This is a genomic window from Gemella haemolysans, from assembly GCF_901873445.1.
GTDB lineage: Bacteria > Bacillota > Bacilli > Staphylococcales > Gemellaceae > Gemella > Gemella haemolysans_C.
The window spans coordinates 1-57,671 of sequence record NZ_CABFLN010000059.1; the positions used below are offsets into that span (position 1 = coordinate 1).

Consider the following 57,671-nt stretch of genomic DNA (forward strand, 5'->3'; position numbering starts at 1 on the left):
AAATTTACTGACTTTAAAGTTTAAAATACTAAACAAAAATAACTTAATATTTTGTCCAACTTTTTGGGTGCAGTACCAGAGTGTTAGGAGTTTATTTTTATTATTCGTGTATTTCTAAAGGTAATCCGTCTGGATCAAAGAAAAATGCCATCTTCTTATTATCAAAATCATCATATCTTAACGATTCATGAACTATACCAAGTTCATCAAATTTTTCTAGTATTCTCTCGACATTATCTACCCTAAACGCCAAATGTCTTAATCCTGTATGTTCTGGATTAGGTATCTTAGGTCTAGGTGGAGCATCTTCTTTTATGAAAATTTCTAATACTAAATTTCCTCGTTGTACATTTAAGATAATATCATTTTTCTCAATCCTTATGTGTTCACTTAGCACTTTAAACCCTAATTTATCCACATAAAACTCTTTAGTCTTCTGATAATTAGTTCCGATAATTGCTATATGATGAATATTACTAAACATTAATCTCTTCCTTATTTATATTTCTAACTATTTCTATCGCCTTAGCTAATTCTACTGGATCTACTTCTTCAAAATCTCCTTTTTCTGTATATCTGTATGTTACATCATCTGCAGTTGTAGTTACATCCACGCCATATTTTTTAAAAGTACCATGAACCTGACTAACACCTGTTTTTTCAATTATTTTTCCAAGATTATCTGTTGTAATCCCAGCACCCGCAAGTATCTCTATATATCGTCCATATTTTGATTGAAGATATTTTAACAACTTAGCTCCCCTATTAACATTTGCTCCTAGTCCACTCGTTAAAACTCTTGTACACCCTAAACCTATTAAGCGTTGCAGATTATATTCTGGTTCATCTGAACAATCAAACGCTCTATGAAACACACTTTCAGCACCGAAACTATTACAAAGATCTATCATCTTCTCTGTTTCAACCCAATCTATCTTTCTATCTTCGGCAAGAAATCCAAAAACAATTCCATTTGCTCCATGCTTTAAAAGTTCTCTTGCTTCCCTGAACATTTGTTCTTTCTCTAACCTAGAATAGCAAAATCCTCCTCCTCTTGGTCTCACCATAGCCATTATAGGAATTTCTACTCCACTTTCTAGTGCCATATCCAAAACTGTAGTAGTGGGAGTTAACCCTCCTAAATAACTTGCACTTATTAATTCTATTCTATCAGCACCTTCACTCTGAGCTATTAAACAATCTTGAACACTATTTGCACATACTTCAACTTTTATCATAATTGAAATCTCCTTTTTTCTCTTTGATACTATTATATCACAATTCAAAATAACAATAAAAACTTATTCTTTTTATATAAATAAAGATATGAGACATAAAATCTCATACCCTTATTATTAAGTATATTAAAAAATATATTATTCTTCTCCAAAAATAGAAGTTCTAAAATCTTTCGTTTTATCAAGATATGCTTTAAAGATTGCTTTTTTCAGTTTAAGAACTCTGCTATTCGTATCAGGGTATAATTTTGCCACATCGTCTTCAGCATCTTCTTGAACCGCACTTTTAATTAAACTTCTTAACTTACTAATACTATCAATAGTTACAGTCTCTTGACGTCCCCAATTATTTGGGTTTATAAAGCTAATATTAGTTAATTTATTGAATTTACTTTCTCTTTCTTTATACATTGCTTTTTTAAAATCAATCCAAGACGAATACTGTTTATTAAATACCTTTTCAAGCACTAGTTTATCAGTTACTAATCCTACTTCTTTACCGTATGAATTAATTTTGCTTCCATTAGCTTTTGCTTCTTCTGCGTATTGATTAGAAATATATGGTACCATTCCATCTTTAAATCCTTTTGCAGCTAACAATTCAAACGCCATACGACGTCCCATTAAATCACCCGGCGTTCCTTCATTATTACTTAAAGCTGCGTATATCGGTGAAAAAAGATTGATTGTGTAGTATCCATTTCGTTTATACTCACCTTCATCAATATACCCTCTTCTTGTGATTATATCGTTTTCTATTAAACTATTGAAAGAAGTTAATTTATTAAGCTCATCAAGTTTTAATCTACGAATAACATTCGTTGCGTAAACCTCATTCCCATCAGGATCAGGTTTAAATTTATTCTCAACCTTTCTCAATAGATCATATTTTTGATTGCCATCTAACTTAGCTACTGCTTCTCCTTCTAACATCTCAAGTGTATAAACTAAATCGAATAAGTTATGCATATATTTACGTAAATCTTCTGCATTATTGAATCGTTGAGTTGGATCTTTTACTTGAAGTCTATTAGTATTTTCTGCTTCATCATATTTCAACACAGAGTTTATCGTGATTGTTGCATCATCTGGATGATCAGGAGCTTGTAATAATCCTTTAGCATAAAACTCTGGTCCAAGACCACTTCTTCTTCCGTATCCTCCAAGATAAATTTCTCTATCTGAGTTATGCGTCATTTCGTGCGTATATGTTACCGCACCAGATTTATCAAGCATACGATAAGACATATAGTAGAATGCATCACCTGTAGCATATGCACCATTAGCATTATGAACTACGTTATTACCTGCTGGTCCAAAGAAATGTTTGATGGCAGGATGATCGGTAGAAAAATCTGCTTGGCTAACTTCATTATTATTATCATTACCAAATTTGAAAGCATCATATACTAGAAGACTTCTATATAATTTTTCTTTATTATCTCTATCTAATATTTTGTACCAATAATCATAATGATCTCTAAAGCGTTTAGCCGCTTCTTTCACATTATCTTCTACAAATTTGTTTAATTTTTCTCCCTTAGGATATTCTTTACTTCTATATCTATCATAAGCTCCAAATCCAATAGTAGAGATATTCGCTATCATAAACACAGATTTTTCAGGTAATGTTAATAACGGCAACACCATACTTTGATATTTCCATGATGGACTAGTTAATCTATCATATACACCTATAGATTGCGGAGTCCCTACTTTTGATTGTTTTTCACGTACTTCAGGAATCATAGATTTCTCTTCTACAATATATGCTTTAGATTGCTCTTTAAACCATTCGTTATTTGTTTTATTCGGCTCGAAAACTTTTCTATATTTTTCTAATGTATCAAATAAACTATCAGTTCCATAATTTTTTGATAATAGTACATTATATGTAATAACATTATTTTTCGCTAATAAATTGTTAAAGCCAGATTTACCTAATTCGATAACATTATCTAACGCTGAACTATTTGATTTACCGAAGAAGTCCAAGTGATACATAACTAAATCTTTTGCTTTTGTATCACCGTATTTGAAGTTGTACCAACGCTCTAAATAAGTTAATCCTAGAAGTAAAGCTTCTTTATTATTTTTGATTTTCTCGATTACATAATTATCTATTATCTTATTGTTGTTTTCAACTATTGTCGCATCAGCTGTAAGAAGTTTTATTAAACTATCTTTCAAATTAGTTTTCGTAGTATTGAATTGTTCTTCTAAATATAACTCCGTTAAGCTAACATCCTTAGAAACATCTAATACTTTTCTAATTGCATCTGATTTATATTCTACTTTATTTAATTCTGGTAATACTTCATCTAAAATATTTTTATAATTGTGAAGTAAGGTATTAGGTGTGTAAATTAATTTTGTACCGTTCATACTATACTCGGCAACATTTGAAAAATCACTTTGATATTGTACATTTATCGTCTCTGATGTATTGTCCACGTAATTTAGTAATAGTTTATTTATACTTGATTTGTTTTTATTAATATCACTAATTACTTCACTATCTTTCATAGGCACTACTGACAATAATTCTTTATTGTAAAGATTACTACTAGTCTCTACTAAATTTCCGTACTTAACTATAGTTTCTCTATTATAGAATGGTAATAGTTTTTCTATATTTTTATATACTTTTTCTTTTGATGAATCGGCATTTTCAAGATTTCTATAGTCAGTTACATATCTAGAAGAGAAATTAAAATTTTCTGTTTTAACAGTATTTTTAGCAACAAAAATAGCTTTTTTCTCTCTAATCTGTGCGTCTTCTAATACTTCTCCTCTTTGAATATTAGAATCCTTAGTTAAGATTTCATCATCTTCTTGTACTACGTTCACTACCTTATTATTTTTATTACTATATACATTAGTTGCTTTCATATTATCAAAATGTTTTCCAGCTATAGCATTACCATTCGTAATATTAACATCACTTAAGACATTTAATAGTTTTCCAGATTTCTCCACATCTCCTGAACTATCCCAAAGATCTCCAACTACACCCCCTACATTAGCAAAACGCTGTACATTATTTAGATTCCCTTCAGCATAACTATTACTAATTAGCGCACTATTATCAACTGCGCCAGCTATACCCCCAACAACTTGATCTCCAGTATTAGCATTTGTTGCCATATCAATAGAGGCAATCGACTTATCTATTAATGCATTCGAACCTGAAAGTTTACCTACTAATCCTCCTATTTGATAACTAGCAACTGTTTTATATGTATTAGTTATTCTACCTCTATAGCTACTATTAGAAATAGTAGAATTACTAACTTGTGATACTAATCCTCCTATTCCATGTTCTCCAGCTATTGCTCCATCAGCATGAACATTGTTAATACGAGTGTTACTATTTGCTTCCTTTGCTATTGTCGCAGCATTGTGTTTTGCAGAAACATTGGCATCTTTTAGTGAAAGATTTTGTACTGTTGCACCATTTAGCACATCAAACAGTGGTTTTTTCAGGTTATATATTGCGTAGTACTTATCATTGTTTGTACCAATTAACTTACCACTAAAGTTTTTATTAACATAACTTTCTTGCCCCTCTGGAAGTTCAACTTCACGAGCATCCATAGTTGCACCCAAACGAAACTCTCCAGAAGGATTACTATTCATTGCATCGACTAAATTTTTGAATGATGTATAGACTCCCGTTTCACTTTTCTGAGTTTTTGGTAAATAGTATGTATAATTTTCTATTACATCATTATTTTCATGATGTATCAGATTATTTACACGAGCCACTATTTTATAGACATCTCTATTATCTTTATCAGCATTAGTAATACTTTCAACTGGAAGCATCACATCTTTAAAGTTCTCTGATTTTACTTTCATGAAGTAATTTTGTGGGTCATTTGGTACAGAAGCTAATGAAGTTACATGACGATACTTAGTACCATCTTTTGAATATAATTCTACAGATGATATATTTCTAAGTTCTAATTTTTTAATAACTTCTTTTTCTTCTTTAGTGTCATCTTTTTTCTCATCTTTATGACGTTCAAGGGCATCATATTTAGGTGTAATTTCTTTGCCGTTTATAATACTTCTAATCCAATTTAATTGTGTTGGAGATAAAATCAATCCTCCTGAACGATTTTGAGCTCCATTTTGGTGTACACCAATGACTTCTCCTTTAGAGTTAAAGATTCCTCCACCACTCATACCAGCTTTTCCACCTTGGTATTGGACACCATAAGTATTATTCGCATATTTTTGTTCCATTTCTACAGTAGTATCTTTTAAGTGAGTATACTGCCCAGCTGGATATCCATGAACATTTAGTTTATCATTAACATTTACTTTCGAGTAATTTTCCACTAAGTTCGCATATTGTCTTCTTGTAGATTCAGGCAATTTAATAACTGCTAAGTCGTAGATAAATCCTTTTGGATAACCTTTTTGATTATAGAAGTGTATATCCTCCGATGTGAATGAACCTTTTTGTCCATCAGGTGTTTGCCATTCATATGTATTTTTAGCTTTATCTCCTATAAATTCACCTGTAGTATTATCATTTGAATTACTAATAAAGTTATGAGCTACTGTCAACAATACATTAGGAGCTATAAATGTAGCTGAACCCGTTCCAGATAATGCTTGATTATTTCTTACAAAATTCATTCTAAGTAGTGCACTGGCATTTTTTGGAACATTATTTATTTCTGCTGTATTGTTATTTTCTACAGTAGGTTTTGGATTTTCTGTTTTCAGTGGATCAATTTTTCCTGTATACTCTTTTGGTGGCTCGATTTTTTCCGGTTCAACTATCGCTCCAGCTTGCACTCCTGTGTACTCCTCCGGTGCTTCTGCTTTTGCTGGTTCCACTATTGCTCCAGCTTGTACCCCTGTGTACTCTTTTGGCGGATTTACCTTCTCTGGTTCGACTATTGCTCCAGCCTGTACCCCTGTATACTCTTTTGGAGCTTCTGCTTTCTCTGGTTCGACTATTGCCCCAGCCTGCACTCCTGTGTACTCTTTCGGTGCTTCTGCTTTCTCAGGTTCAACTATCGCTCCAGCTTGTACTCCCGTATATTCTTTTAGCGGTTCGACTTTTTCTGGTTCTACTATCGCTCCAGCTTGCACCCCTTTATACTCAGGTTTTACTTCAACAGCAGGTTTTACTAATTTTTCACCTTTTGGAGTAATAGTACTAACTGCTTTTTTTGTTCCTTTTTCTATAATTTCTGAAACTGGTGCTTTTGTATTAATAGAAATTAATTCTTTAGAAACTTCTTTCCCCTCTACGGTAAATACCCTTATAACTTCAGTTTTTTTGCCTACTTTTCCTTGTTGTTTTACTCTTGTTGTTCCTTTAGGCAACTGATCATTATTTTCGATAATTTGATTATATTGTATTGATGTTTCTACTGTTTTATCAGTATATATTAACTCAGGTTTAGTCAGTTTTCCAGCTAACACTTCATCTTGAGGATTGACTGTATTAACTCCTAATACTTTTTTATCCTCTTTTTTATTATTATTTTCTAATACTTTTTTATCTTCTTTTTTGTCAATATTATTTGATATTGTTTTATTTTCCAGTTTTTTGTCTATCGTATTTGAATTTATAATTTCATTTAACTTCGGTTGTTTTTTAGTATTTTGTTGTGGCGTAACATTTTCTTTAACTTCTTCATTTACTTTTTTAGTTTCATCTTCATTTTTAATAAATCCAACAAAACTATATCCAGGAATCGAAGAAATCTTAGGAAGTTTATCTCCAACTTTTAGATTATAATCCATATTGTAAACCGACAATTGTAAGTCTTCCATAGCGCGAACAGGTAGCTCTAGAGTAGTTGCTCCCATACTCGTAACTAACAGTATTGATAATATTTTACGTGTTTTATTTTTACCTTTTGCTACAGCAACTACTAATAGACCTAGCATACCTCCTAGAAGCATACTTCCTACTCCATAATTTAACCCAGTATTAGGTAATTTGTTTAGTTGTGTTGTTTTAGTCGGTTTAAACACTAAGTAATATGTTTCTTCTGTACTTTGTACAATGTTTGGTACTTCTTTTCTTATTAATTCCTTTTCTTTATCAGTAAGTTTATCTTCTCCTACGTATTTATAGTGGACAATTGCATTATCTGCTGCCTTCACTATATAATCTTCAGGTTGAACAGTCGACATTAAGAAAAAAGATCCTATCGTCATAGAACAAACTCCAACAGTCAATTTTCTTAACGAAAACTTATTATATTTTTCCCCTAAATATTTTCTCAACTTTATACCCTTCTTTCATAATATGATACTAAGATTAATTTTATTTATAATTAATACATTAATTGTAAGCTTTTTCTAAACTAAATGCAAGAAAACAGTCATAAGATTTATACTTTGATTTATTAGTATTTATTTTTAATATAAGATTTACAAAATTATAATCAACACTTTAAATTTATGTTAACTCATACTATATCTATTCATTTTTTCTTCATAAAAAACTGAAAGTTACTTTATTCACTTCCAGTTTAAATCTATTTATTTAACATACCAGCCTGAAGTTGGTACATTTTGTAATAATTTCCTTTTAGAGCAATTAACTCTTCATGTGTTCCAGATTCGATAATCTCACCTTTGTCTAGTACATAGATGCAGTTAGAATCTTGTATAGTAGATAATCTATGAGCAATTGCTATAGTCGTTCTACCTTTTCTCATTTTTTCAAGCGAATTTTGAATCAATTCTTCTGTTTCAGAATCAATATTCGCTGTTGCTTCATCAAGGATTAAGATTTTCGGTTTACTTGCTATAGTTCTAGCAAATGTAAGTAGTTGTCTTTCTCCACTAGAAAAAGTTGCCCCTCTTTCAGTAACTATACTATCATACTTATCTTCAAGTTTATCAATAAAGTTATGTGCATCGACGAACTTAGCCGCTTCAATAACATCTTCTCTTGTTAATTCTTCATTATACATCTTAATATTAGACTCTACTGTCCCGTGATATAAAAATGGATCTTGAAGAACTAATCCAACACTATTTCTTAATTCTTTAGAACTATAATCTTTAATATCAACACCATCAATTAGTATTTCTCCTCTATCATAATCATAAAATCTAAGGAAAAGATTCATAATTGATGATTTACCAGAACCAGTTGCTCCTACGAAAGCAATACTTTCACCATTTTTAACACTAAATGAAATATTTTTAAGTACATCACGTTTACCATCATATGAGAAACTAACATTTTTGAACTCGATATCACCACGTGAAATCTTATAATCACTTTCTTTTTGTTCTGGCTCATATTCTTCATTATCTATAAGTGTGAAAACACGTCCTGCAGAAATTATAGAAGTTTGAAGAATTGAAAAGTTTTGCATTAGTTCAATTAAAGGATTGAAAAGTTGATTCGTATATTGAATAAATGCATAAATTATCCCAGCTGTAAACCCAGCACTTTCAAAACTTAGACCAAAGTACGTAACAATAACCCCATATGCTAATACTTTAAATAAAGCCATAGCTGGTCGTAGTAATAGACTATCAACTTTTAATGATTTAGTGTAATAACGAAGGTGCTCATTATTAACCTTACCAAATTCATCTATTAAACGTTGTTCTTGGTTAAATGCTTGAATTATCTTCATACCTTCGATTGACTCAGACAACTTAGTATTCATTTCACTAATTTTCGCTCGAGAAATTTCTACAAGTTTACTAGATAACTTCTGATACATATACACAGAACCAACCATAACAGGAATGAATAAGATCATATATATAGTAAGTTGCCAACTTAAAGCAATCATTGCAGAAAGTGTTACTACAAACATAAGAATAGTATTTAAGAAACTAGAGAAAATTGTTCCAAACATATCTGCAACAGCTTGTGTATCATTAGTTAACCTAGATACAACAGAACCTACTGGAGTCTTATCAAAGTAAGACATCCCTAATTTTTGTAAGTTTTTAAAACTATCATTACGTAAATCTCTTACTATACTATGAGCTACTCTTGCAAAGTAGAATTCTCCTAAAAATGTAAATACTACTCTTAGAATAAATAATCCAAAATAAATAATTAATATATATAACCCTGCTTTAGCAATATTTTTTGTAATAAAGTTATCAATATAATACTGAGCTAAAAGAGGAATTGCTGTCGCTACTATAGAAGTTAGTAATATAAATAATAACGCTAATACTGATAGTCCTTTATATCTAAACATATAGCGCATTAATCTAAAAAACGTCTTACTTTTCGACATCTTCATTTCCTCCTTTCAAGCTTTCTTCCATTTGTTGGCTTTCATAAGTCTCTTTATACCAACCGTTATTTGCTATTAACTCATCATGAGTACCTTTTTCGATAATAGTATCCTCACCTAAAACAATTATTAAATCAGCTTCAACAACCGCAGATAGTCTGTGAGCTGTAATAATATTTGTCTGACCACTACGTTGTTCTTTTAAGTTTTCTAAAATAATGTGCTCAGTCTTTGCATCAACGGCAGATAATGAATCATCAAGAATTAATATCTCTGGATTAATAATCAAAGCACGACTCATAGCTAAACGTTGTTTTTGACCTCCAGAAAGACTAACACCTTTCTCTCCAACAATCGTATCAAACTTCTCAGGCATGGCCATTATATCATCATATAGACCACAGATTTTCGTAATTTCTTCTACCTTTTTATCATCGATTAAAGGATTCGCAAAACGAATATTTTCTTTAATCGACATAGCAAATAGCACCTGATCTTGAGGTACATATCCGATAAGTTTTCTTAAGTCACTTAGACTGTATTCAGCAATATCTCTATTATTAAGCTTGATATTACCAGTTTTAATATTAAACTCTCTTAATAATAGTCTTAATAGCGTAGTTTTACCAGAACCGGTAACACCTACAATACCAAGGGTTTGACCTTTTTCAATTGCGAATTTAATATCTCTTAGTAAGGTTTTACCTTCTTCAAATTCAAAGTTATCAATATTGTATTCTAGTCTACCATTCTCAGCTTTAACTTTACTATCTAAATTAGTATCGACATCATTAACTTCAGCTAATAAACTTTCTATACGTTTATATGATACTTCTCCTCGTTGTGAGATATTGTATAACCAACCAATCGCTTGAAGCGGCCATACTAACATATCAAGGTACGTAACGAAAGTTACTAACTCACCAACAGATAACTCTCCATTAGAAACAAAAATACCACCAAAAATAAGAGTAAGTGTATATGATAATCCAACGAAAATTAATACCATAGGATCAAATAATGAATTATACTTAGCTGCAATAACATTTTTTCCAAATACTTTATTATTCACTTCTTTAAAACTCTTAATTTCATCGTTACCATAACCGAATGTTTTAGTAACTTTTATCCCTGAAACACTTTCTTGAACCTTATTATTTAAATCAGAAAAAGATTCTTGCGCTTCTTCAAAACTTTCATAGTTTTTATCACCAATATAATTTGTAGCATACGCTAAAAATGGTAAAGGGATAATCGCTATTAAAGTTAATTTAAAATCTATTAAGAATATCATTGTAAATAATGTAACTAGGGCAGTAATACTTGCATCTACCGCGGACATAACTCCACCCCCAGCAACCATTGCTACTGAGTTTATATCATTGGTTGCATGTGCCATTAAATCTCCCGTACGATACTTTTGGAAGAATGATGGTGACATCTTTGTAAAATGTTCGAATAATCTTGATCTCAAAATACGACCTAAATTATATGCTGCACCAAAAATATACACACGCCAAACATAACGAAGAGCATACATAGCAAGAGCAGCTAAAACCAAGTAACCTACATTTAGAAATAACTGACCATTTGTTAAATTACCTGCTTCAATCTTATCGATAACATTACCTATCACCTTGGGCGGAATTAGGTTGAAAATACTTACTAAAATTAAAGCTATAATACCGATACTATAACGTTTCTTTTCTAGCTTCATAAACCAAGATAATTTTCTAAATAAATACATCTACATTCCTCCTTATCTTTCTTCTAATTTCGAGAAGACTTCACCTATTTTCCCATTAATAACAAGATCTGCCATATTATCCTGTGGTGTAGAAGTTTTATTAATAACAATTAAATACTTACCTCTAAAATAATGCAATAAGTTAGCAGCAGGATAAACACTTAATGAAGTTCCGCCAATAATCAATACATCAGCTTTTTCTATAAAGTTAATTGCAGCATTAAATACCGTCATATCAAGTTCTTCTTCATAAAGAGTTACATAAGGTTTTATAATCCCACCACATTTGTCACAACTAGGTATTTCTTCAGTTTTAGATAAGAAATCCTCTAAATTATAAAAAGACTTACACTTCGTACAATAGTTAGCATCCACACTTCCATGTAGTTTCAAAACATTTTTACTTCCTGCTTGTTCATGAAGTGTGTCTATATTTTGAGTAACAACAGCTTTTAACTTACCTTGTTTTTCTAACTTCGCTAAATAATAATGCGCCTTATTCGGTTTAGCATTTGGATAGACCAAATGCTTCTTATAAAAATCAAAGAAATCTACAGGATACTTCACAAACATCGTTCTTGAAACAAGTTGTTCTGGAGTGAAATGACGATTAAGTTCTACGCTAAAAACTCCATTGGCACTTCTAAAATCTGGGATATCAGATTCTGTAGAAACACCAGCACCACCAAAAAACACAATATTATCGTTAGATTTTATTATTTCTCTTAGTTTTTCTATATTATTCATAATACTACCTCCTTATAATATTATAAAAGCTATGAAAAGAAGGAAACTCTTTTTTAAGTCTCCTTCTTTAAATTAACTACTAATTAGTTTCTTTATCTTTTTGAGCTTTTAACTCTTTGATACGTTGTTTACGCTCTTCGATACGAGCTTTTTTCTCTTCACGAGAAGCACTCTTAACTGGACCACGAGCGATATGTTCTTTACTATCATTAGTTACAAGGTTCGTTGGTTCTTGTTTCATCTCGATTTCTTCGTGGCGTTCTACTCTAATACGCATTAAGTTAGTAACAACTTCAACTTGAATGTCATCAATCATGTCCTCGAACATTTGGTAACCTTCAGTTTTGTATTCACGAAGTGGATCAATTTGTCCATATGAACGTAGGAAAATCCCTTTTCTAAGTTGATCCATTTGGTCGATGTGATCAGTCCATCTATCATCAATTGCATTAAGAAGAATGTATTTCTCGAATGAATTCATAGTTTCATCACCAAGTAACTCACGTTTCTCAGCTAACTCTAAATTAATTCTGTGTAATACTAATTCACGAATTTCATCATCAGACATAACATCTGAGTATTCACTCTCAGTAATAGGTTTTTGACCTAAGAACTTCTCATTAAGTGATTTAATGATTTCTTCTGTTTCCTCTTTTTCACTGTGCGCTTCTAAGTTTTCAATGATAAATGCCATAGTTTTATCAACTGCATCTCCAATCATATCTTGGATGATTTCAGTAACTACTTCGTTTTCTAATACTTCATTTCTTTCAGCGTACATGATTTCACGTTGTTTACGTAATACATCATCATATTGAAGTACTTGTTTACGTGAGTCATAGTTATTACCTTCAACACGTTTTTGAGCACTTTCTACCGATCTACTTACCATTCTACTTTCAAGCGGTGTATCTACATCTTTACCCATGATTTTTTGTAATCTATCAGCTCCAAAACGAACCATTAGCTCATCTTCTAGAGATAAATAGAATCTACTGTAACCAGGGTCCCCTTGACGTCCAGAACGTCCACGTAGCTGATTATCAATACGACGAGATTCGTGACGTTCTGTACCGATTACGGCAAGACCACCTAATTCACGAACACCTTCACCAAGTTTAATATCCGTACCACGACCAGCCATGTTAGTTGCGATAGTTACTGAACCACGTTGTCCAGCTTGTTTAATAATTTCTGCTTCACTTTCATTTTGTTTAGCATTAAGTACTTTGTGAGGTACTCCATATCTATATAATAATTTAGATACTAATTCACTCGTTTCAATAGAAACTGTACCTAAAAGAACTGGTTGTCCTCTATCATAACATTCTTTTACTTCACGTGCTACAGCATTAAATTTAGCTTCCATGTTAGCATAAATAAAGTCTGGAGCATCAATCCTTTGAATTGGTCTGTTCGTAGGAATAGTTGTAACGAACATATTGTAGATATTTCTAAATTCTTCTTCCTCTGTTTTACCAGTACCTGTCATACCACTAAGTTTTTTATACATTCTGAAGAAGTTTTGGAATGTAATAGTCGCCATTGTTTTACTTTCTTTTTGAATTGGTACAGCTTCTTTAGCTTCAATAGCTTGGTGTAAACCTTCTGAGAAACGACGTCCAGGCATTGTACGACCTGTAAATTGGTCAACGATTAAAATTTCACCATCTTCAGCAACTACGTAATCAACGTCTAACGCCATTGTGTAGTTAGCTTTTAACGCTTGGTTAATATGGTGTGTTAAGTCTACATTTTTTAGATCATAAAGATTTTTCAATCCAAAGTAACTTTCTGCTTTATCAATACCATTTTCAGAAAGTTGAATAGCTTTAGTTTTAATATCTAAAGTATAATCTCCATCACTTCCATCTTCTTCCTCTGCTTTTTTCAGAGTTTTAACGAATGCATTCGCTACTTGGTAAAGTGAAGTTGATTCTTGTCCTTCACCAGAAATAATAAGTGGTGTACGAGCTTCATCGATAAGAACTGAGTCAACCTCATCGATTACGGCATAGTTTAATGGACGTTGAACACGAGCTTCAACTGTTTTAACCATGTTATCTCTTAAATAGTCAAATCCTAACTCATTGTTTGTTGAGTATGTAATATCCGCATTGTATGCTGCTCTTTTCTCTTCAGAATTTAAAGAGTTTAAGTTAAGCCCAACAGAAAGTCCCATAAAGTTATAGAAAACTCCCATTTCCTGAGCATCACGTTGAGATAAGTATTCGTTAACTGTAACAACGTGTACTCCTTCTCCAGCTAATGCGTTTAAATAAACAGGCATTGTTGCAGTAAGAGTTTTACCTTCCCCTGTTCTCATCTCTGCGATATCCCCACGGTGAAGTGAGATACCACCCATGATTTGAACTTTATATGGTTTCATTCCTAAAGAACGAAATGCTCCTTCACGAGCTGCAGCAAATGCATCTACTAGAATTTTATCTAGAATATCCGCTGTATCTTTTCCTTTTTCTCTTTGTTCTTCAATGTAAGCTTTAAATTCTTCAGTTTTATTTTGTAATTGTTCATCGCTAAGACTTGAATATTCTTCATCTTTAGCTAATACTCTGTCAGCTAATTTTGATAAGCTTTTTACTTCTCTTCTGTTAGCATCAAATATTTTTCCTAAAATAGCCATTAACATTTTCCTTCCGACATATTTTCTTATTTAATGATTTTATAATCATATTATAATTCATCTCTTAATTATAACATCCATTTATCTTTAAAGCAACAACAATAATACGATTTTAAGTTGATATTAACTACGTTTTTCATCCAACTAATAAAGCTAAATGAATTTATATATTTTTTGATTTTAAATAAAAAATAAGAATGACATAAAACATTTATCATAAAAATTTTATTTTCATGTCATCCTTTATTTTAACTTCATACTGCTTAACTCATAATTGATTTAACATTGTTAATCATCGCTAATAAATCATTAGATATTTTATGGAAGAATACACTGTTACTAACTAACATTTTAGATAACTGTGCATTAGTCGTTGGCATTTTTTCTAACACTTCATCCTTCATCATTTCCGTCATTAATGATGAGGTAGTCACACCTAATTTTTCCGATTTTTTTATCAAATATCTCTCTAAAACATTTTCAAATTCATCATGTGAAATTTTAGATTCATTTTTTAATGTAGTTACATTTTTTGTTAAATTTTTCTCAACAATCTTTTCCAATGCTTTTTTCTCATTTATATTCTTTTCTAATTGCCTTCTTAATTCAAACTCATCCCACTTCATGAAATTTTCTTCAACATAATTAGTATCTTTCAATTCAGGATTCATTAATTTATTTTTAATTTTTTCAATTTCTTCTTCACTATAGATTTCTTTTAAATCTTTTTCTTTTTCTCTAATTAAGCTATTTAAGCAATCTAAATTAATTACATCAATACCTCTTAATTTAGTCTGATCTTCAATTTCTATTCCAGTTTCTTCATTTGCATAAACAACTATAGGATGCACATTTATAATGTCTACTCCAAAATCTAATTGCTCCAAAATCATTTTTTGTCTTTCTATTTGATTTAAAACACTAAAAGTACGACTCTTTTTACCTTCAGTTAAAAGGAAAAAACTTCCACTCGCATCAATTTTAACATTAAATTTAGTATTCTTACATTCTATCAAATACATAGATTTTTTTGTTATTATTATAAAATCAATTTGACAATGAAATTCTCCAATATTAATTTCAATATCATTTAAAATATACATTGGATAAAAACTATATTTCAATTCATCTAACACCTTATTTTCACCAATCTCTCCAATTTTAAAAAGTAAGATTCGATGATCAATATCATTAATTTTCAAAGCAGAACTTTCATTTTTCTTCTTATCCATAAGTTCTCTAATATTTTTATTTAATGTGTCATTAGCTTTGAAAATCTCGATTTTTTCTCCATTTGGTAAATTCACATGCTCTGTTTTTTTATTATTAATAATTTCATTTATTTCTTTTAATGTATCATCAATAACATAATCTTCTTCGACAAATTCTATAGCTGAAATTGTTTGTTTAGAATCTTCATTCACTACTATATCTGCTTCAGTAACCTCCCCTTTTTCACAGACTTCTCCAGTAGCATTACTAATTTTAATATTTTTTAGAAAAATACCTTCGTTTTTTAGTTGTTCATTTGACATTTCTTTATAAAAAGGTCCTTTAATTTCAAAACTACAACAATGTTTACAAAAACGATAATCTCCCCAAATAAAGTCTACCCAATCTAAAGAAGGTTTATTAGTAGATTTTTTCAATGTTCTACAGGATACTTCATGTATCAAACCGCTCTCCATCTTACAAAAATCACTAACTTCACTTCTACGTTCAAAATAAACTACAAGTCTTTCGAAAATCTGATAAAATATATCTACTGCATATCTAGGAACGCCCAAGTTATTTTTATCATACTCAATCTCAAATAGCTTCAATACTTTTTTCATAGAATATTTAACAGGATTCTTACCATTTGTTAATCCTACTTTTATAAGTTTAGATTGAATAAATTCAAATTTATAATCACTAAGAAAAGAAAAATATTTATCTATTAATTCTTTCTTCTCCTTATACCAAACAAAAACTTTAATATCTATTTCTGATGGTATATTATTAAAATAACTTTCTAGAGTATCCTCCAAATCGAACAAATATTCTCCAGATTCCATTTTACGATGAAAATTTCTATCTTCTATGACTTCAAATCTATCAGTTATATTTATTCTTTTTAATGAAACAGAAACAACTTTCGTTACATCAGTTTCTACGATATCTAACAAAACAATATTTTTATCCATTTTCATTCATCCTTCTCGTTTATCTGTATTTTTTTAATAACACCTCCACTTTCTCAACATATAAATCTCGAACATTTTGAGGTGCTAATATTTCTATATCACTACCTAAAGAGAAAATCCAACCTAAGAAATGACCACTACACATAACCTCTACAGAAGTTTGATAAATATCATCTTTTTTATGAATAATAATATCTTTTCCAAATCTATCAACGATTGCTCCTATTAATGATTCTTTAAACTCTAAAGTCACTTTTTCTAAAGTTCCACCATACATACCAAATATTTTCTTCGAATAACTAGATATATCTTCTTTTTGAAACTTTTCATGACCCACTCTATCATCATCTGCAATAACAACATTTCGCATTTTATCAACACGATAATTTTTTATCAACTCTGTCTTAGCATCAAAAGCAACCATATAATAATTTTCATCATTCCACACTAGAGCAAAAGGACTTACGTTATAGACTTCACCATTTTTTCTATCAATCATCTGTTTTTTATAATTCCATTGCCAATAATTAAAATCAATTTGCTTATTTTCTGCAATTGCATTGTGAATAGCATCAACATTATAATAAATATTTTCATTGATATATTTGTTTTCTTCGAAAGAATATACCTGTCTTTGAATTTTTTGAGCTTGTTTTTTACTCGCTAATTTCTTCAATTTCAAAATTAGATCTCGTGATTTTTTTACAGTTAAAAACTTACTCGCCTGGATTACATCGATTAGCATCTTCACCTCTGCAAGCTCAAATTCTCTTTCTACTAATGCATAGATATTCTCACGACCATTCTTTTCAACAACGATATTAAATCCATAATCTTGTAGTAATTCTATATCTTTATATAGAGTTTTTCTCTCAACAATAATTTCTTTTTTCAAGAGTAAAGTAGTTAATTCTTTCACACTTAAATAAGTATTTTCATCGCTATAGTCTCTTAGTATTTCTAATAGATACAATAGCTTTAATTTTTGATATCTTCCTTTTTCCATAAATTTTGCTCCTTATATACACTTATGTATATAATAACAACTATTTACGAATTTTTCTATTACTTTTATGTATTTTCACATCTCTATTGACAACTTCTGCGATTACAGAACCTCCAGTAACAAAACAAACTTTTACAAAAAATTTATCTCCAACTTTATCGTAAATTCTTCCTGCACTTTTCGTACCTTTCGCAACAGTTCTACAAGAATTTCCTACATAACCAACTTTACCGAAGGTTTTCATCATAACTTTAATAGCTTCTTCATCATAGTCGTTATCAAACTCTTTTTCACAACTGATAACATCTCCCACTTTAAAAATTTTATTTCCAAAATAGTGTTCCATCCCTGTAATTGTAATATAATCTTTTTCCATTTTAAATCACCTCTTCGTTTTGTGATTTAATTATAACAATCTATCTGTCCATTTTTTTGGACTCTATAAAATTTATTAAAAAAAATTAGAACTTAGATTAAATTTAACCTAAGTTCTATATGTAAGTTATTCTATTATTTGTTTAAGATGCTAGCACAACGTGGGCATAAACCTTCTTCGTTTACTTCATCTACGATGTTCCAACAACGGTCACAACGGTGTCCTTCTGCTTTAGTTACTTTAACAGTAGCAAGATCATAAGCTACACCATCGTTTTCTTTAACAGCAACTTTACTTACGATGAAGAATTGGTTTAAGTTATCAACAGAGTTTAATAACTCAACAACTTCTGCATCGTTACTATATACTTCAACAGCTGCTTCAAGAGATTTACCAATAACTTTTTCATTACGGCTTTCTTCTAATGCTTTATTCACATCATCACGAACTTCTAAAAGTTTATCCCATTTAGCTTCTAATGTTGCATCATCGATTAAGTTCTTAACTGGGAAATCAGTTAAGTGAACAGATTCAGCATCTTCGTATGGCATATTGTCATATACTTCTTCAGCAGTGAATGAAAGAATCGGTGCGAATAATCTAACAGATTTACTTAATACAGTGTAAAGAACTGTTAACATACTTTGGCGTTTGTGAGAATCTTCACCTTCGATGTAAAGAATATCTTTACCATAGTCAAGGTAGAATGAAGATAATTCAACATTAAAGAAGTTGATTAGTTCAGTAGTAATACTGTTGAATTGATAGTTTTCATAGTAATCTAATACTTTCGCAACAACTTTTTCAAACTTAAGAACCATGTATTTATCTAATTCTTCTAGATCTTCATATGCAAGAAGGTCTGTTTGGTTGTTGAAGTTTCCATTATATAAGTTTCCTAGTAAGAAACGGAAAGTATTTCTAATTTTTCTGTATGTTTCAGATACTTGTTTTAAGATATCTTTAGAGATACGTACGTCCTGAGTATAATCAACACTTGCAGACCATAGACGAATAATCTCAGCACCTAGTTCTTTACCTACTTCGTTAGGAGAAATAACGTTTCCTAATGACTTACTCATCTTGTTACCATTTCCGTCCATAACGAATCCAGCAGATACTAACTCTTTATATGGAGCTACTCCCGATACTGCTACAGAAGTGATAAGTGAAGAGTTGAACCATCCACGGTATTGGTCACTTCCTTCTAGATATAAGTCAGCTGGATAAGTTAAATCTTTGCGAATTGCACAACATCCTTGGTGAGATGTTCCAGAGTCGAACCATACGTCCATGATGTCCATTTCTTTAGTGAATTCACCATTTGGACTTCCTGGGTGAGTGTATCCTTCTGGTAATAATTCTTTAGCTTCTTTGTAGAACCAAACTGTTGATCCTTCTTCTTCGAAAATTTTCGCTACGTGTTCGATTAAGTCGATATCAAGGATAGCTTCTCCATTTTCAGCATAGAATACAGGAATTGGCACACCCCAAACACGTTGACGACTGATTACCCAGTCACCACGGTCACGGATCATGTTATATAATCTTGGTTTACCCCATTCACTGTAGAATTTAGTGTTATCTACAGCTTCTAATAATTCAGAACGGAATGCATCAACAGAACAGAACCATTGTGGTGTAGCTCTGAAGATAATTGGTTTTTTACTTCTCCAGTCATGTGGATATGAGTGAGTGATATCTTCTTGTTTTAATAATGCTCCAGTTTCATCTAAGTGCGCAATAATGTCTTTGTTCGCATCAAATACGAATTTACCAGCGAATTGCCCCGCTTCTTCAGTAAGAACACCTTGGTTATCAACTGGTGATAATACTCCAAGTTTGTATTGTAATTGACCAACAAGATAGTCATCAACCCCGTGTCCAGGAGCTGTGTGTACTAAACCAGTCCCTGAATCAAGTGTTACATAATCAGCTAAGATTAATGTAGAAGTTCTATCTAAGAATGGGTGTTGACATAGTAAGTACTCTAAGTCCTTACCTACTAATACTTCACCTGTTTCATAGTTTTCCCAACCGAATTTTTCAGCTAAGAATGCTACTCTTTCTTTAGCAACTAAGTAACTTTCCCCATTATATTTAACAACTTGGTATTCAAAGTCTGGGTGAACAGCAATACCTAAGTTCGCAGGTAATGTCCAAGGAGTAGTTGTCCAAATAACAAACTTAGTTCCTTTTTCTACAGCACCATTCTCACTAACTAAGTCAAAAGCAACATAGATAGATGGTGAAGTGTGATCGTGGTACTCGATTTCAGCTTCAGCTAATGCAGATTCTGATGATGGTGACCAGTAGATAGGTTTTAATCCTTTGTAGATATATCCTTTGTCTACCATTTTACCGAATACACGGATTTGTTCAGCTTCAAATTTTGGATCTAAAGTTAAGTATGGGTTATCCCAATCACCTAATACTCCAAGTTTTTTGAAGTCAGCACGTTGTTTATCAACTTGTTTTAAAGCATAATCTTTACATTTGTTTCTAAATTTATTAGCTGGCATAGATTTTCTATCAACACCATTATTTACTAATACTTGCTCGATTGGAAGACCGTGAGTATCCCAACCTGGAACGTATGGTGAAACAAAACCATTCATGTTTTTATATTTAACGATAAAGTCTTTTAAGATTTTGTTTAATGCGTGTCCAATGTGGATGTTACCATTCGCATATGGAGGTCCATCGTGAAGTACGTATGATGGTTTCCCAGCATTTTTTTCTAAAATTTTGTTATATAAATCCATTTCTTCCCAACGTTTTAGGAATTCAGGTTCTTTATTTGGAAGATTTCCACGCATTGGAAACTTCGTTTTTGGCATTAATAATGTATCTTTTAATTCTACCATTTTTTCTCCTTTCAAAATAAAAAACTCTTAGTAAAAGTCACAGAGGGCGAAATGTATCCACGGTACCACCTCTTTTAACTCCTACTAAGAGCACTTGTTTGTTCTATTAAAATTATTACACAATAAAGTGATAACTTCTATGTTTCTATAAAACTTTTCACCAACCAGTTTCTCTCTAAAACTCCACATAGTCGTCTTGTCTTTATTTACGATATGTATATTATATTACATTAACAATAAAGTTTCAAGTATTTTATGTGAAATTAATAGAAAATTATCTGAAAACATTTCTCTAATAATTTAGTTTATGATTTTTTAAGTTTATATAATCTATAATGTCTATTTTCAACAACTATTTTATTAGTGGTCTTTATGAAGTAACTGTGTTTATTTTTTCAAATAATTTTTAGTGAAAATAAAAAAGAATAGCACTCGCTCTCCAATGGGAATGCGATTACTATTCTTAGTTGTTACTATTATATCATGTTTTTTAAAAAATAACAAATTTGAAGATAAAATTACTAAATAATAAAAAAGAGATATCGATCAATCCTCCAAAATTTTTTTTTTTTTTGGGAGAATATTCAATATCTCTTTGTTATCTATATTATAATCCTGGATTTTAAAAAAGTCAATGTTACTTCTAGTTAAGATTTAATAACTTTATGAACTTATATTAATATTTAACTAGTTTATACGCTTATTATCCATGGTATATCACCTATCCAAAGTCTTAATTTATTTTTTCTCTTCTAAAGTTTTTTAACGCATCAGCAGTGTATTGAAGTACTTGTTGTTGAGTTAATGAAGCAGTCACGTTAATATTACCACCAGAAACATCTACACCATCAACATTAACAGGTAACCCTAATGCTTTTATAGAAATTATATTTCCTTTAACTCCAACTCCAGTACCAGTCAATGCTTCTTTAAGATATTTTTCCAAAGCAAAATCAGGAATTGGCACTTTTCCAATTTTAGCATCTTCTAGTACTAAATCTACACTATTATTTGCACCAACAACTTTGACATTAGCAGTAATCATCGTATCCCACAACCCTAATTTCACTGGTAACTTCGCAACAATATGATTACCAACAAGCTCATAACTACCTTGAAGTAGTTCTGAATCCTTGGCAACTGAACTTTTTAAAATCGATAAAAATGTATCATTATCAAGTTTTAACGATGTCGATAATTTCGAATTTGAAAAAGAAACATTCGAGATAAAATTTTTATTTAAATCTGCCATACTAGTCGTTGCTTGAACACTAGCCAATCTCTCTGTGTTTTTTATAGTTTCACTTGGAGTTAATGCATATGTTATACCACCACCAAATAGAGCTAAAACTATTAATAACGATAGTAAACTTCTTAGTAATCTCATTTTTAGTCTCCTTTTTTATAGCTTTTCTTATATTATTATACACTATACTCGTTAAAGTTTAAACAAAGTTAAATCTTTTCTATAGATATAGTAAAAATGATACTATAATTAGTTACAAAACAAATCTTTTTATATACAACCCTTTCATTTTACGCTATAATAATTGATAATCTAAAAAGATTAAGTTTTAGTAAAGGAGATAGAGCATATGAAAGAAAATATCACAATAAAAAATTTCACCATGAATGTACTTAATGGTATAGCATTAGGAACGGTTCTTTGTCTAGTTCCAGGGGCATTACTAGGTGAACCATTAAAATATATAGGAAAACTTTACCCAGCACTTGCGTTCTTATCATTATCAATAACTATTTCTAATGCAATGATTGGACTAGCTTCAGGAATTATTATTGGATTATTATTTAAATTTACACCTGTTCAAAGTGTTTCTATTGGGCTAGCTACATTATTTGCGAGTGGTTCTATTATACCAACACCTGATAAAACAGGTCTAATGCTGAAAGGCTCAGGAGATATTGTAACGATGATATTCACAGCCGCTTTAGCAACAGCCTTTATCCTATTAATCGGAGACAAAGCTAAAAACTATGCCGTAATCATATTACCACCATTAACACTCGTTATTATTGGCGGTATCGGTAGATATACACTTCCTTTCTTCTCGGGTGTGACAAAATTATTAGGAGATGGAATTAAACACCTTCTTACTCTTCAACCTATTATCCTGACAATCCTTATAGCTGTGATTTTTGCTTGCCTAGTAGTTTCACCAGTTACGTCAGTAGGAGTTGCTCTTGCTATTAATATCGATGGAATTGCTTCAGGAGCTGCAAATCTTGGAATCTGCGCTTGTGGATTTACCCTAGCAATCGCAGGATGGGCAGTAAACTCAAAAGGTGTTTGTTTTGCTCACTTTATTGGATCTCCAAAGATTTCAATGGCAAATATTTTTGCTAAACCGAAAATCATGCTTCCAGTTCTATGTAGTGCAGCATGTTCTGGAGTATTCGCTGCGTTACTAAATATCAAGGGAACAGCGATGAGTGCTGGATTTGGTTTCAGTGGTCTAGTTGGACCATTAGCACATCTTGCTACTACAGACGGTAGTGCTTTTGAACTACTAAAAGCACTTATAGTGTTCGCAGTAATACCTATACTTTCTGGTTTCTTCTTCGTAAAACTATTTACGAAAATTGTACCTATTATTAAACCGGAAGATTACAAACTTAACCTATAAAATAATTTGAGACGACTCGAAACCATTTTGAGCCGTCTCCTTTTTTATTTTCTAATATTATTAAAGCCTTGCATAAATTATTTGCATAACTTATAATTATAAAGTATTAATTTTTAAGATATAAAATATTATCGACATGTTAAAGGAGTAGCTATGCTAGATCTTATTAGAAATAAAAAATTCAATATTTACAAGACATTAAATATTGTAAATCCTCTTATTCCTATCGCCACTGATGAAATGTTTTTACGTTCGGTTTCTGATAATAATGAATGTATATTACACCTATACACCCTACCAAATTCTGCAATAATCGGAGCCCCAGATACTCGTGTACCATTCTTCGACGAAGCATTATTCGCATTTTATAGAAATAATATTATTCCCGCTGTTAGAAATATCGGAGGACTAGGAATAATTTCAGATAAAGGTATATTAAATTTATCAATAATAATGAATAAGCCAAAAGAGAACTTCTCAATCAATGAAGGATACGAGCTTATGACCGACTTTATCAAAGCCGTCTTCCCAGAAGGTGCTAATAAAATCGACGCGATAGAAATAACAAACTCATACTGTCCTGGAGATTATGACCTAAGTATAAATGGAAAAAAATTCGCTGGAATCGCTCAAAGAAAGATCAAAGATTCGGTAGTTGTTTCAATATATATAAGTATCTTTGGAGATCAACAAAAACGTGCGAACATAATGCGTGAATTTTACGATATCGGAATTAAAGATCAACAGATAAATTACAAATACCCAAAAATTGATCCGAACTATATGGAAACATTAGAAAAACTTCTTCATAAAGAGTTTACTCTAGAGGATGTTTATGAAAGAGTTGAAAAAGTATTATATTCATTAGACTGTGAACAAGTTGAAGGAGAATATACAGAAGAAATGATTGAAGAATACAACAGTATCTTCGAACAAGCAAAAGAGAGAAATGAGCATTTCTTAGAGGGAAGATAATAAAATCAGGAGTTGAGAAAAACTCCATTCAAAATAATAAATATACAGTAAAGCTAGTCAGAATTATTTATTTTCTAACTAGCTTTATTTATATATATTTATAATAAATGTAAAATCACATTGACCCAAAGCCAACTAAATGGCATTACTAGTATCATCGCAGGTACCATATCTACAACCGGAAACATCTTAAGTTTCAATATTCTAAATCCTGCTGCGACCATTAAAAAACCACCACACGCCTTAAAGTCATTAATCATTTCAGGTGTAGTAAGTGGAACTATTAAACCAGCTGATAAAAATAAAAACGTAAAAATAACAAACTGTGGTACTGCTATTAGTGAAACAATATATCCAAGATTACATGCAAAAATAGCAGCTGTAAAAAAATCCAGAATAGACTTCGTAATCAGTAGACTAGGATCCCCTGTTATACCTTCACTAAGACTTCCGTAAATTCCCATTCCACTAGAACAAAATAGCACAATAACCGTAATCAATGTAGCTAAAAATTCAGTCTCTGACATAGAAGTATTTGTTTTTGGAACAACTTTCACCATAAGTTTTTGCATTTTTGCACAAGCTCTATATACTAAATCTCCAAGATTAAAAAATAATCCTACTAATGTTCCTATAATAATCGCGAACATTACCGCAGGCATATATTTCATAAGACCGATTGAAGCTATTCCCATCCCCATTGAACAAAGACCAAATATCATATTTAATTGTTCTTTATACTTTTCAGGTAATTTATCACCCAATACTGCTCCTACTATACCCCCTAAGAATATAGCAATCGTATTAATTATTATTCCTATTGGCATTCTATATATCCTTTCTCTTTAAACTTTCTATCATAAATACTCCTACATCAATAATGTGAAGGTTAGTGATTTTCTCAAGTTCTTTTTTTATATAAGGGAAATGAGTACACCCAAGAACAACTGCTTCTACATTCGTTAATTCGAAATAATTAAACAATGTCTTAAAGTTGAAATCATCAACTATCTGTTCAGGTTTATTTCCCTCTTCTATCGCTTTAACAAGCTCCAACATTGATAATCCTAATACACGTAGACGCGGATTCGATACATAAAGATTGTTCTCAACACCCGTAAGGCCATGAGAGTTCGCCGCCATTACAGCAAGATACTTATACTCAAGACCTAGATTTCTATACATTTGCATAGGAGTAATAATAGAAATATTCATTTTTTCTGCCAATCTATCGAAATCGACAACAGAACTAAGTGAGTTACAATATACAAAGATTGCGTCGCAACCTCTCTCTTTTAATTCATCAATAATCTTTACAATAATATTTTCACGTTCTTTATCTTCTAAAGCTTGGAACGTAGTTTGTTCTACTGGATTATTAGAAATCGGCACTAAAACCACATCACCATAACCATATGAATTTAGTAACTCCGCACCTAATTTCGAATCAATCGGTGTTCCAGCCATTACCGCTATTTTCATATACCGTTCTCCTATCTATTTATCTTCTATATAATTATACATTAAAACGTCTAGTACTAATTCTAGAATAAATTCAATACCAAAAATTATTCTATTAATTATTTTACACTTTTTAAAAATAACTAATATTACAATTATACTAGTAAACTCCACTCATTACAACCTCAACTAGACTAAAAATATAACTTCTATATAATATATACGACTATTATAAGTTAATAACAAGTTATTTATAATATGGCGCGAAGTGACATTTGATTGTCGTGTTTTGCTATAGTTTTGACACTAAAAGTGATATATAATTTATTTATCAACAAACAAAAGAAATAAATTAACAAATATAATTAATAAGAGGTATAAAACAATGGAAAACAAAAAAGTAATTTTAATCACAGGTGCATCATCAGGTATGGGTAAATCTACAGCTCAAGATCTTATCAAAGCTGGACACATCGTTTACTGCGTGGCTCGTAGCGTAGACAAAATGAAAGACTTAGAAATGCTAGGTGGTCACGTAATGAAAATGGACGTAACTAATGAAGAAAACATCGATTCAGTTGTTAAAAAAATTATCGAAGAACAAGGTCGTATAGATGTTCTTTGGAATAACGCAGGTTACGGATTATACGGACCAGTTGAAGAACTTTCAATGGATCGAGTACAACAACAATTCGAAGTTAACGTATATGGTGTAGCTCGTTTAACACAAAAAGTACTTCCTTACATGAGAGAAAAACGCGATGGACTAATCATCAACACTTCTTCAATGGGTGGTAAAATCTACACTCCACTTGGAGCTTGGTACCACGCAAGTAAACACGCTATCGAAGGATACAGCGACTGCTTACGTATCGAATTAAAAGCATTCAACATTAAAGTTGTTGTATTAGAACCAGGTGTAATTGATACTGGATTCAACCAAGGGGTTCGTGATAACTTCTCATTCGAATCAAAAAATGGTCCATATAAAGAAGTAGTAAATGCTTATATCAAAGCTATGGATAACCCACCTATGAAAGGGTCTAATCCTAAAGTAATCTCTAAAACAGTACAAAAAATTATCAACGCTCGCAAACCAAAAACTCGTTATGTTGCTGGTCAAGGTGGAAAATTCCTAATAGCTCTTCGTAATATCTTCGGTGATAGAGTATACGACGCACTAATGTACAGCAAAATGAAATAATATTAAGTGAAGGGGCTTTGCCCCTTTTCTTATTAAATTTTACAATTACTTATATAATAGTTTAAAAAATGACTAATATAGTTTAAAATAATTATAATAAATAGATAAATATAGAATTGAGGACTAGTATGAAACTTACAATAAGCTATCAACTACAAGATTTTTTAAAAAGTTTAGGTGCAGATATATCTGTACTTTTACAAAAAGCTGAAATTCCGAATAAGCTTAGAGAAGAGGAAGTTAATTTAACATCATTAGAATTTTATAGACTTCTATTACAATTAGATCAAGTTATGTCAGAAGATAACATTCGTGATTTGAGTCAAATATCTCATCTACAGATGTTTATTCCAGCCTTCTTCGCATCACTAGCCTCTCCACATGGATTTGAGGCATTAGAAAGATTTTCCCGATTCAAGAAAATTATTGGGCCAATCGAAGTTGATTTAGTAGAAGGACCAACCACAGTAACAGTAACTTACAAATTTTCTCATCCGAATATGGAATTACCAAAATTTACTATTCTTAATGAACAACTTCTAATATTAGATTTATTAAGAACTGGAATTGGAGAAAAAATAATTCCATTAAGTGTCGAATCTCCATATGATTACAACACAACTACAACAGAAATATTTGGAACGATTATACAAAAATCAGATACAAACCGTTTAATTTTTGATAAAAATGATTTAAACAAACCATTTTTAACTCAAAACAATATCATGTGGAAATATTTAGAGCCTGAACTTAATAAACAACTAGCTGAACAAATCAACGAACAAAGTTTTGCAGGATACGTTCAAAAAGAACTATATTCAGCAATTCCAAGTGGACTATTTTTGGCTGAAGATATTGCTGATCGACTAGGTGTTAGTACAAGAACTTTACAACGTAATCTTTCTGCAGAAAATACTACTTTTAAACAAGAATTACAAGCTGTTCAAAAAGCAATGGCCTTCTCATATTTCAAGATGAACTTACCTACTGAAGAAATTTCAGATTTAATAGGATATAGTGATGTAAATGCATTTAGTCGTGCATTCAAAAAATGGACAGGAATAACTATTACCGAATATAAAAAACAACACGGATTATAGAAATAAACTTTAAAATAAAACATAAAAGAAAACATAAAAGAAAACAGGTAGCATGCTCTATCTGTTTTCTTTCTTAAAGGATTTATTCTAATTTCCCCTTGTTTTGGGAGTATGAATAAAACTCTGTAAATTCTTTATACATAAAAAATTAAGGGCTGGGATTAATTTCCCAGCCCTATAATTTATAGATAATTTATTATTTAATATCTATTTTCAATTGATCATCTACATAGTCTAAGTGGATTTCCATTCCATCTTCGATACCATGGCGGATTAATTCAACTGAAAGTTTGTTTTCGATTTGACTTTGGATGAATCGTTTAAGTGGACGAGCACCGAATTTCATATCAAATCCAGCAGTCGCAACCCAACTAGAAATATTATCAGTATATGTTAAAATAATATTTCTATTAGCGATACGTGCAACAAGTTCATTAAGAAGTTTATTAGCGATTCCTTTAATATTATCTTGTGTTAATGGTTTGAAGATAATAATATCATCCATACGGTTAAGAATTTCTGGTTTGAAGTATCCGTAAAGTTGGTTAGTAACATTTTTACGAGTTTCTTCAGAAATTACACCGTCTTTAACTTCTTCTAATAGTTCTAATGAACCAATGTTAGAAGTCATAATAATAATTGTATTTTTGAAATCTACTACTACACCTTTAGAATCAGTAAGTGTACCTTCATCTAATAATTGTAGTAAGATGTTAAACACATCTGGATGCGCTTTTTCAATTTCGTCCATTAAGATAATACTGTAAGGATTACGTCTTACACTTTCAGTAAGTTGACCACCTTCTTCATAACCGATGTATCCTGGAGGGGCACCGATTAAACGGCTAACTGAGTGTTTTTCCATATATTCACTCATGTCGATACGTACAATGTTACGTTCATCATCGAATAGGTTAAGAGCTAATGCTTTAGCAAGCTCAGTTTTACCTACCCCAGTAGGACCTAAGAATAGGAAGCTACCGATCGGTCTATTAGGATCTGCGATACCAGCACGAGAACGTAAGATCGCATTAGTTACACTCTCTACAGCTTCATCTTGACCTATTACTTTTTCATGAATAGTATCAGCTAAATGTAATAATTTTTCTTTTTCAGTTTCTACTAGACGAGTTACAGGAATACCGGTCATTTGACTTACGATAAATCCAATCTCATCTTCAGTAACTTCTTGTTTTAGAAGTTTGTACTCTTCATATTTAGATTTTTCTTCTAATTCTTCTAACTCTTGAGTTAATTTTGGTAAAGTAGAATATTGTAACTCAGAAGCTTTTTCTAAATCATAGCTATTTTGAGCTTGCTCTAATTCAACTTTAACTCTGTCGATTTTTTCACGAAGATTTTTAACAGCTGATAATTTTTCTTTTTCACTATCAACTTGAAGTTGAAGTTTATTTTGTTCTTCTTTTAGGTTAGCCAACTCTTCTTTTAAGTTTTCTAAACGTCTTTTAGACACATCATCATCTTCACCACTTAAGGCTTTTTCTTCTATTTCAAGTTGCATTACTTTACGATTAATTGTATCTAATTCAGCTGGGTTAGAAGAGTTCTCAGTTTTAATAGTAGCACAAGCTTGGTCGATTAAATCGATAGCTTTGTCCGGTAAGAATCTATCAGTAATATATCTGTTAGATAATTCTGCAGCTTCTACAATCGCACGGTCAGAGATTTTCACACCGTGATAAACTTCGAATCTTTCTTTAAGACCACGTAGTATTGAGATTGTGTCTTCTACTGTTGGTTCTTTAACAAGAACTTTTTGGAAACGACGTTCTAATGCAGAGTCTTTTTCGATATATTGACGATATTCATTAAGAGTTGTAGCACCGATACAGTGAAGTTCACCACGAGCAAGCATTGGTTTTAAGATGTTACCAGCATCCATTGCTCCGTCAGTTTTACCAGCACCAACAAGCATGTGAATTTCATCGATGAATAGAATAATTTTTCCTTCTTGTTCTTTAACTTCTTTTAATACAGCTTTTAGTCGTTCCTCGAACTCACCACGATATTTAGCTCCTGCAACTAAACTAGTAAGGTCAAGTTCGAATACAGTTTTGTCTTTAAGACTTTCAGGTACATCACCGCGTACAATACGTTGAGCCAGTGCTTCAACAATCGCAGTTTTACCTACCCCAGGTTCCCCTATCAACACTGGATTATTTTTTGTTTTTCTAGATAAAATTCTAATTACATTTCTTATTTCTTCATCACGTCCTATTACAGGATCAATTTTACCACTACGTGCAGCTTCTACAAGATCACGACCATATTTTTCTAAAACTTCGTAGTTGTTTTCTGGATTTTCGTTCATAACTTTTTTACCTCCTCTGATATTATCGATAACGGCTACTAAATCTTTTAACGTAGTCACCTTATCGATATATTTTTTTACTATACTATTTTTCAAATAACTCGCAAGAACAATATGTTCACACGAAATAAATTTATCTTCATATTTATCTTTATATTTATTAGCTTCTATTAATAAAGCATTCAAATCATTACTTAGGTAACTAGCATAATTGATATTATCTCCTTCTACACTATTTACTTTCGCAATCTCGTTATCTAATTCATGAGTTAAATTTACCTTATCAACATTTACTCTTCCTAATATATCACTATATAAATTACTACCAGTAAGAGCCGCTTTTAAGAACATCTCACTCGTAATACTTTGACTTTTTTTATCTGTTGCTAATTCGGAAGATTTCGCTAAGATTTCTTTCACACTATTAGTAAAACTATTAATATCCATTGTAAATCTCCTTTGATTAAATTATTAGATCAAAAGGTACTTTTATTAGTTAACCAGTATCTCTAATATAATAAAGATACTACCCTCAAAAGATACAACTAAATATTTAACAAACTAAAAAGTTTTATGGAATATATTTAAGTTTCATCTTTTTGACCTTTTTTGACCTTAAATAAATTATAACATGTTTGACCTTTTTTGACAATAGTTTTTTTAAAAAAATTTAAAAAAAGAAAAAAAGCTCACAAAGCTTATGTTGACAAGCTTCAAACTATATATTATACTTAATATTATCTTAGAGATATAAAAATATATGCTCTACTGGTAACTTTCTCAGAGAGATTAATATCTGCTCTGTAAGACACTTATGAGATTTCATAGGGGTTTTTTTTAGTATAAAAAAACACCACATATATATTATTAAAATACATATGTGGCAATTTTTTATATCTAAACGTAATTTTCAAACTGAATTATTTTTATCCCGTATCATCAGCAAACGGCATTATTTGCGAACTGAATTACTTCTACCCCGCTCCATCAGCAAGCAGCACTATTTTCAAATTGCTTTATTAACATTTTAAACACAATCAAACATTTTTTTTGCATATGATTCCATATCATTAGGATTTATCATATTATATTTTTCTCTAACGTCTTTGAAATATCTTCCAATATACTCTTTTTTTATTATCTCGGTAGATGATTCCAATTCTGGAATTTTTCCTCTAGTTTGTAACCATGGGTATTCAGAATGAGTAAATTTTTCTAATACTTTTCCGCTATAGCAGCAAAAATGTTTTACTACATTTTCCATAATTATCAACTCTGATGATGTAAACATAGTGTCTGAAACTTCTATTTTTGATTCAATTGGATCAAATTTATAATGTTTATATTTAAAATAAACCTTCGGATATACAGGACCATGTGCCCACGCCTGGCAATCTTCTTCAAATAAGAATTCATTATTAAACGCATAATAAAATCCTTGTACATAATACAATGATTTTTGTAACGCTAATGGCGTAATATCTTCGCAACGATTTAAGATATAATTAATAACCATATTTATTTTCGACTCTTCATTTAAATTCCCTTCAAGAATTTTATCAACTGCTTCTTTACTTTTTTTATACGCAATTTCTGAAGGTAATTTTTCCTTATTATTTTCTAAAAGTTCACTATAAAATACTGGACTTTCATAAATTTTATTTAGTATATCGGAATACTGTTTACTAGGAATATCTCCATTACAGTAACGTGAATAAGTTTGTTCACCCCATCCTAATAACAACGACAACGGACGCTTAGATATATTATACTTTTCGCATATTTCTAATATTTTCTCTAAAGAGATGATACCATTCTTTTCTCTATATACATCATATAAAGCTTTTAGATTATAATCATTTATACTATTCACAAAGATATCAGATTTACATTCTTTACATTTAGCAACTTTACCTGTGTAAGTATAAGTCTCACCCTTTATAATTCCTATCATTTGTTCTTCAATTACGCTATACTCAACATCATTTCTACAATTTTCACAAAAAACTTTTTCCATATCAGCATTCCTCACTTACATTTACCTATTTCAAAATATACATCATCAATATAATTAGATTATCTAAATGCATAATCTATTTCTTTATTACATTTATGAAAGGAAATCACTATAGTTCTATTTGTCTCTCCATAATCAATTATATTAAACTTTGTATAAATATCTACGACTTCTTCTACATCATCTATATTAAATAAACTTACTTGAGGGACAAAAACATACAATACTTCATGTTCATATCCAACATTCGTATTCTGCAACGAGTGACAAAAATCATCAACTTTAATATTTAATAATATTCTTTTTTGCTTATCACTTCTAATATTATAATCGTTAACAAATACGATATTTTCTCTTCTATTTTGATTGAATGAAATCGTGTATTTATTGCATTCTATACATTTTTTTATTATACACAGAATATTTTCTATATCTTCTTTTGTATAATTTTTATTATAATTAGGGTTCATGTAATCACCTCTTTATACTATCATCATAACTAAAACTATGATTTTTGTCAATTAAAAATGTATCAATTAGTACACTTTTTTTGAAAAAAGAAGTCAATTTTATTATTATTATGTTACTAAAAAACGCTTATCTAGCATGCAACTACATAAGCGGTTTTCTAATTTAATCTTATTCTTTATTCCTTCTCACTCACAAAACCATTTTTTTCTAATAGTTCTTTAGTTACTTTTTCTATTCCTGAAGGTTGTGCATAGAAGTCAGCGAATTTCCTAGTCCATGTTTTTGTCTCACGTGCTTCAGCAAAGTCTAACATAGTTTGACGGTATTCTTTTAATACTTCTACGTTTGATTTAGGGAATTCATTGTATCCTACATTAGCCACTTCTGGTAATCTAGGTTTAACTTTTTCTGTAGATAACTCTTCATCTTTGACACCGATACTTAGTCCACATAAGAACAGTGCATTTTTTGGAATATTTAGTAATTCGGAAATCTTATCTCCAAAACCTCTTACTCCACCGCAATAAACAATTCCGTATCCTAAAGACTCAGCAGCTAAAGCGGCATTTTGCATCGCAATACCAACATCCAAAGTACCGATAAGTAGTGGTTCATGTTGATTAGAAATATCAAACTCTCCACCTTCAATATCAAACGCTAATTTGATGTTAGTATAATCTAAACAATAAAGTAAAAACGTAGCTGAATTTTCAATATGAGCAGCATTACCAGGTGCTTTATCACGGATTAAATCAGCTATTTGTTGTTTAGTTTCACCTGTTGTTACGATAATACTATAGTGTTGACCATTCATCCAGCTAGATCCTTGTTTAGAACTAGCAATGATTTGCTCAAGGTGTTCTTTAGGTAGTTCTTTTCCTTTTACAAAACTACGAGTCGTACGATGATCTAGCATCGTTTTAATTACTTCATTCATATGTTACCTCCAAAAATTTCTAGTAATAGTATCTTAATTATAACGTGAAAAAGAATAGAATGAAAGAAAATAGGATGATAATACTCTATATTTTTATCTTTTTTAATATAACTTTTACATATTGACAATCTCCTAATTAAAAAGCAAGGTTATTTCTCCTATATTTCAATATAGTTTGAGAGTGAACTATATAAATTAAGTATTGTAGCACATCTTTTCCTAATACTACTTTTTGACGTTTGAACGTAAATAGAATATTGATTTTCAGCTATATAGCCACTACAATTAAATTATAAGTTCTTTATAAAAAATTTAAAATTTAATTTAACATTATTATAAAAAGAGAGGTTTCTTATGAACATTCAAAAAATTATAGAAGTATTTTTAAAAATTGTACTATCACTATTATTTTTTAATATTTTTTATTTACCAATATTAATACTAAACAATATTTCTGCTATAGAGATATTAACATTTATGATAGCAACAATTATTATAGAATTCATTATAGCTAAACTGTATAGATTGTTATTTAAAATCGATAAAAGAGATAGAATACCAAGACCTATTTCTACTATGTTATTTCTTATATCAATTCTAATTTCTATTTTAATCACTAAGATAAATATAAGTATCCAAACAATTATTGTGTTAATATCATTAAGTATTATCCTTATAGGTTTAGAAAAAGTACTGGCTTCCATAAACAAAAAATTAAGTAATGTTCTTGAAAAATTAGATGATTGATTCTTGAAATATAAAAAAATCCCTTTGAAATCTTACCTCTTCAAAGGGATTAAAATACTATCTAGACTACTAGTGAATTATTCTTAGGCAATGTTCTGATCTTGACAAATAGCCTTAAAATATCTTTTGCTATAAACTTTTAATACCACACTAAAATTTCTTCATCAGGCATTTCCCCAGAATCGAATAACCTTTTAACATAAGATTTGGCTTTATTCGCATAAATAGGGTACCCTAATTCCCGGTCTAGCATAGATTCAACAAATACATCAACATTTCCTGTTTTTACATTTATTTCTATCATTCCTGGTATCGTATTGTTTTCTGGAAAATACCAATACCCAGTACTTTTTGAATTAAAAATTTTAACGAATTTTATCATAATTAGATACCTCCTTTTCAATTGTAACTAACTAATCATTAAGTAAAGACTTATCTAGAATACTTTTATAAATACTACTTAAATATTTTCAATACACCAAGTAAATGCTTTAGCTACACGTGAATCTGAATTGCTGAAATGCCCACCTTTATTCCATTCTAATATTGTATTTATATTATCATTTTTTAATAGTTCTTCCTGTTTTCTAATATTTTCTCCAACAGCAGACATTACTTTATTTTTCGTTTTCTCTTCAGTATCGCCTAAACTTAGATAAATAGTGTTACTTAATGGAGTATTATTATTCATAAATTTTTCCCATCCATTAAACCAAACAGAAGGAGAAGCTGTAGCAATACCTAAAAATGTATTTGACTTATACACACTCCAAAGACTGAATAAACCTGCCAAAGAATAACCACCTAGAATAAATTTAATTTCATCACCTAGATTATATTTTTCTTTAACCGCTGGTATTAATCTACTTTCAATAAATTCTAAAGTATCTTTAGCCCCAGAACCGAAAGATTTATTTCCAAATGCTGGAGGTGCTTCCCAAGGAGAAAGTTCATTATTCCAATCCTCTATTGTAAAAGCAATAAGCGAGAATTGTTTTGCTGTATTTTTTTGAATTTCTTCTACTTCATTATCCAATACTTCTATATCATGTTCATCAACAGGTTGAATCAATAAGTATTTTGCAGTATCAGTTATATATCCAATACACGATTTATTGTCTATTACAAAATTCTCTTTTCTATGTTTCATTAGTTTCTCTCCTGTAACATTTCTTTATACATATATAATATAATTCTCTTCATTTCTCTTTAAACATCGTCTACTAACGATATTTAATAGTTCTCTAGTATTCCATTAATACTGGATACTTCATAAGAATTCCTATTAATTCTTAACAGAGCTTATTCCCTTTTCACTATCATTACCAAATTTTCATTTTATAATCTATTATTAACTCATGCTACAATGATACCATTTTTAGTAGTAATGTCAATAGCCACATCTAGAATATTGCTCAAATTTCACAAACATAGCAAAAGCCTTTGGAATTAGCTATTCCAAAGACTTTCAATTATTATTTTATATATACTGTTCTAATAATACACACTATTTCATTCTTATGTATACACGTCATGTCATAATTTTTTTGAGATACTTGTTTGTATTATTAAACCAATTTTTCGTAACCTTCTTTAATTTTATTTAATAAAGCTGTATCTGTTAATTCTGTTACTTCACTTAAAGCTTCAATAACACCTTTATCTTTAATTAGTTGTTCAAGTTTTACAGATTGTTCATCTTCTTCAGATTTAAATGTAAGTATATATGAACAAGCTTTTAGTAAAGCACTATTTGATAATCCTAATTCTTCTGTTTCTCTAATAGGTTTAATAAATCTTTCGTTATATCCTAATTTTCTTATAGGAGTACGACAAATTCTAGAAACATTATCTACAATACGAGGATTTTCAAAGCGTTTGATTGTTTTATTTCTATAAGCTTCCATCTCTGCTTTATCGAATCCCCATTTTTTCTCAAGTAATGCACTAGTTTCTTCTAATACAGCAATGAAATCTTTTCTTACATCAGCATGTTTAGCACCATCTGAAACTAACTCAATACCTAAGTAATTCGCAATATAGCTTAGTGCTGCATGCCCTGTATTTACCGTAAATAGTTTTCTTTCAATAAACGGATTAAGATCTTCTACGTAGTGTACTTGTTCAATATTTCTATTACTTTCTACTTTAATTTTATTCGCTTCTATTACCCATTCACAGAATTTCTCCACTTCAACTAGAAGAACATCATCATGTTTTTGAGCTGGTACGATTCTATCTACTGCCGAATTTGGGAATCCTACATATTTATTAACAAACTCTTGTTCTTGTTCTGAAAGATGTTTAAACACTTCTGTTTTTAAAAAATCAGATCCAGAAATCATATTTTCACAAGCGATAATATCTAATAATTTAGTATTATTATTCACTACTTTTAATTTTAATCCTTCTGCGATATCTTTAGCTATGATAGGAAGAACATTCGGACCTATAGAAGTAGTAATTAATTCTACCTTACCAATTTCTGTATAAAGTTGTTCTTTTTCTTCAGCAATGTTTAAAGCATCAAAGTTATTAAGTTCAACTTCTTCGATATTTTCATCTAATATTCTAATAGTGTACGTGTCACGACGTTTTAAATCATTAACCACATCTTTATTAATATCTACAAAAGTAATGTGATATCCAGATTTATTTAATAATTCTCCTATGAAGCCACGTCCGATATTTCCTGCACCAAAATGTAAATTTTTCATTGTAATACCTTCTTACTAATTTTATTTTTAATTATTCAACTTCCGATAATAACGTAATAACTTCTTCTTCAGTAGCAGCGTTTACTAATTTTATAACATTTTCTTGTTCTGAACAGAAGATTGCTATTTTTGATAATAATTCTAAATGCTCCCCGTCTTTACCAGCTATACCGAATACTACGAATACCATCTTGTCTTCTGTATCTTCAGGTTTAGCAAATGAAACACCTCCTGGAATTTGAATAATAGAAATTCCTGTGCTTTTAATTGATTTTTTTGCTTCATCTGTTCCATGAGGAATCGCAATAAAGTTCCCCATGTAAGTTGATACGATTTCTTCTCTTTCTAACATCGCAGGGATGTAATCACTATCTACATATCCATTTTCTACTAAGATTTCTCCCGCTTTTCTAATCGCTTCTTCTTTATTACTAATTTCTTGCCCTAATCTAATATCTTTTTTTGTTAAATTCATCTTCATTTCTCCTTCGAGTTTTCTTGTTCTATTTCTTATAAGTTAATTATACCTTTAGTTATCCTTCTGAACAATATCAAAGTCGGCGAAACACTTTTTGCCAAAATAGAGTTATAAATACTGACAAAAAATAAATTTAGTAGTAAATCACTTTAAAACATCGCTATATATCAATTTCCTTAACAACAAAATAGCGACTTGAAATTAATTTCCAAGTCACTATAATAACTATAACTGTAAAATATAATTTTTCAAGATAAGTTCAATCTTTGTAAGGATAAAGTCTTTATTCTTACTAGCTAAAGCTTTAGTAAATACCTCATCATCTAATATCGCAATACTAATTTGACTAAGTAAATCTGTAAATTCTTGTTGATTTTGACTGACCATCACTATAAAATTATCAACATTCTGATTACTTCCCACTGAATTTTTCATAACGATACAGTCATTTAACGAACTAATTATAACAAATGGTTCTTCGATATCATTATTTAACGTATGGAAAAGAGCTATGTTCGTATTAGGAATAACTACAGAACTCTTATTATGTCTTTCTAACAGACTATTTAAAACTTTATCTTTGTTAGTAATATTCAGTGCCGAATCTGTTAAAATACCTTTTAATATTACTTCATAGTTAGCTTTGCTGTCTGTTTCAACATACTCAGTGTTTTTCAAAATAATTCGACACGCACTACTAAACTTATCAATATTGACAATATTCTCTCTTTTAACAGTATTATTCCTTTTGAAACTTCTACTAGATAATATTTTTTCACGAATTAAGTTTATATCTTTTTCTTTTAGAATAGTCGGGATTAATAAGTAATCGATATCTTGTTCCAGTTCGATTGAAGATATAACTACGTCATAATTGTTTACTAAAGATTTAGTTACCTTACTAGGAATTGTATATTCTAGATTTTTTATTTCAGGAATATTTTTTCTAATCTGACTACCTAAAATTTTTGAACTTCCAATTCCACTAGCACATATTACAAGAGCACGAATAAAATTCTTTCTATAAATTTGTTCATAACTAGATGCAAAATGTATAACGATATAACTTAACTCCGTAGAATTAAACATTATTTCATCAAAAACAACTAACAATTCTGATTTAATTACAAGATATAGCTCATTGTAATTTTTCAATACAAAATCTTGTAATTCATCATTTTCTTCTATTAAGTTCATCTGATGTCTTTTTATCGCAGATTCAACATGCGCAATAAGACCACTAGAAAGATTCGTATCTTGTGTGAAATCCACATTCATTTTTTCAGATACATATTTTATCAATAGACTAATCTTATATACTAGAGTATATGAATACTTATCATTTAAATATGAAAGTTGTTCGATTAAACGACATGTTTTTAATATTTTGACAAGGAACTGGATTATATCATCTGTAATATCGAAGTCAATTATATCTTTAGAAGCGGTTAGTAGTGATTTTATACTATCATATTCTTGTTTCGGAATATTTTCTTTAATATCAGTTGGATATGACATTCGAAGAAAAACTACATTTAAACTTATAAGAATCTTCTTGATACTAGAATCAGTATATATTTTAAACACATCAAGATGTTTATTTTCATAAAATACCTTTTTTAAAAAATCAAAGTTCAAGAATTTAATGAATGGATTACTTGATAAAATACTACGATCATTTAATCTAGTGAAAAATTCCTCATCGCTAATCTCATTACACAGCAATGAAATAAGAAGTACTCTTCGATCTACTTCACTACCTTCTATTTCAATACCCTGTCCTTTTTTTCTAATCAATGTCAACTTGTAATCTGATAAAATCTTTTCGATAGTACCTATTGCAGTTGCAACAGTATTATAACTTAACATCAGTTTTTCAGAAATATCTTTAATCGAAGTATCTTCACTTAAAATTAAAAAGCATAATATTAAATTTAATCTAGTTTCTGTTGAATATGCATAATCTTCAAAACTAGCTTCAAATAGCGAAGAATCCAACTCAGATAAATCACCTTTTAGTACATACTTAGACTTTTCTTTCGTTAAATCAATTCCAAGTTGATCTAATGAACTCTCTAAGTTTTTAATCTCTCTATAAAGTGTTCTTTCTTTTATTTTTGTAGCTTTAGCTATCTCTTTGATACTAAGTGCTTCATCAGTATTTTTCAACAAAACTTGTAATATTAGTTTTTCACGTTCGTTAAACATATGACCTCCATTCAAAAATATCCAAAACTTTCCTTCATAATAAAAATATGACTCCCTCTTAGTAATGCATAGTGCCTTATCTAAGAAGAAGTCATAAACACTACCGTCTCTATTTACAAAATATTATATAGTTATTTTTCTATTTTTGCAAATTCTCAACGATTTCATCGTATTTTGGACTGTTTAGGAAATTATCTACAGATACGTGTAGAGCTTTTCCATTCATTTGTTTCGCTCTTGGCGTTAATTCGTTTTGAGTTACGATTAATAATCCACTTTCTTCATTTAGATTTCTAATCGCTACATTTGTTACTTCATAATCAAGTCCAGCTTTTTTCACTTTGTTACGTAGGATAGAAGCACCCATTGCTGAGCTTCCCATTCCTGCATCACAAGCGAAGATAATTCTTTTAACATCAGCATAAGAAGTTTCACTTGCATTATCAGTTGCTACGTCTTGACCTTTTGATTCAGCTTTCATGTTGCTTACTTTGCTTTGTGCTGATTCTAAGTCTCCTTCACCTTTATCACGTTTTAAGATAATACTTGCGATTACGAATGTTACTAAAGTAGATACAACTACCCCAGCTACTACAGCAAAGTAACTTCCAGTTGCTGTTTGAGCAAGTACTGCTAAAATACTACCTGGTGAAGCTGGAGCACGTAGACCTGCACCTAATAATTGGAATGTTGCTGTACCACTTACTCCACCTGCCATAGCTGCAAAGATTAATGCAGGTTTCATTAAGATGTATGGGAAGTAGATTTCGTGGATTCCACCGATGAAGTGGATGATTGCTGCACCTGGAGCAGAAGCTTTAGCAGAACCTTTTCCAAAGAACATGTAAGCTAATAAGATACCTAATCCAACACCTGGGTTAGCTTCTAATAAGTATAAAGCTGATTTACCAGTATTTAATGCTTGTTCAGTTGCGATTGGTGTTAATATACCGTGGTTAATCGCATTGTTTAAGAATAAGATTTTTGCTGGTTCGATAAACACGTTAGCAAGTGGTAATAAATGCGCATTAATAATCACATCTACACCAGCACTAAGTGCATTAGTAATAACTTTAACAATAGGTCCAATTCCAAAGAATCCTAAAATAGCTAAGATAAATCCAAGAATACCAGCTGAGAAGTTGTTTACTAACATCTCTAATCCAGTTTTAATTTTTGGTTGAACTGCTTTGTCAAATTTTTTCATTAGGTGAGCTGCGATAGGTCCCATAACCATAGCTCCTAGGAACATTGGTGTTCCACCTAAACCTTTTTCAGTGATTGTCACTGTTCCAACAATAACACCCATAGTAGCAATCGCCGCTACTACTCCTCCACGTTCATCATGAACGTTTTTACCAGCTGAATAAGAAATTAATAGTGGTAACAGGAAGAATATCATTGGTGCAACTAATGCCGCAAGTTTTGCGTTCGGCATCCATCCTGTTGGTATAAATAATGCAGTAATTAATCCCCAAGCTATGAATGCTCCAATGTTAGGCATTACCATACTTGAAAGAGCTGTACCGACTTTTTGAACTAAAACTTTTAAACTACTTTTATTTTCGCTCATAAGTATAAATCTCCTTTTGTTTTTTACTTTTATCTTATGAACTCATTATACATTCTGCCTAGTCAACGAACAATATCAAAGTAGGCAAAATGAATTTCGCCAAATTGAAAACGTAACACAAATACTTTAATACCAGTGTTTTAGGAAATAATTTCAGATTGGTGAAATAATTAAATATAGTTGATGGTTGGGGTTGACAGAAGTATAAAAGATTATAAATTCGTCAAAAAACTCGGATTGACATAAGGTCAATCGGAATAAAATTTATTTTATTTCACAGCAAATTCTTGACTACCTAGTTCAGCTCCACCTACACCTTTATATGCAGTAAGTTTTACTGGTGTGGTTAAGTCTGTAAGTTCATAAGCTACAGCACCAGAAACAGTTCCATCTTTTTTTATAGTGGCTGATTGATCACGAACTAATGTTTTATCTGGGTGCATAGCAACTTGAAGTTTATTAACTTTATTCTTATCGTTATCTTGAATTGCTCCTTGAGGAAAAGAAGCAAACCATGCACTCATTGGATTAATTATATCTTTTCCACTTTTATTTGTAGTATCTAAGAGTATTTTATTCGGTCTTGAAACACTCTAGAAAGAACTATAACTTAACCTACTTCTGAATAATCTGTAGGTTTAAATTTAAATTCCTGATTCTAATCTTCATGCTTTATATACCCTTCTTGACTAGAAACTTTCCTTCCAAACTTAGTTACACTATACCAGATAGAGTTAAGTTCGCTATCTTCTAAAGGTGGTGTACATTTAGATGCTTGTTCTAAATACATGGAATAACTTTCTTTAGTTGCTCCGTATCGTTTTATAATCTTTCCAGCAAAATAACTCATAGTAGAATTACGACTACCTTGTTCGATTACTGGTGTATGCTCCTTTAATTTCAAAAGCCTAAAAGCATCTGCAACTCCAAGTATTTCATCTAGATTCTTTTCACCTTCAAACAAAATAAATTCATCAGTAATATCTCCGAATATAAATATTGAACGATCCAAAGCATTTTTATCGAAAAAGTTATATTTTTCATACACCTGTTTTTTTAAAATTTCATCCTCATCTGAAGTCAAAAATAACCTATGTGGGATATAAACATGATGTTTAGGTCGAGCTACTTTCCCATTCTTTTCTTTATTATCATTTCGACTAGGAACTACAACGTGACTTGCTCCTTCAAGCAAATACTCATAATCTTCTGGATAAATCCAACCATTTGGATTATCACTATGTTCATTATCACAATTAAAAACATCACAGTCACACTCTAAGAAATTATCTTTATTTCGATAATAATTTTTAAAATTAACACATACGTGATCAAAACATACTAGCTCTTTTAATTGTTTCATATTTTCAATTAAACACTTAATATTATAAATACAATTCTTAGCGTTACCTTGAAAGTTTGATCTATGAATAGTTAACCTCATATTACTTTATCACCGTAAAATACTTTATAGTTTTATGATGCTTTTTCGCTACATCAATTTCTACTTTCATAGTTTCTGTTATATTGTCACCTAAAACCGAGATTTAACTGCATTTTCCAAGGAGAATGATATCCGCAAACATAGCATTTTTCTTATTTACTTCATTTGAGTCATCCATAAATGGAAATAACACATGAAGTATTATTGGAATATTACCTGCCATATAAGCAAGTCTTCCTAGCTTTATAGCCTTTTTAGTATTCGCTTCTATATCACCTCTGAACGAAGCGCAAATATAGACCAAAGGTTTATAAGCGTCTTTCTTTTCTTCTTTTATTTTCTTTTGACTCTTACTCATTGATTTTTTCCTCCCATTTTTGTTTGTACCACTCTAAATGACGTTTTCTATCTTCGTAATTAGGAAAAGCGACCAAAAGACCGATATCTACCTTTTGTAATTTTTCAATCAAGTTAATTTGAACCTCTGTTAAATATGGACGAATACTAGTCCCTTTTTCAAGATTATTCTCTAAACGAAATTGTTTAGCAGACTTTCCTAAAACAATACGATTAATCATATCACACTCATTACTAAAATGATATGGTTTTGGCTTTTTGTGAAGTAATTTGATGCTTTCAGTTAATAAGGGAAATTCGGTTCTTGCTTTTACTAAAGACTTAATAAGTTCTTCCATTTCATTAAAACGTCTTATATATAATTCTTTAAATCTTAATGCATTTTCCCCTGTGTACCCCATTACCAATATAGTAAAACCGTCACGTGTTAAATAATAACAAGGTCGTTTTTGATTTTGCTTATCTTTATAAGAGCTCAGCGCAAAATTGCGCTCAGCAAATTCTTTACTCAACCCTGAATTGGGGACGGCTATATTTCGAATATCTCTTAAAATCTCTTTATGATTTTTCTCAAAAAACTCTGCCACATACAAGCTGTCAACTCTTGCAATATCCTTTTTATCTGCGAATAAACCATATTCATTTTTTGGTATTAGTTCCTTCATATTGAACTACCTCCTGTAATTATATTAATGAGGAATATTGCTATCCCTCTATATCATAGGCAATAAAAAAGAGAGAGAATTTAACCTCTCACTCAAAATCTTAATCTTTCATATAAAAATCGCACGTATATCCATCTACCGTAAGTATCAATCCCTTTGCCCAATCAGGGACTCGACTCATAGTTTCACAAATATAATCTAGTTTTATATTCTCTGGAGTCTCTATAATTATTTCATCATAACCATGGGCTACAATATTATAATCACTTAAATTTTGTAAAACATACATTAGTATATCTCTAGAAATATTCTCTACAAACTTAGTTCCATACCTCTATATTCTCTCCCATTTTTTAGCTACACCTATACCTTTATAAGTAACCGATTCGCCCCCAAATTTATTAATTTCACTCTTGGATTTAACGTATGATAGTTTTCTTCCACTTAGTAATGTTATTCTAAGTAATCCACTCCTACATTCAAACTCTAGTCCATATGTTTTAGTCACATCTTTCATAGCTTGATATTTCTTTATAGATGATTTTGATAACTGCATTCTCAAAGTCAACACTTTTGATACTTCTCCTTTTGTAACTTTAACAAGTTTTTTAACTGATTATTATCTAAAATTTTCAGTTTCAATACCTTGTTCACTCAACCAACCTTTTAGCTAAACTACTGAGTTTGGATTTTCTAATTCTGTCAAAATTTGTAATTCACTCATTAACTTCATTCTTACTTTGTCTCCTATGGCTATTACTCTTTTTACAAATTTCAAATCTACTTTAATCCCTCTATCATTAATTTCTTGATCTAATTGGTACTCTTTTCATATAAAATCAGATACCTGAAACTTCATAAGCTTGCATTGTATTTCTTTTTCTGTATCAACATCACGAATATTGTAGGTTTTAAAAGTCTCCCATTTCATTCTATCGTGATATGGAAAGTTTCTATTTCTAAATCCATTTGATTTCGTTGGTGTACAAGGTAAAAAAAATTTTTTATCAGATCCTTACTTTTTATTAATTTTTGCTTCTCAAGTCCTAATACTTTTCCTACACCTTCAAGAGAAAATGGTAACCCCATATATGCACTCCATATCATTGTACATCTCCAGCTTTTTGGATTTAAATATGTTCCTTTAGTGAGTTTTAAAAATCTCGATAAACATATTCGTTCAAACTGTGCATTGAATGCCCACTTAATGACATTATCATCTAATAACGCTTGTATTATATCTTCAGATAATTTTTCTCCACCTGCTATATCAACTATCTCAGTTTTACCTCCATCTATAGAATATGCAAAGAGGAGGACTTCAAAGTCCTCACTCTCTACATATTTATATACCCCAGACTTTGATATATTGATACTATAGAATGTTTCAATATCAATATTTATAGTCTTCATTTTCTTAATTTCTCCCTTATGTTTACATACAAATCTACTAACTCTGTTATTATAAACTCACCAACATATGTTGCAGCAAGTAAAATAATTAATAGATTAAGTATATCTGAAATATTCATTCTTTCATCCTCCTAAGCTAAGAATTCTTCATCTTCTTTAGTTGTAAAGTCATCACTTGCGCTACTACATCCTCCTAGAGGTTCACCATCACAAAGTTTTTGAATATTGCCTAGCCCACAAGCAATCCCTTTATTTCCATTTGAATTAAATGCATAGAAGTTAAGTGATACCCTACTATAACAACCGCTATAAACTTCTGAGCGATCTAATATTGGTTGCACGTTATTATCTACGATTTGAGGTGCTGTAGTAGAATTAGCATTAATAAAGTAATGTCCTTTATATGCTTCATCTTCTTTTTCTATATCCCCGTCACGTAGTGGTAATTTAAGTGTAGCTTTATTAGGTTTTTTTCCTCCAAATTTCGCTAATCCATCTTCAATTGCTGCATCCACTGCTTTATGCACTGCAATAATAGTTTTAGTATCTGATTTTGGAATCAATACTGACACACTGTATCTTTCCTTACTACCATTAATTGAAACTGGCTCCCATCCGTTAAAATATGAAAATCTTGTGTTTACTCCTGTTACTACTTTTGTATCTTTTATTGCCATGATTATTTTTCCTCCGTTACTTTAAATTCTTTGTTTACATCATGTTTAACTATTTCTTTTCTTTTATCACTTTTTAAAACAAGCGTTGGTTTACCTTCAGGTTTTATTATATACTCTCTTAGAAGTTCATTAAATTTATCTTTTCCTAATAATTTCTGAAGCTCGGTTAATGTTATTAAACTTGTTCTATAGATATCGTTATATCCATTTTCTTTTAAAATCTCTGCGACTCTTTCTTCATCTTTAATTTTTCTAATAGAGCGACCTTCTACTAATTTATAATTCGACCATTCTTTATCATTCTCTATAGTTAATTTAGTCGCATATTCTTTTATTTCACTAGCCCATTTCACAAGATCATCGATATGTTCTAGTACATCTTCTATCTCAGCATCATTTAATAGATGAGGTGAACAAAGTTGAAATCTCATAAGTTTATCATGATAATCTTTTCGAGCACGTAGTACAACATTACAATTAGAAAACTGGCACCAGGGACCATAAGTTACAGCCCCAAGTCCATTAAAAGCTAACTCTGCTTTTCCTTTGAGAACAGTATCCGCCCAATTTTTAAGTTCTTCTACTGATTTTTTGCTAGATGAAATGTTATACTTTCTTGGTTGGAAAATAGTCATAATAACCTCATCAATATTATATAAAGCATCATAAATATTTAATGCACCTAGTGCATATAACATCATCTGTGGATTTTCCTCAGCACTTACTTCTACTCCACGTCCATATTTTAAGTCAATAATATGAAGTATCTTATCTGCAATTATTATGCAATTTCCTGTTCCAAAGCCATCTGGTACATAGTTTGAAAAATCTAACCTTTGTTCGATTAAAACTATCGAATCTTTAGTAGATTTCTTAATATTTTATATTGTTTCTACTATATAATTAACATAATCATCTTTATAGCTATCCATATCCTTATCAAAATATTTTAGCTTAGGTTTTCTAACTTTCTCACTCAATACTTTTCTTAGCTTATATTCAGATAGTCTATGAGCATCAGTCCCTTCATTTGCTACTTCAGATACTTCTTTTTCAAAGAAATTTTCTAATCTTGGTAGCGGTGGACAAGTAAGCCATCTATGAGCACTTGATGCATTCAACAAAGCATGTTTTCCCATATTAAAGTTCCTCAGCTTTCTTCATTAGTTCAACGTAGTGTTTAGCTTCAACTTCTGATAGCTTGCTTACACCATAAGTCTTAATTAACTCTCTTACATCTTCTTGCTTACCTTCTTGGGCTTTTTTAGCTAGTACTCCACGTACTTCTTCAAGAGTAATTGTTTGTTCTTCTTTAGTAGAGTTAGTTAATAATTCAGTACTCTCATCTTCAACTACTTCTGATTTTTCTTCAGTCATTACTTCACAAAGACTTTGAAGACTATCTGCTAATCATCTTATATCCTCTATAACACTAAGCAATTGTTTTGTTTGACTTATATAGATTCACTCCTTTCTTAATTTCTTTAACATCTACAGAATGAATTGTCTGACCGGGTTTTAGTAAGTATACTTGAGTATATTCTCCAAATAACCACTGAACAATTTTCCTTGGTATCGTTATTCGAGATGCTTTTAAAATTTGAATCTCTTTATGATTTGAATCCGATACATTGATAATAACTTTATGTTTCATCAGTATCCCTCCTATTTATAATTTGTAAGTTATTCCCTACATATCTTAGTCAAAAAAAGAAGGAGTATTTTTAACCCCTTCTTATATTTTTTATTAAATCTTCATTCTTAGTTTTTCTAATGCTTTTTTATGATACTTTGTTACCATAGCATTAGATATTTGCATCTCAGCTGCAATATCTTTTTTCTTCATATTTTCTATATAGATTTTTTTAATAACTAGTTTCTCATTATCAGTCAGTATTTCAAATGCCGTTAAAATTTCATTTGACCATTCAAATTCTGTATTATTTACAACCATATTCTCTATAGCTGATTTATCAGAATTAACTAAATCTGCATCTAGAGATAAATTATAATTTCTTGGAAATTCCTCATTTTCATAATAATCAACATCTGATTTTTGAGGTTCATAACTATAATTGTTCTTAAATTCTTCTATAAAATTTTCTCTCCAAGCTTTTATTATGTCTTTTTCTTCTTTTGTTCTCCCTGGTCTAGCATTTTTACAATTATTATAGACCTCATTATCATCTATCGAATGAAGTAATTTTATATCCGCTTCTGTAATTCCATCTTTATCAATTTCCAAAGTATATTTATCACCATTTGCAAACTCATAACTATAAGTTATTCTATCATCTTGATAAGTTTTTCTAGTACGTAGTGTAATAAATCTTCTATTTGTTTTTGTAATAATCACCATAGTGACCTCTTTTCCACTCAGGTGAGGTCGGTGAAAGAATTTTTCACATATACGGATTATCGTAATTTGCACATTTAAAAGGCACACTTAATAAACGATAAGCAGATAAAATTTTAAACAAGTTAGCAATGCAACCTTTATCGTTACATCGGACTAGTTTATTTAAATTCTTTCTAACTTCACCGTCTAAGTGGCCACTAAGACTTTTTGAGTATTTTTTGTAAATAATTTGTAAAAATTTTATATACTAATTATTACATAATCTAAATTTTTATGACCAACTCACCAAGTTGGTCTACAAAGTGCATTGTAACAGCGTTTTATAAAAATAAGCATAAAAAAAAGACCCTATAAGGGTCCAAAACCAACTCGCTGAATTACAAAATTTTTTAATTTCTTATCTCACTTCCTAGCTCTTTCATATTCTTTTTTCTTAAAATTGAGTTAAAGTCTCTTAAATTAATACCAGGCATCAATTCTATTATATTGATGTATGTTCTGTCTGGATCAACAGTTTCTTGTAAATTGTATCCAGTTTTCATAAAAACTTTTTGTATAATTCTTACTGGGTATTTTAGTCCTACACAGATAGCCCAGATAAGACTTTTCCCCATATTATTGTAACTATTATTTTTTATTTTTGTATGATAGTTTTTATGTAACTCAGTCTCCTCATTGAATTGTTCTGGTAACCTCCATCCTTTTTCTTTAAAAGAATACCATAAACATTCACATAAAGTCTTGTCGGGATTAGCTAACATCTTTTCAAGCTCATACTCTCTTGCTTTCTTATCGTCTAATTTGTCAACAAATATTTCATACAATTTATCTACTGAAGGTTCTTTCACTAGACTAGTTTGGTCTTCAGGCTTAAATAAATAAAATCTCTCATCAATCCCATCATACTTCATCAAAGCAGATTTAGGGCCTTTTTTTAGGACATTATTTCTGACATTTTTAACCCTAATATTAATAACACATTTTTTCTTATTTCTTTTTGCGTATGGAGTTAAAGACGGGATTCCATTTCGTAACTCTACATATTTCTTATTAGCAATAACAAAGTAGCCATCTACAAAAACGAATTTTCCATTAGCAATCCATGCTGATAAATCTGGACTTTTCTCCATTAAATCATAGGCTTCAACAGGAGTTAACTTAACAAATTCATTTTTAGAAAGCTGATCCTCAAATACTCTTTCAAAGTCGTCAAAAGTTTTTAAGTTTTGTTCTAATCCTACTTCGAACAAACGATACTTCGATGATTCCCTAGAAACTTCAAAAAATTCACTAATTTCAAGAACTAAGTCATTACATGACATAGAGCCCCTACCCAATAATTCTAATGCCTTATCTTTAAACGTCTTATAAGGCATTAGAATTCTTGGTGTTAATCGATGTGCTTGCCATTCAAGCCATCTTATCTCATTTTCCTTAGTTTTGCTTCCTTCTGATGGTTGATAGTACTTTTCAGATTGTCTACACATTATAGGATACAGCTTCACAGCAGTTCGCTTATTTCTTACGTTCAAAATTTGGAAATAAGCTTTATCCTTATCCCAATGAATCATTTCATGAACTAAGGTATTTCGTTTTGATCCTTCACCATACATTACTGCTGATATTGGATCTATAACTATTGTTCCAGCTTTAAAGAATTTATCCTTGTACTCATTCGTCTTAGCATCATAGACTTGAATATCACTATCTAATAGCAAACAACAGCCAAAAACATCTAGGTTAGAGGATAATTGTTCTTCTACCACTGTCAACTCCATTTTTTTGATAATATCATCGACAGGAAGTGACATAGGTTTCTGTAGGGCTTCACTGCAATATTTATTTAAAAAGGTCATAGCATAATCATCTAATCGATTCTTTCCAAGGATGAATGCTCCTGTTTTTTTATTAATATCGAAAATATCACTGTTACTAACTTTACTCTTTATCTCCACGATTCTCCCCTTTTTCCATATAATCTAATGGCATTCCTTCTAACCTTTTTTTTGCTTCTTTCCATGATGGATAATACTCTTCAACAAGTGCAAAAAATCTATGAGTGTGATTTCGTTCCAATAAATGTACCATTTCATGAACTAACACATACTCTAAACACTCCATCGGCTTTTTAGATAACTGAAGATTTATCCAAATCCTTCGTTTTTCAATGTTACAAGTCCCCCACTTAGTTTTCATATTTTTGATTTTATACTCATCAGCGTATAAATCCATTTTCGTTTCAATTCTATGTATCATACTATCTAGAACTCGTTTCAATTCTGTCCGATACCATTCATTGAAATGCTTTTCCTTATTTTCTCTAGTAGCACCTTCTGGAACTTTAAATAATATTCTGTTTGGCAGTTTCATAATTTCATATGAAGTTCCAGTAGCTTCTACATCCAATCGATAAGGCTTTCCCCAGAGATAGTGGCTCTCTCCAGAGATATATTCTCGTTTTGATTGCCTTTCTTGTGATTGCATTTTCGCTCTGATTAAGTGAATCTCTGGTAATTTTTTTAAGATAAACAGCCTTAATTCATCATCAGGATAATTGGTGGGTGCACTAACTGTCACGTCCCCTTCAGGTGGATTTACTCTTAAATAAACATTTTTAAGATTTTCCTTTTTAATAAATTGAACCTTTACTCCGCCAATCACTTCAGCTTTACATGTCATACTCTTCTTGCCTTTCTACAATTTCGAAGATTTCTTCCACTTTACGAGAATTCTCATCTTCATCACTACTATATAGCGATAAATTATTAAAAATAGCAAGTTTTAAAGAGTTTTTCTTTTGCTGATTTTCTTTCCAATTAGTCTTAAGTGATACCTTAATAGCATTGTGCATATTCACTGCCTTTGCAGTATCTCCATCGAAATAATCAAACAACGCTCGTTTCGCTTCACTATCTTTGACCAAGTCAGGGTATCCGCCACTATTCTCTGGATGTAACACTAATTTAGCTAATTCGACCACTCGTTTTAAGTATTCTTCATAACTAATGGCTTCAATTCTACGTTGTTCAATAATCTCCTCTAGCATTTCAGAGAGTTTTCCATAAAATTTTGGATTAAAAGCAGCTTTTTTAACAATCTCATGCTTAACATTATTTGTAATGATTTCAGCCTTAGCCTCATCGCTTCCGGGTATGTTATTCACTAAATCAACTGGTGTAGTTGTCGTACTGTCAATCAGCAATTCAACAAGACTCATGTCATCGAGGTTGTTGATGGTTTTAGAATCTTCTGCTCGAATATAAGTGTCGAGAATGAACCGCATATCTGGTTCGTACGCCTTCAAATCGATATAATCACAGCTTGCAAGACGAATTAAGTCTTTAACATTATTATACCCTAGAATCTGATTACGAATCTCCGAAACTTCTTCTTCTGAATATCCATAATCACTTTCTAACTTCCCACTACAATCAGCAAAAGAACGAGTTAAAGATGCAGTCAATGAATATAAAGTATCTCTTAAACACCCCTTATCATCCGATTCGCTATCATCGCCACAGAAGTAATCAATATAATCCGTATCTTCGTTTCCATCAATGTTATCAAATAAATCCCCTAATGCAGCAATGGCACCCACCATTTCTGCTTTAGCTTCATCAAATCTTGACTTCAATAAACCTTCAATATCTTCCTTGTCATAATTGTCAAATGCTTCACTCGTATAATCGAACATAGCACTCTGAACATTACGGAACAAATCCATATAATCCACAATGTACCCATAATCCTTTCCTTCTCCATCTGGTCTATTCACTCGGCAAATAGCTTGGAATAGGTCATGATCTCTCATAGACTTATCAATGTAAATATAAGTGGCACTTGGAGCATCAAATCCTGTCAACAATTTATCAACCACAATCAGTAGTTTCATTTGGCCTGGCTCTTTTTTGAATTTTTCTTTAACTTCAGCTTCAAACTCAGATACACTCTTACCATTTAGCATTCTTTCGTAAATACTTTTTTTGTACTCATCTTCGCTTTCTTGATTTGGGTCACTAGTAGCTGTTCTCACGCTAGCATCTGTTGGCTCATAAGAAGTCACTACAGCACATTGAGTAAAACCATTGTTCGTAAAAATTTCCCAATATTTACAAGCTTCAAAGATACTTCCAGCAACGAGCATCGCGGTTCCTCTACCATCTTTTAATCTTGGTTTGGTACTCATATCGTAAATGATATCTCCTGCAATTTTCTCGAGTCGTTGCTTGGAACTATAGAGTTTATTGATAGACGTCCAACTTTGTTTTAATTTTATTTTTGCTCTCTCTGTTAAATCTTTTGTTTTAATGTCAAACCAATTATCCACTCGATCCTTATTTCTAAGATTTTGATCTACATCTTTCGCTTCATATCGCAGGTCAAGAACAACACCATCTTCGACACCTTCATTAAATTTGTAAGTGTGAATATACGACCCAAAGGTTTCAACACTTGTCTGCTTATCTTTCTTCAATAATGGTGTTCCAGTAAAACCAATCAATAAAGCATCTGGCATAATTGTTTTGACTGCTTCATGAAGTTTTCCAGAATTAGTACGATGGCATTCATCGATAAAAGCAATAATATTTCCTTTCGCTTTAAAGTTTGCAGGTAGGTTTGCTTTCAGTTCTTTGACATAACCATCGACATCGGATTGACCTCCACCATTATGACCATACTTATGGATCAAAGAACAGATGATGGAATCTTCGTTCTTATCAAGAATATCTCTTAAATCAGCAGAGCTTTTGGCTCTTCTCACTTTTTCGTCAACATCAAAGAACAAACTCTCAATTTGATCATCTAACTCATCTCTGTCAGTGATGATAACAACACGGCTCTCGTCTATATTTTCAATAATCCATTTTGTTAGCCATACCATAATCAGCGATTTACCTGAACCTTGTGTATTCCAAATAATACCCCCTTCATTAGCTTTAATACGAGTTCTTGCTGCCATGTTAGCAAAAAATTGATTATGACGAGCTACCTTCTTAATTCCAGCATCAAAAATCACAAAATCATGAATAAACGACAAAAAGCGTTTCTTATGGCAGAGCGATACAATACCATTTTTTAATCGATTGCTAGTTTGCGTTTGCATCTTCTTAACTTCTAAAGAAACTGCATCCGTAGCTTTTTCATCTTCTTTCCAAGTAAGATAATACTTTTCTGGAGTCCCTGTCGTTCCATACTTCATTCCTTCTGATTCATTTCCCGCAAATATAAGCTGAACAGGATGATAGAATTCTTGAATATTTTCACGTTTTTGACTTGATAGACTTTGACGAATGCCTTGACTGATACTAGTCGATGAGCGTTTCAACTCAAATACAACCAAAGCAATTCCATTCACATAGATAACTAAGTCCGGTCTATGATGCGATTGACCATCAAACTTTAGAGTCCTAACTTCTTCCGCTAATTGAAAGTCGTTTGCTTCAATATTCTTCCAGTCGATATAGTGGACTGTTTTACGATTTTTTTGCTCATCCTTCGCTCCTTGACGACCATATCGAATTAGAGAATAGATTTTTTTATTGATGGTATAAAGATTCTCAGATTGATTGGAGTATAAATCCATCAACTCTTTAACAGCTAAATCAATTTGTTCTTTTTGATAACCTCTCTTTTTTAGATTGGCACGTAAGAGCTCTTCTTTAACTCCTTTATTTTCTTGGTCTTCAAGATTTCCAAGAAACTGATATCCAAGGTCGTGAATCATCCACGACTTAACACGTTGTTGTAACTGTCCTCTTTCTAAGTCAACATTAACATTTCCCATAATATCCTCCTATATAAGTCGAATCTTTCCAGTTAACAAAACATCCATTGCACCAGACTTTAAGTCGATATATTTTTCTTTTTCCTGTTCAAGATGCTCAATCTCTTCATCCATAGATGTGAGAATTTCTGCTATCGCCTGTTGTTCAGTACGATTAGAAGGAACGGAGATTGATGTTTTTCTAAAAATATCCATACCAACTAAATTTTTCATTGCCCCCCCCTGAGTATCATCAATGATTCTGGATTGGAAGCTTTCCCAATTAAAATAATGATTAAAATAACTCAAATCACAGACATCTTTGTTAATAGTCAACTTTAGAAGAGCTTGGTTAATAACACCTTCTTCATAATCAGTAGGAATTCTATATATTTCACCTATAGTTCCAGAACAGCTGACTATAAAATCATCTTTGTTAACTGAAAACCTAACAAGCTCCCTATATTTTTCTTCATCAATATAGTATTCACCCAACTTGACTGATTTGTAAATTGCATTTTTTTGTTCATATACCTTATAACCTTTAGTTACAAAATATTCTTTTTTTAACGTTCCTCCAAAGGGACCTCTAACCATACCTTTAGGCTCACATAATTCCTCTAGAGTGTAATTTTTCCACTCCCCATCAAATCCCTCAAGTCTTCTCTTTCCACTCATCAACTCTTCTATCGCACCGTCACGAATCATCTTTTTCTTTTCAATGAGCTCACTAAGGTTGTCGATATGGGTATCAAAAGAACGCATTGCTGCCCCGATATTTTTTTGCTCTGGTAAGTCAGGAATGGTTAATTCCATATTTTCAAGATTTTTTCTACTTATTCTTTGATGAGTAGTTCCAGCAACTTCTTCTTTAATTTTATTTAATATTTGACTACTATTTAATAGGGACATTATAAAATAACTATCGAATTTTTTTATATCTGGTCTAATAATAGCCACATCAACTGAAGTAACCATTTTTTTGTCAACTGCAGGCAGTATAATACTCCTTCCTGCAGGTTCTGCTAATCGTGAAATTAGGATATCTCCTGAATATATTTGATTCCCTTTCAAGATTTCATAACTCTGTTGATTCATAAATTTTTTATGATTAGAATTTTCAATGTATTTTCCTATACCAATGTTACCTGTCTGTATAATACGATAATCGCCATTACTTTTTATATGCTCTTTTTCAATCCAATCACCATCTGTTATAATACCTACGATTTGTTTCAAGGAACCTTTTTCCCAATCACTCGGATACTCTACCATACATAACCCATCCTTTCTAAAGCCTTCTTAACAGCATCCTCCGATTGCTTCGTTTCTTTTTCAATCTCTCTCAAAGTCTTATTATAACGACTAGCAATCGTATGCACTTGAGACGCCCATGTTGACACTACGATATCAAGCTGTGTCTTAATAGATTCCTCGATATATACCATCCATTTTTTATCAAACAAGAGGTACTTAATTTCTTCAATCGTAAGCTGTTCATATTTATTAGTTAGCATGTTGTCTAATTCTGCTCTTTTTTCTTTGATAACTTTCTGAACAGCTTCCAGTTTCCCTAACTCACCTTGATACTCACATAGCAGTTTGTATTCATCTCGGTACTCATGTGGAATCGTTGCCTTTTCCTTAGCGACTTTTATTGAGGAAGCAACTTTTTGTTTCCCAAGTTTTCCATTTTTATTACGAAGTTCATAGGTTGCTAATTGTTTATGACTTTGTGCGAATAACTCTGCTTTATTTTTATCTTCTTCAAAGATATTTAATAGTTTCTCAAGTAACGTTACATCCTCTGACACTTTCTTACTCTCAAGTAATTTTATTCTATCCTTTAAGGTCTGCTTAGAGATAGAGTCGCCCTTGTCATTCAATACCTCGCTGAATAAGCTATCCTCTTCAGATTGCTCTTCAATCATAGTTTTTAAATGAGATGGAATTCCGTCAGCATCACTATTGAGACGTGATAATTCTTCTAATTCTCTACTAAAATATTCTTTTTCAATGAGTTCCTTTGGAATAAGAGAACCTTCAAATGATTTAAGCTCTTGAACCTCTTTTCCATTTTTCTTTTTCGTTGAATACTCATACTCCAATTCACGACCTGCTTTTTCATAGCCTAGGGATTTTATAACATACACATCGTCTTGTAGCTTTTCATTCCAGTAGTTTAAGAGAATATCGTAAGCAGAGTATGAATTAATTATTTTAGTATCACTGAAGCTATCAAGTATTCCAAAACCTAACTCTCTAATCATAGATTTTGGATTTGTGTTTCCATCAATAGTTAGTAATTTTTCTTTGGCATAGTTTTTGAAGTTTACAAACAATTCCTCAGATTCATGTCTAACCTTTTCTTTAATATTTGCATCATTCATAATCGTTTCTTCTACCAAGTCCGGATTAACTCGAATATCGAATACAGCTGAATTGTCCCCTTTTTCCTTGAACAGTTCTTCCTTGAGTGTTGGAGCCACTGTCCATAATTTTTCAAGTGAATCAATATCAAATTTTGGTATACCACCATTCAAATGTGAAGCAATATTTTGTGGAAGCCTCTCATCAATTTTTTGAATATACCTAGGAACGTTCAAGTTGCCATTATTGTTCTTGGCAATTTCTTCGTATGACACTAAACGTGAGTAACTCTTGATTTCTGTTTGATGTTCAAATGTTTGTACGATTTTTTCAATATCTTGTTCTCTAAGTCGATTTTTGTCTCCATCTTTTTTATATCCTTCACTAGCATCAATGAAGAATACACCCTTACGTTCATCAGCATCTTCTTTATCAACAATAATGATACAAGCGGGAATTCCAGTTCCATAGAACAAGTTAGAAGGTAAGCTGATAATTCCTTTAATCCATTTCTTTTTAAGAATTTCTTTTCTGATAGTTTCTTCAGCATTTCCTCTGAATAAAATTCCATGAGGCAAAATGATTCCAGCTTTACCATTAGTTTTCAGTGCTTTTAGAACATGTAAAAACCATGCATAGTCTCCATTTTTTTCTGGTGGCGTTGTATTATACCCAACAAAACGTTTAAATT

General features: G+C 31.0%; 45 protein-coding genes and 1 pseudogene (1 of these 46 running past the window's edge). 5 read left to right on the plus strand and 41 right to left on the minus strand.

Features of this window, described 5'->3' with window-relative positions; all coding sequences use genetic code 11:
• Window positions 1-100: 100 nt before the first annotated feature.
• The 12 genes from gloA2 to JX287_RS07105 form a co-directional block, all read right to left on the minus strand.
• Window positions 101-484: an SMU1112c/YaeR family gloxylase I-like metalloprotein gene (gene gloA2 / locus JX287_RS07050; protein WP_204644131.1), complete on the minus strand. Its 384-nt coding sequence runs from the start codon at window positions 482-484 to the stop codon at window positions 101-103.
• Window positions 477-1,238, minus strand: a complete 762-nt coding sequence (locus tag JX287_RS07055) for a copper homeostasis protein CutC (protein WP_204644133.1) — start codon at window positions 1,236-1,238, stop codon at window positions 477-479. Before JX287_RS07055 ends, gloA2 begins: the two co-directional genes overlap by 8 nt.
• A gap of 138 nt (window positions 1,239-1,376) precedes the next feature.
• A complete protein-coding gene (locus JX287_RS07060) occupies window positions 1,377-7,499 on the minus strand; it encodes a ZmpA/ZmpB/ZmpC family metallo-endopeptidase (RefSeq protein ID WP_275576623.1) in 6,123 nt (2,040 codons plus the stop codon).
• Between the two features lie 254 nt (window positions 7,500-7,753).
• Window positions 7,754-9,493 carry an ABC transporter ATP-binding protein gene (locus tag JX287_RS07065; protein ID WP_204644135.1) on the minus strand — a complete coding sequence of 580 codons (1,740 nt, stop codon included), beginning with the start codon at window positions 9,491-9,493 and terminating at the stop codon, window positions 7,754-7,756.
• The gene (locus tag JX287_RS07070; protein ID WP_204644143.1) at window positions 9,480-11,240 is read right to left on the minus strand and encodes an ABC transporter ATP-binding protein; all 1,761 of its coding nucleotides are present in this window, start codon (window positions 11,238-11,240) and stop codon (window positions 9,480-9,482) included. Before JX287_RS07070 ends, JX287_RS07065 begins: the two co-directional genes overlap by 14 nt.
• A gap of 12 nt (window positions 11,241-11,252) precedes the next feature.
• Window positions 11,253-11,987 (minus strand): NAD-dependent protein deacylase, encoded by a 735-nt coding sequence (locus JX287_RS07075; protein WP_204644145.1) that lies wholly within the window; start codon window positions 11,985-11,987, stop codon window positions 11,253-11,255.
• A gap of 79 nt (window positions 11,988-12,066) precedes the next feature.
• Complete coding sequence (secA, locus tag JX287_RS07080; RefSeq protein WP_204644147.1) at window positions 12,067-14,631, minus strand: preprotein translocase subunit SecA; 2,565 nt, start codon at window positions 14,629-14,631, stop codon at window positions 12,067-12,069.
• 263 nt (window positions 14,632-14,894) lie between these two features.
• Window positions 14,895-16,817, minus strand: a complete 1,923-nt coding sequence (locus JX287_RS07085; RefSeq protein WP_204644149.1) for a nuclease-related domain-containing protein — start codon at window positions 16,815-16,817, stop codon at window positions 14,895-14,897.
• Window positions 16,818-16,836: 19 nt separating this feature from the next.
• Window positions 16,837-17,823, minus strand: a complete 987-nt coding sequence (locus JX287_RS07090) for a helix-turn-helix transcriptional regulator (protein ID WP_204644151.1) — start codon at window positions 17,821-17,823, stop codon at window positions 16,837-16,839.
• 40 nt (window positions 17,824-17,863) lie between these two features.
• Window positions 17,864-18,199, minus strand: a complete 336-nt coding sequence (locus JX287_RS07095) for an HIRAN domain-containing protein (RefSeq protein WP_204644153.1) — start codon at window positions 18,197-18,199, stop codon at window positions 17,864-17,866.
• A 134-nt stretch (window positions 18,200-18,333) separates the two neighbouring features.
• A complete protein-coding gene (gene ileS / locus JX287_RS07100; RefSeq protein WP_204644162.1) occupies window positions 18,334-21,066 on the minus strand; it encodes an isoleucine--tRNA ligase in 2,733 nt (910 codons plus the stop codon).
• A gap of 733 nt (window positions 21,067-21,799) precedes the next feature.
• Window positions 21,800-22,453 carry a hypothetical protein gene (locus JX287_RS07105; RefSeq protein WP_204644165.1) on the minus strand — a complete coding sequence of 218 codons (654 nt, stop codon included), beginning with the start codon at window positions 22,451-22,453 and terminating at the stop codon, window positions 21,800-21,802.
• A 208-nt stretch (window positions 22,454-22,661) separates the two neighbouring features.
• Here JX287_RS07105 and JX287_RS07110 point away from each other — a divergent pair, with 208 nt between their 5' ends.
• Both JX287_RS07110 and JX287_RS07115 read left to right on the plus strand, forming a co-directional pair.
• Entirely contained in the window at window positions 22,662-23,711 is a 1,050-nt protein-coding gene (locus tag JX287_RS07110) for a PTS transporter subunit IIC (protein ID WP_204644167.1), read from the plus strand.
• A 153-nt stretch (window positions 23,712-23,864) separates the two neighbouring features.
• Window positions 23,865-24,686: a lipoate--protein ligase family protein gene (locus JX287_RS07115; protein ID WP_204644169.1), complete on the plus strand. Its 822-nt coding sequence runs from the start codon at window positions 23,865-23,867 to the stop codon at window positions 24,684-24,686.
• Window positions 24,687-24,784: 98 nt separating this feature from the next.
• Here the strand turns inward: JX287_RS07115 and JX287_RS07120 are convergent, their stop codons facing one another.
• The gene (locus JX287_RS07120; RefSeq protein ID WP_204644171.1) at window positions 24,785-25,513 is read right to left on the minus strand and encodes a DUF554 domain-containing protein; all 729 of its coding nucleotides are present in this window, start codon (window positions 25,511-25,513) and stop codon (window positions 24,785-24,787) included.
• A gap of 1 nt (window position 25,514) precedes the next feature.
• Entirely contained in the window at window positions 25,515-26,168 is a 654-nt protein-coding gene (locus tag JX287_RS07125) for an aspartate/glutamate racemase family protein (RefSeq protein ID WP_204644181.1), read from the minus strand.
• A gap of 364 nt (window positions 26,169-26,532) precedes the next feature.
• Between JX287_RS07125 and JX287_RS07130 the strand changes: the two genes are divergently transcribed.
• Both JX287_RS07130 and JX287_RS07135 read left to right on the plus strand, forming a co-directional pair.
• Window positions 26,533-27,351, plus strand: coding sequence for an oxidoreductase (locus JX287_RS07130; protein WP_204644189.1), 819 nt, complete (start codon window positions 26,533-26,535; stop codon window positions 27,349-27,351).
• A 128-nt stretch (window positions 27,352-27,479) separates the two neighbouring features.
• Complete coding sequence (locus JX287_RS07135; protein ID WP_204644191.1) at window positions 27,480-28,451, plus strand: AraC family transcriptional regulator; 972 nt, start codon at window positions 27,480-27,482, stop codon at window positions 28,449-28,451.
• Window positions 28,452-28,647: 196 nt separating this feature from the next.
• On the opposite strand, the gene clpB is transcribed toward JX287_RS07135, so the two are convergent.
• The 4 genes from clpB to JX287_RS07155 form a co-directional block, all read right to left on the minus strand.
• Entirely contained in the window at window positions 28,648-31,230 is a 2,583-nt protein-coding gene (gene clpB, locus JX287_RS07140; RefSeq protein ID WP_204644199.1) for an ATP-dependent chaperone ClpB, read from the minus strand.
• A gap of 580 nt (window positions 31,231-31,810) precedes the next feature.
• On the minus strand, window positions 31,811-32,800 hold the full coding sequence (locus tag JX287_RS07145) for a type II TA system antitoxin MqsA family protein (protein WP_204644201.1): 990 nt from the start codon (window positions 32,798-32,800) through the stop codon (window positions 31,811-31,813).
• A 59-nt stretch (window positions 32,801-32,859) separates the two neighbouring features.
• A complete protein-coding gene (locus tag JX287_RS07150; RefSeq protein WP_204644203.1) occupies window positions 32,860-33,270 on the minus strand; it encodes a hypothetical protein in 411 nt (136 codons plus the stop codon).
• 176 nt (window positions 33,271-33,446) lie between these two features.
• A complete protein-coding gene (locus JX287_RS07155; protein WP_204644212.1) occupies window positions 33,447-34,208 on the minus strand; it encodes a nitroreductase family protein in 762 nt (253 codons plus the stop codon).
• A gap of 354 nt (window positions 34,209-34,562) precedes the next feature.
• On the opposite strand from JX287_RS07155, the gene JX287_RS07160 reads away from it, so the two are divergent.
• Window positions 34,563-34,955, plus strand: a complete 393-nt coding sequence (locus tag JX287_RS07160) for a hypothetical protein (protein ID WP_204644214.1) — start codon at window positions 34,563-34,565, stop codon at window positions 34,953-34,955.
• A 139-nt stretch (window positions 34,956-35,094) separates the two neighbouring features.
• On the opposite strand, the gene JX287_RS07165 is transcribed toward JX287_RS07160, so the two are convergent.
• The 23 genes and pseudogenes from JX287_RS07165 to JX287_RS07265 form a co-directional block, all read right to left on the minus strand.
• Window positions 35,095-35,337, minus strand: a complete 243-nt coding sequence (locus JX287_RS07165) for a hypothetical protein (RefSeq protein WP_204644216.1) — start codon at window positions 35,335-35,337, stop codon at window positions 35,095-35,097.
• Between the two features lie 78 nt (window positions 35,338-35,415).
• The gene (locus JX287_RS07170; protein WP_204644218.1) at window positions 35,416-36,105 is read right to left on the minus strand and encodes an alpha/beta hydrolase; all 690 of its coding nucleotides are present in this window, start codon (window positions 36,103-36,105) and stop codon (window positions 35,416-35,418) included.
• A 418-nt stretch (window positions 36,106-36,523) separates the two neighbouring features.
• Window positions 36,524-37,672, minus strand: coding sequence for a mannitol-1-phosphate 5-dehydrogenase (locus JX287_RS07175; RefSeq protein ID WP_204644220.1), 1,149 nt, complete (start codon window positions 37,670-37,672; stop codon window positions 36,524-36,526).
• A gap of 31 nt (window positions 37,673-37,703) precedes the next feature.
• Window positions 37,704-38,147, minus strand: coding sequence for a PTS sugar transporter subunit IIA (locus tag JX287_RS07180; RefSeq protein WP_204644222.1), 444 nt, complete (start codon window positions 38,145-38,147; stop codon window positions 37,704-37,706).
• Window positions 38,148-38,375: 228 nt separating this feature from the next.
• Window positions 38,376-40,358 (minus strand): BglG family transcription antiterminator, encoded by a 1,983-nt coding sequence (locus tag JX287_RS07185; RefSeq protein ID WP_204644224.1) that lies wholly within the window; start codon window positions 40,356-40,358, stop codon window positions 38,376-38,378.
• 139 nt (window positions 40,359-40,497) lie between these two features.
• The gene (locus JX287_RS07190; protein WP_204644225.1) at window positions 40,498-41,931 is read right to left on the minus strand and encodes a PTS mannitol transporter subunit IICB; all 1,434 of its coding nucleotides are present in this window, start codon (window positions 41,929-41,931) and stop codon (window positions 40,498-40,500) included.
• Between the two features lie 269 nt (window positions 41,932-42,200).
• Window positions 42,201-42,503 (minus strand): DUF5067 domain-containing protein, encoded by a 303-nt coding sequence (locus JX287_RS07195; protein ID WP_275576629.1) that lies wholly within the window; start codon window positions 42,501-42,503, stop codon window positions 42,201-42,203.
• Between the two features lie 86 nt (window positions 42,504-42,589).
• Window positions 42,590-43,375 (minus strand): primase alpha helix C-terminal domain-containing protein, encoded by a 786-nt coding sequence (locus JX287_RS07200; RefSeq protein ID WP_204644226.1) that lies wholly within the window; start codon window positions 43,373-43,375, stop codon window positions 42,590-42,592.
• 103 nt (window positions 43,376-43,478) lie between these two features.
• Window positions 43,479-43,733 (minus strand): hypothetical protein, encoded by a 255-nt coding sequence (locus tag JX287_RS07205; RefSeq protein ID WP_239650363.1) that lies wholly within the window; start codon window positions 43,731-43,733, stop codon window positions 43,479-43,481.
• A complete protein-coding gene (locus JX287_RS07210; RefSeq protein ID WP_204644227.1) occupies window positions 43,726-44,397 on the minus strand; it encodes a Rha family transcriptional regulator in 672 nt (223 codons plus the stop codon). The genes JX287_RS07205 and JX287_RS07210 overlap by 8 nt, the downstream gene beginning before the upstream one ends.
• Window positions 44,398-44,731: 334 nt before the next feature.
• The gene (locus JX287_RS08980; protein WP_239650364.1) at window positions 44,732-44,968 is read right to left on the minus strand and encodes a hypothetical protein; all 237 of its coding nucleotides are present in this window, start codon (window positions 44,966-44,968) and stop codon (window positions 44,732-44,734) included.
• A gap of 356 nt (window positions 44,969-45,324) precedes the next feature.
• The gene (locus JX287_RS08985; protein ID WP_239650365.1) at window positions 45,325-45,810 is read right to left on the minus strand and encodes a hypothetical protein; all 486 of its coding nucleotides are present in this window, start codon (window positions 45,808-45,810) and stop codon (window positions 45,325-45,327) included.
• Window positions 45,807-45,929 carry a hypothetical protein gene (locus tag JX287_RS09050; RefSeq protein ID WP_275576626.1) on the minus strand — a complete coding sequence of 41 codons (123 nt, stop codon included), beginning with the start codon at window positions 45,927-45,929 and terminating at the stop codon, window positions 45,807-45,809. Before JX287_RS09050 ends, JX287_RS08985 begins: the two co-directional genes overlap by 4 nt.
• A gap of 12 nt (window positions 45,930-45,941) precedes the next feature.
• Entirely contained in the window at window positions 45,942-46,487 is a 546-nt protein-coding gene (locus JX287_RS07220) for a DUF2815 family protein (RefSeq protein WP_204644228.1), read from the minus strand.
• A 2-nt stretch (window positions 46,488-46,489) separates the two neighbouring features.
• Window positions 46,490-47,626, minus strand: a pseudogene (locus tag JX287_RS07225) (DUF2800 domain-containing protein).
• A gap of 1 nt (window position 47,627) precedes the next feature.
• A complete protein-coding gene (locus tag JX287_RS07230; RefSeq protein WP_204644229.1) occupies window positions 47,628-47,864 on the minus strand; it encodes an rRNA biogenesis protein rrp5 in 237 nt (78 codons plus the stop codon).
• 55 nt (window positions 47,865-47,919) lie between these two features.
• Window positions 47,920-48,141: a hypothetical protein gene (locus tag JX287_RS07235; protein ID WP_204644230.1), complete on the minus strand. Its 222-nt coding sequence runs from the start codon at window positions 48,139-48,141 to the stop codon at window positions 47,920-47,922.
• Window positions 48,142-48,234: 93 nt separating this feature from the next.
• Window positions 48,235-48,846, minus strand: a complete 612-nt coding sequence (locus tag JX287_RS07240) for a sigma factor-like helix-turn-helix DNA-binding protein (RefSeq protein WP_204644231.1) — start codon at window positions 48,844-48,846, stop codon at window positions 48,235-48,237.
• Between the two features lie 389 nt (window positions 48,847-49,235).
• Window positions 49,236-50,801: an ImmA/IrrE family metallo-endopeptidase gene (locus JX287_RS07245; protein WP_204644232.1), complete on the minus strand. Its 1,566-nt coding sequence runs from the start codon at window positions 50,799-50,801 to the stop codon at window positions 49,236-49,238.
• Window positions 50,785-51,525: a M48 family metallopeptidase gene (locus tag JX287_RS07250; protein ID WP_204644233.1), complete on the minus strand. Its 741-nt coding sequence runs from the start codon at window positions 51,523-51,525 to the stop codon at window positions 50,785-50,787. Before JX287_RS07250 ends, JX287_RS07245 begins: the two co-directional genes overlap by 17 nt.
• Window positions 51,515-54,631 carry a type I restriction endonuclease subunit R gene (locus JX287_RS07255; protein WP_204644234.1) on the minus strand — a complete coding sequence of 1,039 codons (3,117 nt, stop codon included), beginning with the start codon at window positions 54,629-54,631 and terminating at the stop codon, window positions 51,515-51,517. Before JX287_RS07255 ends, JX287_RS07250 begins: the two co-directional genes overlap by 11 nt.
• Before the next feature lie 9 nt (window positions 54,632-54,640).
• The gene (locus tag JX287_RS07260) at window positions 54,641-55,885 is read right to left on the minus strand and encodes a restriction endonuclease subunit S (protein ID WP_204644235.1); all 1,245 of its coding nucleotides are present in this window, start codon (window positions 55,883-55,885) and stop codon (window positions 54,641-54,643) included.
• Window positions 55,879-57,671, minus strand: partial view of an HsdM family class I SAM-dependent methyltransferase gene (locus JX287_RS07265; protein WP_204644236.1) — the 3' portion only. It continues 877 nt past the right edge of the window; the window shows 1,793 of its 2,670 coding nt (coding positions 878-2,670); the start codon falls outside the window, past its right edge; its stop codon occupies window positions 55,879-55,881. Before JX287_RS07265 ends, JX287_RS07260 begins: the two co-directional genes overlap by 7 nt.

Excerpts from the sequence above, each read along its gene's own strand:
- JX287_RS07055 (WP_204644133.1), bottom strand. The coding sequence starts at position 1,238 with ATGATAAAAGTTGAAGTATGTGCAAATAGTGTTCAAGATTGTTTAATA.
- JX287_RS07255 (WP_204644234.1), bottom strand. The coding sequence starts at position 54,631 with ATGGGAAATGTTAATGTTGACTTAGAAAGAGGACAGTTACAACAACGT.
- clpB (WP_204644199.1), bottom strand. The coding sequence starts at position 31,230 with ATGGATATTAATAGTTTTACTAATAGTGTGAAAGAAATCTTAGCGAAA.
- JX287_RS07130 (WP_204644189.1), top strand. The coding sequence starts at position 26,533 with ATGGAAAACAAAAAAGTAATTTTAATCACAGGTGCATCATCAGGTATG.
- JX287_RS07095 (WP_204644153.1), bottom strand. The coding sequence starts at position 18,199 with ATGGAAAAAGATTATATTACAATTACAGGGATGGAACACTATTTTGGA.
- JX287_RS07240 (WP_204644231.1), bottom strand. The coding sequence starts at position 48,846 with ATGGTGATTATTACAAAAACAAATAGAAGATTTATTACACTACGTACT.
- JX287_RS07115 (WP_204644169.1), top strand. The coding sequence starts at position 23,865 with ATGCTAGATCTTATTAGAAATAAAAAATTCAATATTTACAAGACATTA.
- JX287_RS09050 (WP_275576626.1), bottom strand. The coding sequence starts at position 45,929 with ATGAATATTTCAGATATACTTAATCTATTAATTATTTTACTTGCTGCA.
- JX287_RS07155 (WP_204644212.1), bottom strand. The coding sequence starts at position 34,208 with ATGAATGAAGTAATTAAAACGATGCTAGATCATCGTACGACTCGTAGT.
- JX287_RS07170 (WP_204644218.1), bottom strand. The coding sequence starts at position 36,105 with ATGAAACATAGAAAAGAGAATTTTGTAATAGACAATAAATCGTGTATT.
- JX287_RS07210 (WP_204644227.1), bottom strand. The coding sequence starts at position 44,397 with ATGAAGGAACTAATACCAAAAAATGAATATGGTTTATTCGCAGATAAA.
- JX287_RS07185 (WP_204644224.1), bottom strand. The coding sequence starts at position 40,358 with ATGTTTAACGAACGTGAAAAACTAATATTACAAGTTTTGTTGAAAAAT.
- JX287_RS07205 (WP_239650363.1), bottom strand. The coding sequence starts at position 43,733 with ATGAGTAAGAGTCAAAAGAAAATAAAAGAAGAAAAGAAAGACGCTTAT.
- JX287_RS07160 (WP_204644214.1), top strand. The coding sequence starts at position 34,563 with ATGAACATTCAAAAAATTATAGAAGTATTTTTAAAAATTGTACTATCA.
- JX287_RS07200 (WP_204644226.1), bottom strand. The coding sequence starts at position 43,375 with ATGAGGTTAACTATTCATAGATCAAACTTTCAAGGTAACGCTAAGAAT.
- JX287_RS07135 (WP_204644191.1), top strand. The coding sequence starts at position 27,480 with ATGAAACTTACAATAAGCTATCAACTACAAGATTTTTTAAAAAGTTTA.
- JX287_RS07120 (WP_204644171.1), bottom strand. The coding sequence starts at position 25,513 with ATGCCAATAGGAATAATAATTAATACGATTGCTATATTCTTAGGGGGT.
- JX287_RS07180 (WP_204644222.1), bottom strand. The coding sequence starts at position 38,147 with ATGAATTTAACAAAAAAAGATATTAGATTAGGGCAAGAAATTAGTAAT.
- JX287_RS07165 (WP_204644216.1), bottom strand. The coding sequence starts at position 35,337 with ATGATAAAATTCGTTAAAATTTTTAATTCAAAAAGTACTGGGTATTGG.
- JX287_RS07085 (WP_204644149.1), bottom strand. The coding sequence starts at position 16,817 with ATGGATAAAAATATTGTTTTGTTAGATATCGTAGAAACTGATGTAACG.
- JX287_RS07260 (WP_204644235.1), bottom strand. The coding sequence starts at position 55,885 with ATGGTAGAGTATCCGAGTGATTGGGAAAAAGGTTCCTTGAAACAAATC.
- ileS (WP_204644162.1), bottom strand. The coding sequence starts at position 21,066 with ATGGTAGAATTAAAAGATACATTATTAATGCCAAAAACGAAGTTTCCA.
- JX287_RS07105 (WP_204644165.1), bottom strand. The coding sequence starts at position 22,453 with ATGAGATTACTAAGAAGTTTACTATCGTTATTAATAGTTTTAGCTCTA.
- JX287_RS07125 (WP_204644181.1), bottom strand. The coding sequence starts at position 26,168 with ATGAAAATAGCGGTAATGGCTGGAACACCGATTGATTCGAAATTAGGT.
- JX287_RS07190 (WP_204644225.1), bottom strand. The coding sequence starts at position 41,931 with ATGAGCGAAAATAAAAGTAGTTTAAAAGTTTTAGTTCAAAAAGTCGGT.
- JX287_RS07150 (WP_204644203.1), bottom strand. The coding sequence starts at position 33,270 with ATGAACCCTAATTATAATAAAAATTATACAAAAGAAGATATAGAAAAT.
- JX287_RS08985 (WP_239650365.1), bottom strand. The coding sequence starts at position 45,810 with ATGAAGACTATAAATATTGATATTGAAACATTCTATAGTATCAATATA.
- JX287_RS07070 (WP_204644143.1), bottom strand. The coding sequence starts at position 11,240 with ATGTATTTATTTAGAAAATTATCTTGGTTTATGAAGCTAGAAAAGAAA.
- JX287_RS07090 (WP_204644151.1), bottom strand. The coding sequence starts at position 17,823 with ATGGAAAAAGGAAGATATCAAAAATTAAAGCTATTGTATCTATTAGAA.
- JX287_RS07145 (WP_204644201.1), bottom strand. The coding sequence starts at position 32,800 with ATGGAAAAAGTTTTTTGTGAAAATTGTAGAAATGATGTTGAGTATAGC.
- JX287_RS07175 (WP_204644220.1), bottom strand. The coding sequence starts at position 37,672 with ATGAAAAATTTACATTTTGGTGCAGGAAATATCGGACGTGGCTTCATA.
- gloA2 (WP_204644131.1), bottom strand. The coding sequence starts at position 484 with ATGTTTAGTAATATTCATCATATAGCAATTATCGGAACTAATTATCAG.
- JX287_RS07230 (WP_204644229.1), bottom strand. The coding sequence starts at position 47,864 with ATGACTGAAGAAAAATCAGAAGTAGTTGAAGATGAGAGTACTGAATTA.
- JX287_RS07220 (WP_204644228.1), bottom strand. The coding sequence starts at position 46,487 with ATGGCAATAAAAGATACAAAAGTAGTAACAGGAGTAAACACAAGATTT.
- secA (WP_204644147.1), bottom strand. The coding sequence starts at position 14,631 with ATGGCTATTTTAGGAAAAATATTTGATGCTAACAGAAGAGAAGTAAAA.
- JX287_RS07250 (WP_204644233.1), bottom strand. The coding sequence starts at position 51,525 with ATGACATGTAAAGCTGAAGTGATTGGCGGAGTAAAGGTTCAATTTATT.
- JX287_RS07235 (WP_204644230.1), bottom strand. The coding sequence starts at position 48,141 with ATGAAACATAAAGTTATTATCAATGTATCGGATTCAAATCATAAAGAG.
- JX287_RS07075 (WP_204644145.1), bottom strand. The coding sequence starts at position 11,987 with ATGAATAATATAGAAAAACTAAGAGAAATAATAAAATCTAACGATAAT.
- JX287_RS07065 (WP_204644135.1), bottom strand. The coding sequence starts at position 9,493 with ATGTCGAAAAGTAAGACGTTTTTTAGATTAATGCGCTATATGTTTAGA.
- JX287_RS07110 (WP_204644167.1), top strand. The coding sequence starts at position 22,662 with ATGAAAGAAAATATCACAATAAAAAATTTCACCATGAATGTACTTAAT.